The 57,671-nt window shown below is 57.8% G+C and carries 38 protein-coding genes, 2 tRNA genes, 3 rRNA genes and 2 pseudogenes (1 of these 45 running past the window's edge); 16 read left to right on the top strand and 29 right to left on the bottom strand.

Annotated elements, in window-relative coordinates; translation table 11 throughout:
- Positions 1-41, top strand: the 3' end of a protein-coding gene (locus tag AC1AWD_RS00225) for an MFS transporter (RefSeq protein WP_476563088.1). It extends 748 nt beyond the left edge of the window; 41 of the gene's 789 nt are visible here — the last part of the coding sequence; its start codon lies beyond the left edge, outside the window; it ends in the stop codon at positions 39-41.
- Between the two features lie 194 nt (positions 42-235).
- Here AC1AWD_RS00225 and AC1AWD_RS00220 read toward each other — a convergent pair whose 3' ends face one another.
- On the bottom strand, positions 236-2,785 hold the full coding sequence (locus tag AC1AWD_RS00220; protein ID WP_476563087.1) for an ATP-dependent DNA helicase RecG: 2,550 nt from the start codon (positions 2,783-2,785) through the stop codon (positions 236-238).
- 356 nt (positions 2,786-3,141) lie between these two features.
- Positions 3,142-3,336, bottom strand: a complete 195-nt coding sequence (gene rpmB, locus AC1AWD_RS00215; RefSeq protein WP_476508702.1) for a 50S ribosomal protein L28 — start codon at positions 3,334-3,336, stop codon at positions 3,142-3,144.
- A gap of 231 nt (positions 3,337-3,567) precedes the next feature.
- Here rpmB and AC1AWD_RS00210 point away from each other — a divergent pair, with 231 nt between their 5' ends.
- From AC1AWD_RS00210 to AC1AWD_RS00190, 5 genes and pseudogenes are all read left to right on the top strand, one after another.
- Entirely contained in the window at positions 3,568-4,602 is a 1,035-nt protein-coding gene (locus AC1AWD_RS00210; RefSeq protein WP_476563085.1) for a PfkB family carbohydrate kinase, read from the top strand.
- A gap of 354 nt (positions 4,603-4,956) precedes the next feature.
- On the top strand, positions 4,957-6,330 hold the full coding sequence (locus AC1AWD_RS00205) for an MFS transporter (protein WP_476563083.1): 1,374 nt from the start codon (positions 4,957-4,959) through the stop codon (positions 6,328-6,330).
- Between the two features lie 517 nt (positions 6,331-6,847).
- Complete coding sequence (locus AC1AWD_RS00200) at positions 6,848-7,240, top strand: (deoxy)nucleoside triphosphate pyrophosphohydrolase (protein ID WP_476564486.1); 393 nt, start codon at positions 6,848-6,850, stop codon at positions 7,238-7,240.
- A gap of 21 nt (positions 7,241-7,261) precedes the next feature.
- On the top strand, positions 7,262-10,753 hold the full coding sequence (locus AC1AWD_RS00195) for a DUF3427 domain-containing protein (RefSeq protein ID WP_476563081.1): 3,492 nt from the start codon (positions 7,262-7,264) through the stop codon (positions 10,751-10,753).
- A 280-nt stretch (positions 10,754-11,033) separates the two neighbouring features.
- A pseudogene (locus AC1AWD_RS00190) lies at positions 11,034-11,324 on the top strand (6-phosphogluconate dehydrogenase); the annotation flags it as partial.
- Positions 11,325-11,581: 257 nt separating this feature from the next.
- Here the strand turns inward: AC1AWD_RS00190 and AC1AWD_RS00185 are convergent.
- Positions 11,582-12,772, bottom strand: a complete 1,191-nt coding sequence (locus AC1AWD_RS00185; RefSeq protein ID WP_476563079.1) for a pyridoxal phosphate-dependent aminotransferase — start codon at positions 12,770-12,772, stop codon at positions 11,582-11,584.
- A gap of 266 nt (positions 12,773-13,038) precedes the next feature.
- On the opposite strand from AC1AWD_RS00185, the gene AC1AWD_RS00180 reads away from it, so the two are divergent.
- Entirely contained in the window at positions 13,039-14,232 is a 1,194-nt protein-coding gene (locus AC1AWD_RS00180) for a DUF2974 domain-containing protein (RefSeq protein WP_476563078.1), read from the top strand.
- Here the strand turns inward: AC1AWD_RS00180 and AC1AWD_RS00175 are convergent.
- Positions 14,188-15,513 carry an Mbeg1-like protein gene (locus AC1AWD_RS00175; protein ID WP_476563076.1) on the bottom strand — a complete coding sequence of 442 codons (1,326 nt, stop codon included), beginning with the start codon at positions 15,511-15,513 and terminating at the stop codon, positions 14,188-14,190. The genes AC1AWD_RS00180 and AC1AWD_RS00175 overlap by 45 nt on opposite strands.
- A gap of 204 nt (positions 15,514-15,717) precedes the next feature.
- On the opposite strand from AC1AWD_RS00175, the gene AC1AWD_RS00170 reads away from it, so the two are divergent.
- Positions 15,718-16,455 carry a mechanosensitive ion channel family protein gene (locus AC1AWD_RS00170; RefSeq protein WP_476564484.1) on the top strand — a complete coding sequence of 246 codons (738 nt, stop codon included), beginning with the start codon at positions 15,718-15,720 and terminating at the stop codon, positions 16,453-16,455.
- Positions 16,456-16,653: 198 nt separating this feature from the next.
- Here the strand turns inward: AC1AWD_RS00170 and AC1AWD_RS00165 are convergent, their stop codons facing one another.
- From AC1AWD_RS00165 to AC1AWD_RS00130, 8 genes are all read right to left on the bottom strand, one after another.
- Positions 16,654-17,742, bottom strand: coding sequence for a lysostaphin resistance A-like protein (locus AC1AWD_RS00165; protein ID WP_476563074.1), 1,089 nt, complete (start codon positions 17,740-17,742; stop codon positions 16,654-16,656).
- Between the two features lie 257 nt (positions 17,743-17,999).
- Complete coding sequence (locus tag AC1AWD_RS00160; RefSeq protein ID WP_476563072.1) at positions 18,000-19,142, bottom strand: DUF4854 domain-containing protein; 1,143 nt, start codon at positions 19,140-19,142, stop codon at positions 18,000-18,002.
- Between the two features lie 243 nt (positions 19,143-19,385).
- Complete coding sequence (locus AC1AWD_RS00155) at positions 19,386-20,453, bottom strand: ABC transporter ATP-binding protein (protein WP_476564482.1); 1,068 nt, start codon at positions 20,451-20,453, stop codon at positions 19,386-19,388.
- Positions 20,454-20,653: 200 nt separating this feature from the next.
- Entirely contained in the window at positions 20,654-21,502 is an 849-nt protein-coding gene (locus tag AC1AWD_RS00150; RefSeq protein WP_476564480.1) for an ABC transporter permease, read from the bottom strand.
- Positions 21,503-21,672: 170 nt separating this feature from the next.
- A complete protein-coding gene (locus AC1AWD_RS00145; protein WP_476564478.1) occupies positions 21,673-22,566 on the bottom strand; it encodes an ABC transporter permease in 894 nt (297 codons plus the stop codon).
- A 213-nt stretch (positions 22,567-22,779) separates the two neighbouring features.
- The gene (locus tag AC1AWD_RS00140; protein ID WP_476563070.1) at positions 22,780-23,937 is read right to left on the bottom strand and encodes an ABC transporter substrate-binding protein; all 1,158 of its coding nucleotides are present in this window, start codon (positions 23,935-23,937) and stop codon (positions 22,780-22,782) included.
- A gap of 401 nt (positions 23,938-24,338) precedes the next feature.
- Entirely contained in the window at positions 24,339-25,469 is a 1,131-nt protein-coding gene (locus AC1AWD_RS00135) for a D-alanine--D-alanine ligase family protein (RefSeq protein WP_476563069.1), read from the bottom strand.
- Between the two features lie 186 nt (positions 25,470-25,655).
- Entirely contained in the window at positions 25,656-26,654 is a 999-nt protein-coding gene (locus tag AC1AWD_RS00130) for an NAD(P)H-dependent glycerol-3-phosphate dehydrogenase (protein ID WP_476563067.1), read from the bottom strand.
- On the opposite strand from AC1AWD_RS00130, the gene AC1AWD_RS00125 reads away from it, so the two are divergent.
- Complete coding sequence (locus tag AC1AWD_RS00125) at positions 26,644-26,952, top strand: hypothetical protein (protein ID WP_476563065.1); 309 nt, start codon at positions 26,644-26,646, stop codon at positions 26,950-26,952. The two genes, AC1AWD_RS00130 and AC1AWD_RS00125, sit on opposite strands and share 11 nt — an antisense overlap.
- On the opposite strand, the gene AC1AWD_RS00120 is transcribed toward AC1AWD_RS00125, so the two are convergent.
- The 3 genes from AC1AWD_RS00120 to AC1AWD_RS00110 form a co-directional block, all read right to left on the bottom strand.
- Positions 26,935-27,837, bottom strand: coding sequence for a lysophospholipid acyltransferase family protein (locus AC1AWD_RS00120; protein WP_476563063.1), 903 nt, complete (start codon positions 27,835-27,837; stop codon positions 26,935-26,937). The two genes, AC1AWD_RS00125 and AC1AWD_RS00120, sit on opposite strands and share 18 nt — an antisense overlap.
- A 78-nt stretch (positions 27,838-27,915) precedes the next feature.
- Positions 27,916-29,256 (bottom strand): UDP-N-acetylglucosamine 1-carboxyvinyltransferase, encoded by a 1,341-nt coding sequence (murA, locus tag AC1AWD_RS00115; RefSeq protein WP_476563061.1) that lies wholly within the window; start codon positions 29,254-29,256, stop codon positions 27,916-27,918.
- A 122-nt stretch (positions 29,257-29,378) separates the two neighbouring features.
- Complete coding sequence (locus AC1AWD_RS00110; RefSeq protein WP_476563059.1) at positions 29,379-30,497, bottom strand: diguanylate cyclase; 1,119 nt, start codon at positions 30,495-30,497, stop codon at positions 29,379-29,381.
- Between the two features lie 503 nt (positions 30,498-31,000).
- On the opposite strand from AC1AWD_RS00110, the gene AC1AWD_RS00105 reads away from it, so the two are divergent.
- Entirely contained in the window at positions 31,001-31,498 is a 498-nt protein-coding gene (locus tag AC1AWD_RS00105) for a PH domain-containing protein (protein ID WP_476563058.1), read from the top strand.
- Positions 31,495-33,216, top strand: a complete 1,722-nt coding sequence (locus AC1AWD_RS00100; RefSeq protein WP_476563057.1) for a PH domain-containing protein — start codon at positions 31,495-31,497, stop codon at positions 33,214-33,216. The genes AC1AWD_RS00105 and AC1AWD_RS00100 overlap by 4 nt, the downstream gene beginning before the upstream one ends.
- Positions 33,217-33,401: 185 nt before the next feature.
- Here the strand turns inward: AC1AWD_RS00100 and leuD are convergent, their stop codons facing one another.
- Positions 33,402-34,082, bottom strand: a complete 681-nt coding sequence (leuD, locus tag AC1AWD_RS00095) for a 3-isopropylmalate dehydratase small subunit (protein ID WP_476563055.1) — start codon at positions 34,080-34,082, stop codon at positions 33,402-33,404.
- Between the two features lie 39 nt (positions 34,083-34,121).
- Positions 34,122-35,525, bottom strand: a complete 1,404-nt coding sequence (gene leuC, locus AC1AWD_RS00090; protein WP_476563053.1) for a 3-isopropylmalate dehydratase large subunit — start codon at positions 35,523-35,525, stop codon at positions 34,122-34,124.
- 199 nt (positions 35,526-35,724) lie between these two features.
- Between leuC and AC1AWD_RS00085 the strand changes: the two genes are divergently transcribed.
- A complete protein-coding gene (locus AC1AWD_RS00085) occupies positions 35,725-36,537 on the top strand; it encodes an IclR family transcriptional regulator (protein WP_476563052.1) in 813 nt (270 codons plus the stop codon).
- Between the two features lie 499 nt (positions 36,538-37,036).
- Here the strand turns inward: AC1AWD_RS00085 and AC1AWD_RS00080 are convergent, their stop codons facing one another.
- From AC1AWD_RS00080 to gltX, 4 genes are all read right to left on the bottom strand, one after another.
- Positions 37,037-38,386 carry a metallophosphoesterase gene (locus AC1AWD_RS00080; protein WP_476563051.1) on the bottom strand — a complete coding sequence of 450 codons (1,350 nt, stop codon included), beginning with the start codon at positions 38,384-38,386 and terminating at the stop codon, positions 37,037-37,039.
- 317 nt (positions 38,387-38,703) lie between these two features.
- Positions 38,704-38,778 (bottom strand) — tRNA-Gln (locus AC1AWD_RS00075).
- Positions 38,779-38,818: 40 nt separating this feature from the next.
- Positions 38,819-38,891: transfer RNA gene (locus AC1AWD_RS00070), tRNA-Glu, on the bottom strand.
- Between the two features lie 314 nt (positions 38,892-39,205).
- Complete coding sequence (gltX, locus tag AC1AWD_RS00065; protein ID WP_476563050.1) at positions 39,206-40,726, bottom strand: glutamate--tRNA ligase; 1,521 nt, start codon at positions 40,724-40,726, stop codon at positions 39,206-39,208.
- Between the two features lie 100 nt (positions 40,727-40,826).
- Between gltX and AC1AWD_RS00060 the strand changes: the two genes are divergently transcribed.
- Positions 40,827-42,170, top strand: a complete 1,344-nt coding sequence (locus tag AC1AWD_RS00060; protein ID WP_476563049.1) for a DUF805 domain-containing protein — start codon at positions 40,827-40,829, stop codon at positions 42,168-42,170.
- 132 nt (positions 42,171-42,302) lie between these two features.
- On the opposite strand, the gene AC1AWD_RS00055 is transcribed toward AC1AWD_RS00060, so the two are convergent.
- Both AC1AWD_RS00055 and AC1AWD_RS00050 read right to left on the bottom strand, forming a co-directional pair.
- Positions 42,303-43,187 carry a hypothetical protein gene (locus AC1AWD_RS00055; RefSeq protein ID WP_476563048.1) on the bottom strand — a complete coding sequence of 295 codons (885 nt, stop codon included), beginning with the start codon at positions 43,185-43,187 and terminating at the stop codon, positions 42,303-42,305.
- A 33-nt stretch (positions 43,188-43,220) separates the two neighbouring features.
- A complete protein-coding gene (locus tag AC1AWD_RS00050; RefSeq protein WP_476563047.1) occupies positions 43,221-43,880 on the bottom strand; it encodes a histidine phosphatase family protein in 660 nt (219 codons plus the stop codon).
- A gap of 477 nt (positions 43,881-44,357) precedes the next feature.
- Between AC1AWD_RS00050 and AC1AWD_RS00045 the strand changes: the two genes are divergently transcribed.
- Positions 44,358-45,782 (top strand): MFS transporter, encoded by a 1,425-nt coding sequence (locus tag AC1AWD_RS00045; RefSeq protein WP_476563046.1) that lies wholly within the window; start codon positions 44,358-44,360, stop codon positions 45,780-45,782.
- A 154-nt stretch (positions 45,783-45,936) separates the two neighbouring features.
- Here the strand turns inward: AC1AWD_RS00045 and AC1AWD_RS00040 are convergent, their stop codons facing one another.
- The 3 genes and pseudogenes from AC1AWD_RS00040 to AC1AWD_RS00030 all read right to left on the bottom strand — a co-directional run bounded on the left by AC1AWD_RS00040 (position 45,937) and on the right by AC1AWD_RS00030 (position 49,359).
- On the bottom strand, positions 45,937-47,487 hold the full coding sequence (locus tag AC1AWD_RS00040) for an MFS transporter (RefSeq protein WP_476563045.1): 1,551 nt from the start codon (positions 47,485-47,487) through the stop codon (positions 45,937-45,939).
- 171 nt (positions 47,488-47,658) lie between these two features.
- Positions 47,659-47,944 (bottom strand): annotated as a pseudogene (locus AC1AWD_RS00035) (hypothetical protein); the annotation flags it as partial.
- A 50-nt stretch (positions 47,945-47,994) separates the two neighbouring features.
- Positions 47,995-49,359 (bottom strand): glycoside hydrolase family 27 protein, encoded by a 1,365-nt coding sequence (locus AC1AWD_RS00030; protein WP_476563044.1) that lies wholly within the window; start codon positions 49,357-49,359, stop codon positions 47,995-47,997.
- 299 nt (positions 49,360-49,658) lie between these two features.
- On the opposite strand from AC1AWD_RS00030, the gene AC1AWD_RS00025 reads away from it, so the two are divergent.
- Both AC1AWD_RS00025 and AC1AWD_RS00020 read left to right on the top strand, forming a co-directional pair.
- Entirely contained in the window at positions 49,659-50,732 is a 1,074-nt protein-coding gene (locus AC1AWD_RS00025) for a LacI family DNA-binding transcriptional regulator (RefSeq protein ID WP_476563042.1), read from the top strand.
- A 64-nt stretch (positions 50,733-50,796) separates the two neighbouring features.
- Positions 50,797-51,828, top strand: coding sequence for an alpha-arabinofuranosidase (locus AC1AWD_RS00020; protein WP_476563040.1), 1,032 nt, complete (start codon positions 50,797-50,799; stop codon positions 51,826-51,828).
- A 200-nt stretch (positions 51,829-52,028) separates the two neighbouring features.
- Here AC1AWD_RS00020 and rrf read toward each other — a convergent pair.
- The 3 genes from rrf to AC1AWD_RS00005 all read right to left on the bottom strand — a co-directional run bounded on the left by rrf (position 52,029) and on the right by AC1AWD_RS00005 (position 57,396).
- Positions 52,029-52,145 (bottom strand): 5S ribosomal RNA (rrf, locus tag AC1AWD_RS00015).
- A 184-nt stretch (positions 52,146-52,329) separates the two neighbouring features.
- Positions 52,330-55,408 (bottom strand): 23S ribosomal RNA (locus AC1AWD_RS00010).
- Between the two features lie 454 nt (positions 55,409-55,862).
- Positions 55,863-57,396, bottom strand: a 16S ribosomal RNA gene (locus AC1AWD_RS00005).
- The 16S, 23S and 5S rRNA genes sit together here, the layout of an rRNA operon.
- Positions 57,397-57,671 lie beyond the last annotated feature (275 nt).

Genomic DNA, 57,671 nt, shown 5'->3' with positions numbered 1-57,671 from the left:
ACATCCCGCGCATCACTATGTGGGACATGGTAACGCTATAGAAAGCGAGCCGACCAACCCCGGCCCGGACGGCCGCCCGCAACGGGGGTCCGGGCCTGATGCCGATTCAGGTCGGGTCATCTTCTCTGATACGTACCCCGACTTCCGCGCATCGTGTTTAGCCGGCTAGTCGTTGTGCGTATTCCTTTGGGGGATCTCTATCCCAGCCGGGCCTGTCCACAGCGTTACATACACGCTAATTACTGGTCAGGAATGTCTCATTGCCGCGCGTGAAGTCCAATACCGCGCCTGCCAGCTGGACCTCGCCTGACAACGCCACGTCATCGGCGAGCAAACGCTGCGCGTCGGAACGCGCCTGTTCGATCAGCTTCACGTCCTTGACCACGCGCAGGAGCTTCAAGCTTGATTTGCCGCCAGACTGCGCGTCGCCCAGCACATCGCCGGCACCACGGAATTCCAAATCGGCCTGCGCGATCTGTGCACCGTCCAACGTGCCCTCGATCACAACAAGCCTTTGCGCTGCCGGCGTTCCCGCCGCCGCACGCGACACCAGGAACGCCCACGAATGTGTGCCGCCGCGGCCAACGCGGCCACGCAACTGGTGCAGCTGCGACAGTCCATATCGGTCCGCATCGAAAATCACGATGCAACTGGCCTGCGGCACATCCACGCCGACCTCGATCACTGTCGTCGCCACCAGAATCGGCGTCGTGCCATCCGCAAAGCTCGCCATCACACTACGCTTCGTCTCATCATCATCACGCCCCGTCAACGTCGCGAACGAGATACCCGCGAATTGCGGCAGCGCGGCCAAACGCTCCGCAATCTCCTTCACCGAATGCAAAGGCGGCCGTTGGGCGCGCTGCTCGTCGGATTCACCCAAATCGTAGGCGTCATCAAAATGATGGCCATCGACGATGCCATCGGCCGCGTCGTCATCCGCCGGCGTATCATCATCGGCGTCGATGCGCGGGCACACCACGTAAGCACGCTCCCCCGCGTCGATGCGCGCGCGAATATGTGCGAACATGCTGCCCATCGTATGGCCGTTCGACTCCGGAATGACGAACGTGCGAATCGGCTTGCGCCCGCCCGGAAGCTCGGTCAGCCAGGAAATGTCCAGATCACCGAACCATGTCATAGCAGCTGTGCGCGGAATCGGGGTCGCCGTCATCACCAGCAGATGCGGCGTTTGCTGCGCCTTGTTCTGCAACGATTCGCGTTGCTCCACGCCGAAACGATGCTGTTCGTCGATCACCACTAACGCTAGGTTCGGCGCTTGGAACGTCTTTGAAAACGCTGCATGCGTGGCGACGACGATACACGGCTCGCCACTGGACGCCGTGGCCAGTGCGCGACGTCGCGCCGCCAATTTCATGCCGCCCGTCAGCAGAACGACGGGGATATCGGCGGCTCCGTCAACTCCGTCGACCATGCGGCGAATCATCTCATAATGCTGTTCCGCCAGCACTTGTGTCGGCGCGACCAGCACCGACTGCCGCCCGGAACTGACCGCCTGCAGCATGGCGGCCACCGCAACCACAGTTTTACCGGAACCGACCTCGCCTTGCAACAATCGTTGCATCGGGTAGTCACGCGACATATCACCACTGATGGCAGTGATAACATCATGCTGCCCCTGCGTCAATTCGAATGGCAGCGATCCGATGAACGCGTCACGCAATGCAATATCGGCGCACGGCTCGGCCGCGGATTCGCGCGCATGCTGACGCGACTGCAACAGCGATGTCTGGCAGATCAGCGCCTCCTCGTAACGCAGCGTGCGGATGGCGGCGTCAAAACCGCGGCGATTCGCCGGATCATGAATATTGGCGAACGCTTCCGCGCGATGTATCAGACCGTTTTGCGCGCGGATTTTTTCGGGAATAATATCAGGAATTGCAGCACGTAGCGATTCCGCCAACGCAACGCGATCGCGCTGTGGGACAGCGAATTCGTCGTATGGCGTCATGTGATTATTCGCAGGATTGTTTTCAGGCTTACGCGGGCTCGCCGCAGCGACATCCGCACTATTACCAGTTTTGTCGCGCAGCATATCCATACATTGCAGGATGGAATCATGAATATGCTCGCTGGAAATACGCGATGTCGCATGATAGACGGGACGCGGCCTGCACACGCAGGCCAGCGCTTCCGCCATAGTGCCGGCGTCATATTTGAGACCGGTTGGCGATGTCGCCGCCGTAGGGTGCAACGTTTGCAGCGACGCGCGATACGGCCTTTGCTGCGATTGTGATTGTGAGGCCGGGGATTGCGCCGAGTTCGCAGCATCGTCAAATGACATCGCAAACGTTGCGTCGGCATTCACCATTGGCGCGATCGTCAGCAGATCGGGATGCGTGAATTGCAGACGATTGTTGTACACACTTGGCTCGCCCGCAACAACAATTTGCGAGCCTTCATGCAAACGCATCGCAACCCAGTCAATATAGGATTTCTTATACGAGAAAAACACAAGTGAGGCAACGGAGCCGGGCATGCTGTGCGACGATGCGAATTCGGAATCATCCACCAAAGCTTCCAGGCGAAAGCCGCGACGGGCCATGGGAGAGACGCGCAAACCGCGTACTTGTGCGGCGAACGCCATTTTTTCGCCGATTTTCGCTTCATGCAACGAACGAAGCGGGACGGGATCGGTGACGCGAAAAGGATAATATGTCAACGCATCGTTGATGGACACGATTCCCAGACTTTTGAGCGCGCTGACACGTCTTTTGTTCGTCATCACCGACGCGATGGGTGTGTTCAGATTGGCGCTGCTCATAATCCCCCATTGTTGCCGAATTGCCGGACTTCACACGCAGATGCCCTGCTTCTGCACCATCTTGCGGTCACAATTGCTGGAGAAAACACAACCCATCAGCAAAAGTGACCGAAACAATGCCCCAAAACGGTCACATCTGCTGGTGAAGGTCGTTCGTATCAGCACAAGTGACCGTTCTAGGCCTACTTTTCGGCCACACTTGCTGATGGGCTGCGCGGCCGTCAGCACAAATGACCGCAAAGCCGCCCGGAACAACGACAAGAATCAGCCGCCTAAAGCAAAACCGGAGCCGCCTAAAGCAAAACCCCGGAAGTCATCGGACTACCCGGGGCTTTAAGCTGCTATCTCGCATTTGTTCACGCGGCCACGCGCTGAACCTTGCCAGCCTTGAGGCACTTGGCGCACACGCGGACGCGGACGTTTTCACCGTCGACCGTGGTGCGAACCGGCTGCAGGTTCGGGCGGAAGGTGCGCTTATTGCGAATATGAGAGTGCGAGACGGTGAAACCGGTCTGCGGTCCCTTGCCGCACACTGCGCAACGAGCTGCCATAATGGACTCCCTACAATTACTACTGACTTGCAAGTCTGTGTATCACCTGTACGAATCAAGCATGCAATCAACGCACATGCGAACACACAACTTCACTAATATACAACCTGGTCTGACATTTTGCAAAACACGCATAAATCTTCACGAGTGGCATACAACCGACTCCAGCAAACGTTCATAAAATCATTGTAAATAATACAAAAATGTTGGACTAGCAAGGAGGCGTCAACGATGATCAGCTCACGATTCAGCAACCGACAGGCGAAATCCACCAAGCCAACGGTCATTTCACTAGGTCAAGTCTGGGTTGATATCATGATGGGAGTGGACGATTTTCCCAGTTCTGGCCAATTCGCAGTTGCCAAGAAGACTTCCCCCGCCGTCGGCGGCAGTTATCGTATTCTGCAAGCATCCAGCCGTATGGGAGCGCATACCCAGCATGCCGGCATCATCGGCAACGGTTTATGGGCCGAAGTGATTCGCGACGCTTTCCGAGAGGACGACATCGAACATATCGGGCCTGACCGCATCGACGCGGATTCCGGGTTCCGACTGGTTTTCAACGACGGCAATCACAAAACTTTCATCGCCAACTATGGTGCGGAGACGCAAGGCAACGCTTCGATTTTCAAAAGCATCCCTCTGGAAGACGCCGACGTCGTACATATCAGCGGCAATTCGTTGATGGATCACACGGCAGCTGGCGTCGATGAATTCGTCTGTCGTGCCGGCACAAACCCAGATAATCGACCGTACCATCTCATCATCAATCCAACGAACACGCTTCAACTGGTCAATGACCACCTGCTGGAAGATCTTGTTTTGGCACGCCCAATCTGGTCATGCAACCGGCAGGAAGCCATGACCTTGGCGAATCGTCTCGGTGTCTACGTCGACGACTCTTTAACGCTCAAAGTCAACGGTGGTTTCGACGACTTCATGGCCGCATTGTGCGAAGCACTCGGCTCCACACTGAGAGCCCCGATGATCGTTCGTGCAGGCTCGCGCGGAGCATGGGTGCGCACGCCAGGCGGCGAAGTCGTCCATGTGGAAGGTTTCCCCACCAAATCCACACACACACGGTCCGCCGGCACCTGCCATACAGGAGCGATGTGCGCGCTGCTGGCTGAAGGATGGTCGCTAGTCGACGCCGTCCGCATCGCCAACGCCGCCGCATCATTGGCGATTCAAAACAATATCGACGGTGTTCCGAATTGCCCGTCCTACGCACAAGCCATGGAATTGGTGAACGCCGCCGACGCGTAATCGCCGTCGAAGGAGCGCAACGATTCAGCAACGATCAAGCTTCGGCCGCCAATCAACAACGCCACGCAGCATCTTCCAAGTCGGCGCCGCCATACGTCATCGTCACGCGACAATGTCATATGGCGGCGCCGCTGTCATGCCAGACGCAATATCACAGCGTCCCAATACGACATCACTTCGTAAAAATCACAAGCACAATCGCAACATCACACATCACCGACCATCACATCATCATTGCCCTCGACCAAACCGCCTTCGCGTCACATCACAATTCACCCATCATTCATATTCGTCAGGCGGCTTTTTCAATCAATGCGCATAGGATTAGGGGAACAAAAATAGTCAGGAGTTTCCATGTCTGAACACAACAACGCTTCGCGCGCAAGACTTGACACTGCCAACGAGGCGCTCAACACAGCTTCCGCCATCAAAGGTCAGGACGCACCCGAAGCCCTCGCCGACGGCAATTTTCCAATCGAACCAGTCGGCAAACTGACGCCCCGCGAAAAGAAGTGGATCGTCTACGATGTCGGCAATTCGGCGTTTGTGCTGCTGTCGACCGCAATCATCCCGATTTATGCGAATTCGCTGCTGACCGCTGCCGGCGAAGACAATATCGTGTCGACATGGGGGTATGCGCAAACGATTGCATCGCTGGTGATCGCCGTGCTGATGCCGATTCTTGGATCCATCGCCGATATTCAGGGCATGAAAATCAAGTTTTTCATCGGATTCTTTTTGACTGGCGTCGTCGCATGCTGCGCGATGGCGTTGCCGTTGGCATGGCTGCCGTTTTTGATTTTGTGCGTGCTTGCGACGATCGGCCTGAACGGATCGTTGACTTTTTACGATTCAATGCTGATTGACACCACGTCGAATGAGCGTATGGATAAGGTGTCGTCACACGGCTATGGATGGGGATATGTCGGATCGACGATTCCTTTTATTGTGTGCATCGCCGTGATTTTCGGCGGGCCCGCCCTGCTGGGATTGGATACGGCGACCTGCACGCGCATTTCCTTCCTGATCACCGCCGTCTGGTGGGTGGTGTTTACCGTGCCGCTGCTTAGCAGCTACCGGCAAGTGCATTACCGCACCACCGCCGACCATGCGGGCGAAGCGATCCGCGGCACATTCCGCGAACTGGCGTCGACCTTCCGCGAAATCCGCGCCAATAAGCCGCTGTGGATGTTCATGGTCGCGTTCTTCTTCTATATCGACGCCGTCAATACGGTGATTTCGATGAGCACATCGTACGGCACGCAGTTGGGCATTGATTCGACGCAGCTGGTGATCGCGCTGCTGGTCACGCAGTTCGTGGCGTTCCCGTGCGCGATTCTATACGGCCGCCTGGCGGGGCGTTACGGCGCGAAGCCGATGATCGTGATCGCCGTCGTGGCGTATTTGTGCATCGTGTTCTTCGCCGCGTTCTTCCTGCATGACGCTGTGGGATTTTGGATTCTCGCCATTCTGGTCGGCATGTTCCAAGGCGGCATTCAGGCGCTGTCCCGCTCGTATTACGGCAAGATCATTCCGAAGGATCACGCCAACGAGTATTACGGCTTCTACGATATCTTCGGCAAAACCGCGTCGATCATCGGTACCTTCCTTGTGGCCACGACCACGTCGCTGACCGGCAACGCGTCCATCGGCGTGCTGTCGATCGCACTGCTGCTGGCGGTTGCGCTGGTGTTCCTTGTAGCACAGAAGGATCCGACGCGAAAGTAAGGCAGTTTGCCGGCCGCGGGGTGCTGAGGCACCGCCCCGCCGGGACGCGCCGCTGAGATGTCGCCAAAAGACCACTGAGATGCTAAGGCGGCACCAGGAGTCTCAGAGTGACGCTGTGCTGCCGCCAAAATGACGCCGCACTGCTGCAGCCGGTCACATTTGCTGGCAGAAACCGTTTCCTCCTGTAGATGTGACCGTTTCAGCCCCCATTTTCGGTCACATTTGCAGGCGGAAGTCATCAACTTCAGCAAATGTGACTGCAATGCATTCAAAAACCCACACACATATCAACGTGGCATGTTGAATTTGATCAACATGCCACGCGGCGTATCCTGGATCTGATTATTCGCAAAAAGGGGAAGCCATGGAACGCCGTACTTCAGAGAATGCCGACAACGATGCCGCAGCCAGCAACACCGCCAGCAATGCCGCAATCAGTAGCGACAACGGCAGTGGCAACAGCAACAACAACGGTAACAGTAACGGCACCGCAAGCAACAGTGACAGCAGTGCCCCAATCATTGATGTTGTAGGCGCAGCAATCGTACGCAATAACACCATACTGTGTGCACAACGCGGCGACGGCAAAACATTGGCGGGATACTGGGAATTCCCAGGTGGCAAAATCGAAGCCGGCGAAACCCCACAGGAAGCGCTGCGCCGCGAAATCAAGGAAGAGCTGCTTTGCGACATCGACGTTTTCAAGCAGATCTGCACATCCGAACAAACATATGATTTCGGCACGGTACGCCTCACCATTTTCATTTGCCGCCTCGTCGCGGGCGAGCCGCATCGCACTGAGCATCGTCGTATGGAATGGGTCGCGTCGGATGAGATGCCGTCATTGGATTGGGCGCCGGCTGATGCCGAAGCCGTTCGCAGAATTTCCGTCATGAAATTTGATTACTGAATCTGATTACACAGAAATATCATGAACGATTTTGCAGATGATTACATGACTAGCTCCCTGATTGAGGATTCCCCCGTCAGCCAAACGTCGCCTGTTTTGGAGGATCTGGTATCCGGCCTCATCCAGTCCAAAGACACCGCTTCCGGGCATTACGGGCCGAAGCTGATTTCCAACAGGCCTGGCAATACTATGGGTGAGGCTTTAAGCGAAGAACTTTCCCAAAGCGACGCTTTCGATATATCAGTGGCATTCGTGTCGGCCGAAGCGGTCCGAAGCTTGTTTGAAGATTTCCGTGAGGCAGCCAGCAGAATATCGTCAGCGTCAAACGGCGCGGCACAAAACCACACCACATCACAACAGAACATTCCCGCACAAAGCGACGCAACAGTCACACGTTCCAGCCGCCTTATCACATCAACCAAAAACTATTTCAACCGACCTTCCGCCTTCTGGGATCTGCTGCGATTGAAGGACGTCACCAATATCGACGTACGCATTTGGGATGGCCGCAATCGCGATAGCAATAACGGCAACGTCAACATCAACGGCTTCGCCAATAATGAAAATGCCTGTAATCGCAACGGTGCCGCCAATGTCGGCGCTAACGACGCCACCAGTACCTCCGCGGGTCAACCATTCCACCCGAAAGGCTATATCTTCACGCGTCATATGGATGACGGCAGCCCGTATTACAACGTGTACGTCGGCAGTTCGAATCTGACGCAATATGCGCTCGAAAGGCAACGCGAGTGGAATCTGAAGTTATCGTCGCTGGCCGACGGCGATCTGATCGACCAATTCCGACGTGAATTGGATGCGCAGATCAGCGAATCCGTGCCGCTTACCGAGGATTGGATCCGCCAATACGAAGAGGATTTTAAAAAGTACGCGCCGCCGCGCAGGGAAATATTGAAATCAAGCGAATACAACATAACCGCGATCACGCCGAATGCGATGCAGCGCGAAGCATTGATGAACCTTGCGGAACTGCGCGAAGCCGGCGAACGCCGCGCAATCATTATTTCCGCCACCGGCACAGGCAAAACGTATCTTTCCGCTTTTGACGTACAGACGGTCAAGCCGCGCCGCATGCTGTATGTTGCGGGCCGCCAAGAGATTTTACGCAACGCAATGAAGTCGTATCAGAAGGTGTTGCATTGTTCGGATGACGAGCTTGGACTGCTTTCCGGCGGCAGCAGGCAGTCCGACCGCAAATACGTGTTCGCCACCGCGCAGTCGCTGAGCCGTCCGGAAGTGCTGAATACGTTCGCGTCAGACGAGTTTGATTACATTTTGATTGATGAGGCGCATCATGTTGGTGCCGCCAGTTATAAGTCCATTATCGATCATTTTGATGGCGCTGATTTCATGCTCGGCATGACGGCAACACCGGAGCGCACTGATGGCGTAAACATTTTTGAATGGTTCGACCATAACATTGCGTACGAGATTCGCCTGCAGAAGGCGCTTGACGAGGATATGCTGTGCCCGTTCCACTATTACGGGGTCGCGGAATATTTGGGGTCGCCGGATGATGGCGAGGCCGTGAGCGGTAATATTGTCGATAACGGCAACGATATCAGCGCGCGGCGCATCACCGTTTCACAGGATATGAGCGACGACGCGTCCGTACAGTTGAATTATGAGATTCAGCAGTTGGCGTCCGCCGACCGCGTGCAATACATTATCGATATTTTGCAGCAATATGCGCCGTATCATCAGCAAATCACCGGCCTGGTGTTCTGCAGTTCAATCGAAGAGGCGCAAGCGCTGTCCGACTTGTTCAATCAGCATTACAATCAGCAGGCGGAACGGCTGTATCGCACGATGGCGGTTACCGGCAAAACATCTGAAACCATACGCGAATCCGCGATTCGCCGTCTCGAAGCGGACGAGCATGATGAAGATTCGCTTGATTACATTTTCACGGTGGACTTGTTCAATGAAGGCATTGACATTCCGTCAGTGAATCAGATTGTGATGCTGCGCAATACGCAGTCCAGTATTGTATTCACGCAACAGCTGGGTCGAGGCCTACGCAAATTCCCGCATAAAGACAGTGTCATCGTCATCGATTTCATCGGCAACTACGCCAATAATTTCCTGATTCCAGTGGCGCTGTACGGCAATACCGGCGACCGCGATATCGCGCGCAAAAATCTGCAACGCCGTTCCATCGGCCTGTCGTCAATCAGTTTCGACGCCATTTCTCGCGAGCGCGTGCTCGCGTCATTGGATGCCGCCGACTGGTCTGATATGAATCGTCTCACCGAGCAGTATCGTCAATTGAAATACCAGCTTGGTCGCATTCCGCTTCTGATGGATGTGTATGCGCATGACGCGTCGCTACCGTATACGATGGCCGCAAAATCCGGCAGCTACTATTCCTTCGTGCGATCCCGTGAACGCAAAATGTTGAGAAAATCGTCTTCTAAGGTGGCGGCTTCCAAAACACAACCTGCAATCGCAGCATCCTCCGGCACTGATATCAGCAATCACATATTGTCATCGCAGTCATTCGACGCAATTACCGACGTCGAAAACAGCATTTTGAAAATGGCGACCGAACTGCTGCTACCAGGACTGCGCCCGCACGAACTGCTGATTTTGCAGCGACTGTGCGGCCTGCCAGCGGTCACCGGCGTGCTTCCTGAGGATCGCCGCACCGGTATGCAGTGGAATGCGGCGTCTTCGTGGGTGGCGCCCGCGCCTGCGAGCAGGCATGAGATTGCCGCTTTGATTGCGTCGCAGTTTCCGAATGCCGACCTGACTGATGCGCAGTTGGACTCCGCGCTGCGCGTGCTTGATTATTCGTATTTCACTGCGACGAATGCAAAGCGTTTCGGTGGGACGCCACTGATTACCGTGAATGATTCGACAGTGCGACTCAGTGATGTTTTTGCCGCGATGCTGGCCGGCAGTCAGACTTTCCGCGCGTTCTTCGCGGATACTGTGCGCACCGGCCTGCTCAATTGCCGCGACCTGTATGCTTCCACGCAGGCCAGGCAGCGCGGTTTCGACCATGGTTTCTTGTATGAGCAGAAGTATTCGCTGGCTGATGTGATGCGACTGCTTGGCTGGCAGGATGAGATGAACGGCCAGAATGTCGGCGGATATTTCATGCATCGGAATACCCATACGATGCCGATTTTCGTGAAATATGCGACCAGTCAATATGAGGATCAGTTCCTCGGCCCGCAGGAAATGCGATATTTCAGCAAGAACGGCCGTTCTTTGGTGTCGCCGGAATTCCTATGGCTGACCGATGGGCTTGGCTCCGCCGACTGGGCTACCTCCCATTTCGTGCCGCTGTTTGTGATGCGCAAAGAGGAGGCGAAAGAGGCGCGCTACTACTATGTCGGCCATGTTGCGTCTGTGTCGCAGCTGCAAGAGACCACTAAGCCCGATGCGGCCGGGGAGAAAACCGTAAAAGTGGTCGTTTCCAATCTGCGACTGGCCCAACCGCTTGATCCGGAGCTGTATCGCCACCTCACCGGCCACGCAACGGCATAGTGCTGCCATCTCGACTACGTGCGACTAAAAACACAGATAGCAACAAAGCCCATACTCGAAAAGTGTTATTTCGAAGGCGATTCATGAAACTTTTCAAGTACGAGCTTCGTAATCATCCGTGTTTTTAGTCGCAAAATAAGTCAGCGACTGCCCTTGCTGCGAATATCTGCGGCGCTCACCACATCAGCCGATGACAGAGTCTTTCAGCAAACTATCTACGAGGAAATATGCGACCTGCTGCGAACGCTCCCGGATGAACTTATTCACCGTTTCGCAATCCGACAATCCGACAGCAGTAATGGATTGTTGGCGCGAAGGCTCTGTCGTGCAGTCGTGGATGCTGGATCTGCTGTCTCGCGCATTCCGCAACGACCCGACGTGTCTTCGATGCCGCCGGTCGTCAATGAATCCGGCGAAGCCAAGTGGATGATCGAAGCTATTCCGGAATTGGGCGTACCCACGCCGGCAACGGCTACGGCTGTATTCACGCCAATCGTCGCGCGGCGACGGCGCCGGCATCCTACGCGCCGTCTCCACCATGCGCGCACAGTCCGGCGGCCATGTCACACGTGCCGATGCCATCGCCACGCACCGGTATTCCGCCATTCTGGAATCCGGCACAATCATAGGCCGAAAATCACGAATCAGTAGAAATGATTCATTGATACTGACATGCGTCATCTGCCATTTCGTTATTTCAATATTTGATGATTCGCCGTTTTCCGGCTTTCTACTTCCGCTTCCCTTTCAAATACACCGTTGGCCGGCCTCTCATGCGGAAGGCCGGCCAACAGCTTCTATACGACGCCAATGCCTGGCGTAACGGTCTTATATCCCATACACTTCACGCGCGAAACGCTCCAGCACCGGGATGGAACGCTTCACCTTTTCGGTGTCGATGCAGTACGCCATGCGGAAGTATCCGGGCACGCCGAAGCTGTCGGATGGCACGAGGATCAGGTCGTATTCCTTGGCTTTCATGCAGAATGCGTTCGCGTCCTCTTCGAGCGCCTTCGGGAAAATGTAGAACGTGCCGCCGGGGCGTACCACGTCGAAGCCAATCGAGGTCAGTGCGTCGTACAGCAGGTTCATATTCGTTTCATATACGCTCAGATCGCTGGTTTCGTCGATGATTTTCGCAACGGCCAGCTGCACGCTGGATGCCGGGCAGTTGTGGCCGGTTCCGCGGCTGATCTGCCCGCACATGGGCACGATCAGGTCGGCGTCGGTTGCGCGCGGGTTCACCGCAAGATAGCCGATTCGCTCGCCTGGCAGCGACAGCGACTTGGAGAACGAGTAGCAGGAGATGGTGTTGTCGTAGAAGCGACTCGGATACGGCTGCTCTTTGCCGTCGAATACGATTTCGCGATACGGTTCGTCGCTGATCAGGAAAATGTCGTGACCGTATTCGGCCTGCTTCGCGCGCAGCAGTCCGGCCATGCGCTCAAGTGTTTCCGCAGAATATACGGCGCCCGAAGGATTGTTCGGCGTGTTGATGAGCACGGCCTGCACGTTCGGATTCATCGCCGCTTCGAATGCGGCGAAGTTGATTTGGAAGCTGTCGGTGTCGGCGGGGATGACGGTCAGATGAGCGCCGGTACCGCCTACATACAGCTGATATTCCGGGAAATACGGTGCGAAAGTGATTACTTCGTCGCCGGGCTTGGTGACGGCGCGCAATGCGTGCGCGAGCGCACCAGCAGCGCCGGATGCAGGGAAGATGTGGGCCGCGGTGTAGTCCATGCCGAAGCGTCGGTTGAGGCTTGTAGCAATGTCTTCGCGTACGGAGGTGATGCCGAGCGACGGGCTGTAGCCGTGCAGCGCGACGGGTTCGTCGTTGCGATACAGGTCGATCATGGTTTCGGTGAAGTCGGCCGGGCAGGGCACACTCGGATTGCCGAGGGAGTAGTCGAAAACGTTGTCGTATCCGATTTGCGCGCCGCGCGCGGTTGCGTATTCGCTAAGTTCACGGATGACGGATTTGCCGCCGAGCATGGCCTTGTATGTTTCGTTGATCATGGGTACCTCCTTGTCGCATCATACCGCCATAAGCGTCTGCATCGTCTGGTTTGCGCGCATTGCCGGAATCGCCGCTTCCGCCGTGTCTCACCTCACCTCGCAGCATCCCACCCCGCAACATCCTGCCTCGCCCCACCGCAGCACAGCCGCGACGCATCACGCAAGTACGCCCGTACCGTCACCGTCTCCCAATTCATCTCCCAGCATTACACGCCCCGCATCGCAAACCCTTTACCATTGATATAGGAGATGACTAGGGGGCTGCGATGACAAATATTACGGATTACACGCTGGCGCATCGTCATTCGTTTGACAGCGATCCGTTTAATGCAGTTGACGCGCTGGTGTTGTCGTCGTTGGCATATCAGAAGATGCCCGATATTGTTCCAACGTTGGAAACGTCACATACGACATATGGCTCCTTTGCAAGCCGTCTTCGCGCTTTTGACATCCGCAAGCCGCTGCAATCCGCGCAATCGCTGTTTCGCGCTCCGTTTTCCAGCGTGACGTTGGCGGATGTCGCTGACGCATTGAAGCCTGAGGATTTTGATATGCGCACGGGCCACGCCGGCTTGTTGGATCCGAAATTGACGGAGGGCTTGTACGAGGCGATTCGCAATAATCCCCGTTTTGCGACGATTCGTGTGGATGGTTATAAGGATCGGTTCAGCAGTGAACAGCAGACGCAGTTTGCGGCGTTGACGATGCGTCTTCCTGATGATTCGCTGGCGATTGTGTTTCGTGGCACTGATGATTCGTTTGTCGGCTGGAAGGAGGATTTCAATATGGCCTTCCAGTATCCGGTGCCGGCGCAGCATGAGGCGTCGGAATATATGCGCGCCGTCGCGGGATTATGGCGCGGACCGATTCGGGTGATGGGCCATTCGAAGGGCGGTAATTTGGCCGTGTATGCCGCGTTGAACGCGCCGGATGATGTGCGTAAGCGCGTTGTGAAGGTGTATTCGTTGGATGGCCCCGGCTTTCCGGCATCGGTTGTGAATAGTGAGCAGTATCGGTCGGTGATGCCGCTGATTGAAAAGATCGTGCCGGATTCGTCGATTGTTGGCATGGTGTTGCAGACGCCGGAGCCGTGCCGCGTGGTGGTGTCGGACGAGACGGGCCCGATGCAGCATTTGGCGTTTTCCTGGCAGACGAAAGGCAATGATTTCGTGTATTTGCCGTCTGTTTCGCCGTCGTCGCAGTTGTTCAACGAATCGTTGAACAACTGGCTGGCGACGATGAGCACGGAACAGCGTGAACGTGCCGTTGACGCGCTGTTTGAGATTTTGCATTCCAGCAATGCCGACAGCATTACGGAATTGATGAGTATGGGCTGGAAGGCTTTGCCGAATATGATTGGCACATTCGTTGGACTTTCTGATGAGGATCGCAAATATTTGATTGAGGCTGCTACCCTACTGTTCAACGCTTCTCTTGCCCGCCGCCGTAATGCCGAATGATTCGCTAACAGAGTTATCCACAGTATCGATACTGTCTGCGATATCAGTATTTTCGACGATATCCACATCGTTGGCTGCATCACTGCCGACGGCTTTGCGTACGCTTGCGGGCAACGCTTTGAGCACGCCGAAAATCAGTTCGCGAGTATGTTTGTCAGTGTTGCGTGCCGCCGCGATGATTTTCGGCACGGCCTCACGCTTATGCGCGCCGATCGCAGCGAAATCGCCGTAGCCGCTTGCCGCAAAAATATCGTAAATCTGATTGAAGGCCGCGGCACGTGCGGATTCCGGCACGGATTCCATCCACGAGCTCATGGTGCGCTGCACCAATTTTGCAGTCGAAGACAATCCGGCCACATGATTGAAGTCCCCGTCGGCAACCTGCCAAGATGCGCCGACATGCTGCAACAGACCCGGCCCTTTCGCCGCAACAACCCTATAGTCCTCAGCCGCTTCCAACAGCATGCCGACTATCGAGCTTTCCGGCACTGTTTTATCAATACGATGCATCACCGAACGGTAGGCCACCGTGTCCACCATCGCAGCGGGCAATCCGGGGCCATCATGCGTGAAAATGCGCGTAATCCTGTTGTTTCGTCCCACCGCTTCCGTCATCACCGTAGGCAGCAGACCAAAATCATGCGCATGCTCGCAAGCATCATCAATATCAGACTGCGCAATGCGCATCGCCGCATACACGGCCAGATTGCCGCCTTTCGAATGGCCTCCAACCATCACCGACGGTGCTCCCGATCCAAGGAATCCTTCCGAACGGACAATCACCGAATGCAAATATTCGGCGGCAGCGCTTTGCGACGGCACCGGGCATTGCACCGCCATGTTGAAATCCTCTTTCCACCCGACCAGCGTGTCGTCCGTGCCACGGAACGCCACATACAGCAATGTCGAAATGCCCTCGCAATCACTCACATCAAACGTCATCGCGGCAAACTGCTGCTCGCGTTCAAAATCAAGACGCTCACAGTATTCGCCGACACGCAACCCACGAAAACGCGGCGATTCGCAAACGGCTCGCAGCAGATCACGGCGGAAATCGTTCGTCGACTGCGAAAATGCGTTGAACATCGTCGCATAATCCTCGGCACGCAGCATGCGCGTCAGCGGCGCCGTCGCCACCGACTTCGCAGCGTCAAAACGCGGGGCCGTCTGAGGCAGGCGAATATACGACAATTCCGAAAGCACCAGCGAATCCACGGCATTGAACGGCAGCTCGGCGAACGTACGGAATTCCTGGCACGCATAATCGAGGATATTTCCCATATCTCCACTCTACTTCCACGCTGTGTCTATGCCATGCCTTGTAAACTACAAAGCAGGCAAGCGGCGCATTATGCAGTATCGCGGGGAACGCGCACACCGTAAACGCGATGGCGCAGTACGGCGCGAAAACGAATAAACGCAGACGCAAGCCACACAACGAAAGGCATACCTGTGGATACGATAACGACTTGGCTGCAAAGCAACATGTACCGCATTATTTTTCTGATCGTCGCGGTTGTGGCGGCCGCGCTGATCGCGAAAGCGCTCGCCCGCCTGCTGCGACGCGTGCTGGATAGTTCGAATATGCCGAATGCGTCGATTTTCATCAATATCATGCGCGTTGTGGTGTGGGTTCTGGCGGCCTGCGTCGTATTGCAACCGGTATTCGGCATCAGCCCGACCACACTGTTCACCGCTCTTGGCATCGGCGGTCTTGCGGTGTCGCTTGGTCTGAAAGACACCATCGCCAATGTGATCAGCGGTTTCGGATTGATGTTGGGCAAAGTCGTGCAGCCTGGCGATCTGGTCAGCATTGCTGGCACGACGGGCACAATCAAAGACATTAACTGGCGACAGACCGTGCTCGTGGAACGCAATGGCAACGAAATGGTGATTCCGAATTCCGTGTTGAACACCGCTTCCCTTGAACGCCTCACTCCCGGCAATGAAGGTTTTGTGACCGTACCGTTTACGGCGAAGGCCGGCAGCGATCCAGAAGAAATCAGTACGGCCGTAGTCGCCGCGATTGCCGACGCCACTGCCGATTTGGCGCTTGAAGGCACGCAGCCGCTGGTCAAAATCGTCGGATTCTCGCCATACGGCATTCAATGCGAAGCGATGGCCTGCGCAAAGGCCGGCGTAATCCTGTCCACGATGCGCGACGCCATGGCACGCGCAATCGCCGACGCGGAATTTCTTGAACTGCGCGCCGCACAAGCCTGACCGTCAGCAAATGTGACCGAAAACCATGACTGAAGCGGTCACCTTTGCTGAAAAATACCAGTCCCACCAGCAAGAGTGACCGAAACAGGGACTGAAACGGTCACTTTTGTTGGCGGTATTCGTTTACATCAGCAAAAGTGACCGCCATAATCAACAACCGGGCAAGACCTGCAGCCAGCAAACGGGCGGGCCCGCAGCTTAGATCGTCGCCTGCGTCAGCAGCGTAATCAGCAAGGCGATAATGATGTAGACGACGATGCCCGCGTTGCCGAAAGCGACGTTGCCGCGCAATCCTCGCGGCAGCTCTTCAGGCGTCTCATAAAATTCAAAGCTTTTACGCTTGGCAATCAGTAGAACCACGCCGGCGATCATCGCAGCGAAATACAACGTGAAATACGTCATCATAATCATCAGGCCTGGCGCGGAAGAGGTCATCGCCGCTTCGGCAGCAGCCACATCTCCATTTGCCAAAGCGTCCACCAGTGACGAATCAAGCTGCGACAGCACCCACGGCGCAAGCACTGCACCGTTGAAATTAATCAGCATGTGCAGCACAATCGAATAGCGCAGCCGACTGGTGCGCATATACACGTAGCCGAGCATCATGCCAAGGCCAAACGCGTAGAAAAATTGGAACAGATTCATGTGATACAGCGCGAAAATCAGTGACGACATTACGATTGCCAGTTTTTCGCCGTAGCGTCGCATGCGTGAGATCAGCTGCTTGCGGAACAGCCATTCTTCCATGACCGGTCCCAACACCACCATGTACAATGCGGTCGCCCAGTCGGGATTCATCGCCAAATCCACAATGGCATTCGTCGCATTCGAGCCGAACAGCAGTGCTGCAACCACCTGCCCGATGATGTTGCCGACGTACATGATCGGCAGGCACATCAAAAATATCGTGAAGAACCGCCCGCCACTCATTGGGAATTCCCGCGTCGGCAACGTCGGCGCGGCACGCATGAGCAGCACGGCGATTGGCATCGCCACGGCATACAGCGGCAGCCCTGATATCAACAGCATCACCCATGTCGGCATACTGCCTTGCTGATAGAGCAGAGCCGTCAGCAAGGCGGAAATGATAATATTCAGCGCAAGCCAGATGGTCAGCATCGCGACGCAGGCCCAGCCGATAACGGCGTAACGTTTGCGGGCGGTGTGCAGCGCCTGCTGGAACGTCTGCATTGGATTGAAATTCGCAGGATTGAAATTCGCAGGATTTTGCGCCGGAGGCATCCCTTGTGACTGCCCGACATTTGGATTGTTTTGCGGATTGCTCATGGGATTCCCTTTCGACACGACATGTCGCGTGATATGCCGTCACATCACGCGACATGTCCATTGTTCCAGCGTTGACTTTCATGGACTGCTCCTTGCACGGACGTCGTCTTGCACGGGCATCACCTTGTGTGGACGCCATCATGCCGATGCCATCTCAGGCTGGCGTCATCTCGCGCCGGCAGCATCTTACGATGGCATCGCCTTGTTGTTACATAACGCCTTTGCCATCAACGCTCACATCCGTACAACGCGCTGTTTTACCGTTCAGTGTATGTCCTATCGAATATCGTCGTTCCTGATTCGGAAATGATATGCAATCGCAGATTCAGTTTCTCCGTTGTTGTGCACACGCGACCGATCTGATTGATGGTGGACTGCATGTCATTGTCGTAATCACTCAATTCCCGCTCAAATACAGACGTGTATTCCGTGTAGGAATCATCCACTGCGTACTGATAGGTAATCGTGTCGCCGGCGACGCTGTACTTCATCGCAACGCCGTACAAAGACAATTCGGCTGCTTCCTTCGTCGCCCTTGCAATGAAGGCGTCCGAAGAGACCAGGTCATCCAATGTATTCACCGACGTATTGCGCGCATGAATGTCATCCATTGAATCGTCGACGCTGCCTTCGATGTCGTCAGCGACATCTTCAACATATTCAGGATTCAAAATGACGCCCGGTGACAGGCTGGTGCCGGAATCCCCTTGCACATTTGAATCGGTGAAATTATCGAGATCACCGTTCATCCCGTTGCCGTCTTGTGTGCTGGAATCGCGTTGGCCGCTGCTTCCGGGATTGCTTGAATCACCGAAATCCCAGCTGTATCCGACATTCCAGCCACCATTTTCCACGCCATATCGCATAACCGCAGCGGTGATGCCGATAATCAGCAGCAGCGACAATAATGTTGAAATCGCGCCGATAACGATACCGGCAATGGAGAGACCGCGGCCACGCTCATTGCGTTTGCCAGTTTGTACAAGGCCGATGATGCTCAGAACAATACCGATGATGCCGGCGAAGAATGAAGAGACGAAGCCGGCGATCGCCCATCCGTTCCACGGGCGGTAGGCGGGGTCGTAATTGGCGGGGTATCCGCTGGGCAGCATTGCGCCTTGCGGGGCGCCATATTGAGACGCTCCGTATTGAGAAGCGCCATATTGAGGCGCGCCATATGGGGAGGAATCATATTGGAATGCGCCATATTGTGCGGATCCATCGTGCGGCGTCGCATATCGCGCGGTCTGTGTGCCGTCGAATGACGAGGCGTCATGCGACTGCGCATTGTGATTTGGCTGGTTGGACTGATTGCCCTGATTGAAATTCGCAGGTTCAATCGGCTGCGTCTGTGCGGATTGCGGGTCCGTGGACGGAGGATGGAAATCGTTGTTGTTCATTGTTGTATTCCCTCGTATCATGTCGGTTTTTGCGTTTTTCGTTGCATTGCGTAATGCGCTGCGCAGTGTTTTTGTGCGTCGCGTTTCGTCGCCGAAACACATTTGACGCTGCTGATTCAAGTGTAAAACAATAGGGCTTGAAAGCGCCAGATTAAGCGGATTCAAGCCCTATGTGTACACATGTGACAATGCTCACACAGCCAGCCTTTCGTCATATCAGTACTGATACGACGAGGGGCCATGTCATACGGCAAGCGCGTCGATTGCACGCGGCGTCACCACAATTTCCGAGCCGATGCCCAAGCCAGCGGGCAGTTCGTTGGCCGGCAGCTGCACGGTGACGGCCAACTGTTCACCGCCGTTCCAACGCTGATATTCGCCGGAGGAAATCGTTGCATCCACGCGCACGAGTGAACCGAGGAAATGCACCATCGATACGCGTGCGTGTTCGCCGACATGCGACTGGCTGTCGGCGGCCATGGCCAGCATCATATTTTCCGGACGCACCAGAATCGCAACGGAATCCCCTCGTTTGGAGCCAGGTAACAGCGGTACGCGCTGGCCGAAAACCACTGCTTCGTCGCCGTTGGAAGCGCCAGGCAGGCGGTTTGTCAAGCCAATGAATGTGGCCACGTATTCGGTGGCGGGCCTCATATACAGGTCGCGCGGCACGCCGATCTGTTCGACGCGCCCGTGATTCATTACGCCGATGCGGTCGGCGATGGCCAGTGCTTCTTCCTGATCGTGCGTCACGAACACGGTGGTTGTGCCGGCTTCAAGCTGGATGCGACGAATTTCGTCTCGTAATTGCACGCGTACTTTGGCGTCCAATGCGGAAAGCGGTTCGTCGAGCAACAGCACGCGCGGGTTGACGGCCAATGCTCTGGCAAGCGCCACGCGCTGCTGTTGTCCGCCTGACATATGCTGTGTGTATTTACCAGCCTGGTCGGCAAGTCCTACCAATTCCAGTTTCTCCATGGCGGTGCGGCGACGTTCAACGCGATTCATGCCGCGAATTTCAAGGCCGAATTCCACGTTCTGCAGCGCGGTCATATGTGGGAACAGCGAGTAGGCTTGGAACACCATGGCCATGTCGCGCTTGTTGACAGGCACGCCGGTCACATCCTGCCCTCCGACGAGAATGCGTCCAGCCTGAATGTCCTCGAGGCCTGCGAGCGCGCGCAGTGCGGTGGATTTGCCACAGCCGGAGCCTCCCAATAGTACGACCATTTCACCTGGCTTGATGTCAAGATTGAAGTCGTTCAATGCTTTGATGTTGCTTCCGGGGTAGATTTTGTCGACGTTCATCATCTGCACGCCGCCGCCGCGCACGGCGGAGTCGCGCAGGATCTCCTGCGCCGCTTCGGTGACGACGTCATTGTTCACGTCAACGCCTGCGACAGCAGCGTCGGCAATATCAGTATCGGCGACGTCGGCACCAACTACGCCAACACCTCGGAATGCATCCGCCGCCTGTGCAACGGCAGCTTTACGATCGGCGATAGACATGCTTATTTTCCTTCCCTTTTATGACCTTCATATCGGTCCTCATGTTGGCTCCTACGATTACGCATCGCCCCTGAGATCAGATCGAGACCGACCAGCAACACGACACCGAACAGCAATGCGAGCAACGACATTGCGGTGGAGATCTGCGAGTTCGATTGGCCGAGCTGGTACAGCGCGACCTGCAGATTCATGCGACCGAGCAGCGAGGCGACGGTGTATTCGCCGAGGACCACGGCGATGGAGATGAATGATGCGGACAAAATCGACTGCCACAAATTCGGGATGAGCACGCGGAAAAATACGCGCGGCCATGAAGCGCCGAGAGACCTTGAGGCCTCGCACAGCGTCTTCACGTCGATGGAATTGAGTCCTACCGCAAGCGCACGGAAGGCGAACGGCATGACCAGCACCACATAGGCGAAGCATAGCCAGATTGGGTCGGTACTGAGCACGTCGGCGCTCAGCCACCTGTAGATTGGTCCGAGTCCGACGACGAGTACGATGGCGGGAATGGTCAGGGGCAGGGTCGCCACCCATTCGATGGCACGTTCAAGTTGTTTGGAGCGGATATGCACGATAGTCATAGTCGGTACCATCAACAGCAGCATGATGATGACGGTGACGACGCACAGTCCAAGCGAGGATTCAAGGCCGCTCCATAATACGGTCAGGTCAGCGCCGAGAGATTCGCCGTCACCGGTGAAAATCGCTTTCCACGCATCGAGGCTCCACTGGCCTGAAAGAGGGTGGCGCACAGTGAACAGCAGCATGGCGAACAGCGGAATGAACAGGAATGCGAGCGTGGTGCCGAGCACGATGGTTTTGATGATGCGCTGGCGGCGTAGGCGCATTGCACGCAGCTGCGGCGGCTTGGCTTGGAAGCCGGTAAGCGAGGCGGGTTGCGCGTCAAATTGCACACCAGCTTGCTTATCGGGTTGCAGGCCGGCATGCGGGACGGTTTTCGCGCCGGCGTGCACGTCAGCTTTCTCTCTCACCATCGCAGCCTTTCCGGAAGACGAATTCACTGCCATCGTCCTGCCCTCTTTTCCACGGCGTGACTGAGCATCATCACAATCGCCACGACCACGACCATGGCGAATGCCAGCACTTGCGCGAATCCTTGCTGATTGGGATCCATTTCGTTGCGCATCGCGCCTTGAATCATCAGCGGCACCAGGATGGACCGCTGCGAAAACAGCGCCGCCGCGGTCGCGTAGGCGGAGAAGGCGCTGGCGAACAGCAGCAGAAATGCGGAAATGAAGCGTGGCGCGAGAATCGGCCCGGCCACACGTGACCAGTATTGCCACGTATTGCAGCCGAGACTTTCGGCGGCCTCACGCCATTGCGGGCGAATCAATTCGACGGCCGGCAGAAAGATGATGATCATCAGCGGAATCTGGAAATAGCAATACACGGTGATAAGGCCGGGCAAAGAGCTGAGCCAATTCGGATTGACGACATATCCGGTGAGTTGCTGAATAAGCATGGTGCCGACGCCGTTAATACCGATGGTTGCGATGAAGGCGAAGGCGAGCATGACGCCGCCGAATTGTGCGAGGACCGATGATACGGCGGAGATGATGCGTCGCAACAGACCGTTCGGCTTGGCGCCGATGACGAGTGAGTAGGAGGCGAGGCCGCCGACGATTGCGCCGATTGCGGCCGATGCCAGTGAGACGAGGATTGATGTGACGAATGCGGAGATGGTGTTGGGCTCGAACAGTCGTCGGAAATTGTCGATGGTGAATGTGCCGTCCGCTGATTGGAAGGCGCCGATGACGACGATCAATGTGGGAGCGAGCAGAAAGCAGGCGCTGTATGCGAAGAATGGGATGGTGATTGAGATCGTACCGATTGTTTTACGATGCTTCGCATAGGTTTCGGCGATTGGATTCTCGCTGCGCCGCGCTGACATGGTTTGGGTGATTGCAGCAGTCATGCGATTCTTTTCTTGAGATTAGGGCCGGAATCCGGACAGTGTTCCGGATTCCGGCCCTGGTGTAACGATGTCACGGCAGCGTCTCGCCTGTTGCGCTGGGTTCCATCGGGGGAATCGATGCGACAGGTTTTCGCCACGTCCAGCCCGATTGGAACCGCGGTCTAGCGGTATCGACGCGCACCGCAGGAATCAGTTGCCGATGGTGGCGTCCCAGTTTTCCTGCAACCATTCGGTGATTCGGGTGGAATCATCGTTATCGTAGGTGACAGGGTCGCCATCGAGACGGTCGGCGTCGGCCAGGATGTCCTGATCGACGGTGCCGTCCGCGATCATCGAGTCAAGCAACACCGGGTTGGAACCGCCCTTGAGCCACAGGTTCTGGGCCTCCGGAGTGTACAGGTATTCCATCCACAGTCGAGCGGCCGCCGGATGAGGGGCGTCCTTGTTGATGGCCTGGTTGTAGTAGCTCACAACCTGAGCGTCTTTGAAGGTCTTGTATTCCCAGTTGACTCCCCTGTCCTTCAGCTCGGACTGGTAGGAGGCCTGATTGTAGGTCCAGTCGAACACGACCCCGGTCTGGCCGGAATCGATTGTGCCATTGGTCACGTCAACCTGGGTGAGGTTACCTGCATCCTTGAGCTTCTTGAAGAAGTCAAGACCAGGCTGCAGATCGTTGATGTCACCGCCAGCGAGCTGGTTGACCATTAGGAAGCCGTTGAATGCGGCGCCCGCTTCGGCGGGCTTGCCGTTGACAGCGACGGTGCCGGCGAACTTCGGGTCAAGCAGATCGTCGATGCTGTCGATTTCACCATACTTGTCTTTGTTCCAACCGATGGACATTATGCCGGTGTAATCGGCATAATACAAACCGTCCGCATCCTTGAGTTCGTCCGGAATGGAATCCCAAGCCTGAACCTTGTACGGAGCGAAATAATCCGTGCTGGTGGAAGCGACAGCCAGACCCGTATCGAAGACGTCAGGAGCAGCGTCAGTGCCCTTGTTCGTCTTGGCGGCGTCGATTTCTTCCTTGGAAGAAGCGTTCGGATTGATTTCATTGATCTTAATATTCGGATACTTTTCCTTAAAGGTCGAGATGACTTCGCCCCAGTTGGACCAGTCGTGCGGCAAAGCGATGACGTTCAGCTGACCTTCCTTTTCAGCGGCGGCGACCAGGTCGTCCATCGTGCCGAAATCCTCAAGGGAGGTCGCGGAAGCGGATTTGGAATCAACGGTGACGGCCTTGCCGGAAGCATCATTCGCGGAAGCATTGCCAGAGCCACAGGCGGCGACGGAGAACAACGTCGACACGGCAAGCAGGCCGACCGCAATCTTACGCAAAGACTTCATTTCAGAAATTTCCTTTCCTCTTTCACATCATGCGCGGGACTTCATCCCGCTGCCAAGAAGTAAAAGTAAGCCCCGAAATTAAAGCCCTATCAGACTCCGTATGAACTCCTCATTTACTTTGAATGCGTTCGGCAAAAAATCGATGAACAATCATCCTCACTACGTAATTTTGTAGTTTTTGCCATCCCCCCCCTCGTCAAAATCACATGGCTGCGACGAAAAGGGGAAACCACGACCCAGCAAAACCGTCATATCAGCACTGATATGACGGTTACGCGGCCCCAAAAAAAACAACCAAACCGTCATATCGACACTGATACGGCGGTTTTGCGAGAAGCATATTAGTATGCCGGCTTGTTTCACGTGAAACCAAGCCGGCATAGGCCAATCGCCGATAGATGTCAGGCGAAGACGCCTTCAATCAAGGTGGTAATCAGATCGGTATAGCTCAAACCGGTGGCCTCCCATGCCTTCGGATACATCGAGATCGGCGTGAATCCCGGCATCGTGTTGATTTCGTTGATCATCACGCGGCCGTCAGGAGTCACGAAGGAGTCAACACGACTCAGCCCTGCGCCATCAACCGCCTTGAAGGCCTTCACCGCGGTTTCGCGCACCAGTTGCAATGTTTCTTCCGGCAGATTCGCCGGCACTTCCACATGACTGGCCGTGGAATCCATGTACTTGCTGTCGAAATCATAGAACTGGTCTTCTTCGGCGCGGCGGTCAAGCACAATTTCACCCGGCCAGCTGGCCTTCGGCTCTTCACCGGCCTTCGGGCACAGCACTGCGCATTCGACTTCACGTGCATCAATGCCCTGCTCAATCAGAATGCGCCAATCATGCTGGCTTGCTTCAAACACTGCAGCAACCAGCGCGGCGGCATCCTTCGATTCCACCTTCGTCACGCCGAAGCTGGATCCGGCTCGGGACGGCTTGACGAACAGCGGATATTCCAATCCGGCATCGGAGACCAGCTTCACCAATTCGTCGGCATTCGCCGCGAATTCGCTGGCCTTATCATACGAACGCGCATCAATGGTGATGCCCGGAGCGACCGCGATGCCGGCAGCGGCCAACAGCACCTTCGTGTAATGCTTGTCCATGCAGGCTGCGGAAGCGAGCACGCCGCACCCCACATACGGAATGCCCATCATTTCAAACAGGCCCTGAATCGTGCCGTCTTCACCGTACGGGCCATGCAGCACCGGCAGCACGGCGTCGATGTGGCCGAGCGAGGTCAGCGTGCCATCGGTCTCACGGGCGAAGAAGCCATCACCGCCTTTGGCGATGTCGAGCACGACATCGCGTGCCCCCACCGTTTTTTCAACAATCGGCAGACCGTCGGAAAGATTCCAGCCGCGCGGATCCTCGCCACCGACAATCCACTGGCCATCCTTGGTGATGCCCACCGGAATTGGATCGAAACGATCCATATCCATCGCACGCAGCACGCCGGCAGTGGAAATGCAGGAAATCGAATGCTCATCGGCCTTGCCGCCATACATCACCACAATGCGTTTCTTCGTCATTTCTTCCTCATAGCTCCTGTATGTAAGCCCTTCGTTGCCGTGACACACAATACTCCGCGGTCGGAGCGAACCGGCCGCGGAGCATCATTCCGTCACAGACTTTCACGCAGTATGCGCCTCCACGGATTCACGCACCCCACGATCGCGCGCATTGCGCTTGCGCCTACGGCGACCTGAATCGTGCGGCTATTCTTCGCTCACACCGTCGTCGAACAGTTCGGCGAGCATCTGTGCGCACGAAATGCCATCGGAAAGCACGTGGCTCATCGCGGTGGCCAGCGGCGTGGGCACGCCATACTGCTTGCCGAGCGCCACGACGGCATCGGTGGTCGGCACGCCTTCAGCCACGCCGTTGCTCACCTTCGTGGCCTCCTCGACGCTCATGCCCTTGCCGAGATTCGCACCGAACGTGTAGTTGCGGCTCAGCGGGGAGCCGCAGGTGGCGATCAGATCGCCGACACCGGCAAGGCCCGAGAAGGTCTTCGGGTTTGCGCCGGCGGCTTCGCCCAGTGCGGTCAATTCCGCCAAGCCGCGCGTTTCGATCATGGCGGCGGTGTTTTCGCCATAGCCGGCACCGCGGGCCATACCGACGGCGAGCGCGACGACGTTCTTCAGTGAGCCGCACATTTCCAGGCCGATGACGTCGGTGCTGACGAATGCTTTGAAGTAGTCGGTGGTGCAGGCGTGGGCGATGATGCGCGCATTATCGATGTTTTCGCAGGCGACGACGGTTGCGGCGGGTTCGCGGGCGGCGATTTCCTTGCTCAGATTCGGGCCGGAGATTGCGGCGAAGCGGTCGGCGTCAAGACCGAGCGTTTCGGTGACGACTTCGTCCATGCGCTTGCCAGTGGTGCGTTCAATGCCTTTCATCAGACTGGCGACGAGTGCGGTTTCAGGAATGAGGCCCTTGAATTCCTGCAATGCGACGCGGGCGAACTGTGCTGCAATCGCGACGATGATGATGTCGGCATTGCGCACTGCTTCGGCGCGGTCGCCTGTTGCGGTCATATTGCTGGGCAGCTGTTCGACACTGGGCAGGCGCACAGCGTTGTGGTGATGGTCGCGGATGCCTTCCACGATTTCGGGCTCGATGGCCCACATCGTCACATTGTTACCGGCGTCGGCCAGCACCTGGCCGAATGCCGTTCCCCATGCTCCGGCACCCAATACCGTAATGTTCGTCATGCTGTCTGCGTCTCCTTTATACATGCTGCTCGCCTGCGCGTTACGCATCGCCTGCGCTGCCGTTGAATCATCATCAGGCATTAACAGCTTATGCTACCGCGAATCATCAACGAAAACTTGCGTATTATCAACGAATCACCAACAAATCATGAATGAATCACCGGCGAAATCATCAACGCATTGTTCACGCGTGTATCAATCGCCGATCAATCATCAATGTATTGTCTGCAATTCAAATGCAATTCGCCTGCAACTCGACGATGCGTCAACCGGCAATATGTCAGCCGTCGATGCGTGAATCGTCTTTTACGCGACTCATTGTGCGATAATCCCAATACCCGCCTTCCGGCATGCGTTCGCCGCGAATCTCTTCCATGATTTCCGTCATGCGCACGCGAATGCGACGGGTCAGCTCGTTGGCCAGCTCCGCCGGCGGCTCCTCGCCCCACGTATCAGCGGTTTCCAGCAGATCGGAGTAATCCATACGGGTGTCGTAGCACATGACCACGTTCTTGCGCGGCCACGGCCACCAATGATTGATGCTGGCGGCACCCCACGTCACCGCGCAATACAACGGCACCTGATGGCCGAGGCGACGTGAGGATTCCAAGGCGATGATGCCGACGCCGTTTTTCATACTCATCGGCCACTTTTGTGGATCACGTGTCACCGTGCCTTCCGGCCAGACGGTAAGCGGACGGCCGGAGGTGAGAATGTTGATGGAGGTCTCCTCAATGGCTTTCGCCTTGCCACTACGTCGTTCCACCGGCTGCATGCCGACCAACTGGAACCATTTGCCGATCAGCGGCCAGTGGCCCATTTCCGCTTTGGCCATATAACGCGGACGGCGGCCCATATGGAACAGGCCGGCCATAGGCACGAACACGTCGAACATGGTCACATGTGTGGCGGCGGTGATGAATGGGCCGGTCTCGGGAACGTTTTCCAATCCCCACGCCTTGGTTTTGCAACTTGCATGGAACACCATGGATACGCCGGCCAGCAGTCGTTCGGTGGCCTTCGGATTCTGCGCGTTGATTTCGGCGGTGTTGGGCGTGCGCGGGCCGGTCGGGTAATAGCGCATCGGATCAACAAGCTTATGTTTGGCCGCAAGACGTGCGACCTGTGCGTCGCTCAGCGGCTTGACGGCGGAACGCGGCGACGGTTTTCCTTTGGATACCATGCGCACCATTGTGCCGCAACCGGCGAACGAATCACGGTTGCGGCACTCGAGATAGGCAGTGTTTGCGAGCCTGTGCGACTACTCGAAGTCGGCACCGAGGGCGGCAAGCTTGCCGCGGAAGTCGGCGTAACCACGGTCAATCAGCGAAATGCCGCGCACGTTGGACGGGCCTTCGGCCGCCAGCGCTGCAATCAGATGGCTGAAGCCGCCGCGCAAATCCGGCACATCGATATCCTGGCCAGTCAGCGGGGTCGGCCCGAATATGACGGCCGAATGCTTGTAGTTGCGCTGCTGGAAGCGGCAGGGCAACGAGCCCAGGCATTCGCGGTACAGCTGCACGGTCGCGCCCATCTGCACCAACGGCTTGGTGAAGCCGAAACGATTCTCATATACGGTTTCGTGCACGATGGATAGGCCTTTGGCCTGGGTCAGCGCCACGACAAGCGGCTGCTGCCAGTCGGTCATGAAGCCCGGATGCACGTCGGTCTCGATGGCGACCGGCTTCAGGTCCCCGCCCGGATGCCAGAATCGGATGCCCTTGTCGGTGATGTCGAATTCGCCGCCGATCTTGCGGAACACATTGAGGAACGTCATCATTTCCGGCTGGGTGGCGCCCTTGACGAAGATGTCGCCATGCGTGGCGAGCGCTGCGGACGCCCATGATGCGGCTTCGATGCGGTCGGTCAGGGAGGTGTGCGTGTAGCCTTTGAGCTCCTTGACGCCTTCGATACGGAAGGTGCGGTCGACGTCCACGGAGATGATGGCACCCATCTTCTGCAGGACGGCGACCAGATCCATGATTTCCGGTTCGGTCGCGGCACCGGAAAGTTCGGTTTTTCCGTCGGCCAGCACGGCTGCCAGCAGCGTCTGTTCGGTGGCGCCGACGGACGGATACGGCAGATGGATCTTCGCGCCTTTCAGACCGTTCGGCGCGGTGATATGGATGCCGTCCTTGTGCTCCTTGTCGACGTTCGCGCCAAGCTTGCGCAGCGTTTCCAGATGGAAGTCGATCGGACGGCCGCCGATGTTGCACCCGCCGAGCGCCGGAATGAACGCTTCGCCAAGGCGATGCAGCAGCGGACCGGAGAACAGAATCGGAATACGCGACGAGCCGGACAGTGTGTCCACATCAGCCACGTCGGCAAGCTGCACGTTGGCGGCGTCAATCGTCACAACGCCCTTGTCGCCATCAACGTTAACGTCGACGCCGTGCAAGCGCAGCAGGTCGGATACGACGTGCACGTCGCGGATTTCCGGCACGTTCTTCAGCACGCTGGTACCAGGGGCGAGCAGCGCCGCCACCATGGCCTTGCTCACGAAATTCTTTGCGCCGCGCACCTTGATGATGCCATTGAGCGGCTTGCCTCCGACGACGTGCAGCACGTCTTCGTTGTGTTCTGCCACACTTACCTCTTTCATCTCTTGCAGGGGCACCCGTCTTCTCACAACGTGCCGCCCAAAGTCTCATTCTTACAGCGGATTACACACTATGCATCATAGTGCCACAGGGCTTGTAGCGGCCTCGTGAAAATATGCGCCTTTTAGCGCTCCGCTTTAATGCGCTGCGCCAAATGGGCGTCCCACATTGCGCCGGTTGCAGACATCACCGCATCCGCGCCGATTTCGCGGTATGCGCGATAGTCAGCGGGTTTGACGACGCCGCCGACGCCGACGATGGCGAAATCAAGGCCAAGCTTGTCGCGTACCGCCGCAAGGCGTCCGACCATGTTGAGGCCTGCGCCGCGGATCGCTTCGCCGCAGACTCCGCTGCGGTCACGGCCTGCGTCCGGCAGCGCCTGATTGCCGTTGGCGTCGACGAGTTTCGCGGAAATGGTGTTGATGGTGGCGAAGCCTTGCACGGTGCCGCGTGCTGCGGTTTCGCGTACCATGGTTTCCAGCGCTTCGTCGGATGGGATATACGCAAGTTTGACGATGAGTGGACGGTCACCGATCTCGTTTTTCACCGCTTCGGTGATGCGGCCGACGAGCTGAGGATTGTGGCAGAGCAGCCGATTGTGGCCTTCGTTGGGACAGCTGGTGTTCATTTCCATGAGCCGCCCACCGGTCTCGCATACCAGACGCGCGGTGGTGACATGGTCGGCGATGTAGTCGTCGTCGCTCATGCCTTCCACACGGGATCCCTGGAAGCTGGGAACAAGCAGTTGGCCGGGACCGGCCTGTGCGATGGCATCGCGCATATCGGGCTGCCATTCGTCGGGATCGCGTGAAGGCACGCCGAAGGAGTTGGAGATGGAAACGGGCTGTTCGTAGTTGGTGTCGGCCAGCACGCCTTCGTCGAGTTCAGCGCTGCCGGGGGTCAACGAGCCGTCTGCGCTGCGCGGATGTACGGCGAGCACATTCGGGAAAGCATTACAGCCCCATGCGCGTGAGCGCACGGTTTTGTACACGGCCAGGTCGAAGCCCATACGGAACGCCGCAGTGGTGTATTTGGAGTTGAGCAGCGGGCCTGCCGGAATGCCGAAGGGCAGGTTCACGTCGAAACCGAGAAAACGCTCCCCCTCCATATTGCTTCCGGTTTCGGCGGCATTGCCACCGGTCTCGACTGCAAGCGCCTGTGCGAATGCGCCGAACGGCCCCTGCGAATAATTGTCTTCATATGTACGGTTGACGTCGTAGAACGGCTCGAATTCCTGGCTCATCTGCTCTCCCAATTGGTAGTACGCGTTGTTTACCACCCTATCAGTCAGTACCTAGATAGCCCGTTCGCCCGACACCCCGAACAACGCCGCCGCCCGAAACGATACCGTTCGGAAAGATACCAACATCGCCTCCCAACCGGATGCCCTCGCCGTAACCGGTGCTTCTCCGACAAATTCAGTGGGTGCTTTTTGCCTTCGGTGGGTACTCAATGCGCAAGACCGCGCCAGCGGCACATAAGGAAATACAAGGAATTTCGGTCCTGCTGCTCGACAAGCGCCACGATTCGGGCACCCACCGAAAACAAAAAGCACCCACCGAACACGACCGCTGCCGAAATCAGTCTTCCAAAAGACTTCACACGCTACAATCGGAGCCATGCATTCGGAGCCATGCATGCAGCGTGCGGATACATGGCAGATGCGACGCGGATATGCAGCACGCACGCATGACATGAACGAGGTCGCGCGGCAGAACGGCGATGACGCCTTATGGAAGGAAGCCCATGTCCTACAACGAAAATCTGCAGTGGCGGCCATTGCCGGAACACGTGCGCAGCGTGTGGATGGTGAATCAGGCGATCATCACCGCCTGCGTGCTGGCCGGATGCGCCGCCGCCGTACTGATCTGCGTGGCCTGCAACTGGTGGGGGTTCGCGCAAGGGCTCGTAATCGCGCTGGTCACAGCAGCGGCCGTCGTGGACTGTGCCACACAGCCGTTACAGACGAAATATGCGTATGCGTTCAGCCGTTTCGCGATAGATCGACATTGCCTGCATATTCATAAAGGCTGGCTGTTTCGTAAAAGCACGACGATTCCGTTCAATCGTGTGCAGCATGTCGACACGAAGCAGGGCCCTGTGTTGCGGCATTTCAATCTGACGGGCGTTATCGTGCACACTGCGGTCGGTGAGCATGAGATCGAAGCGTTGGAAACGGATGAGGCGGAGCGGGTCGTGGCGTTGATCGCCGATCTCGTCGCGCAATCGAAGGAGGATCTGTGACTGGCACGGACCGCATGGGATGTCGGCGGCTGCACCCTGCCGGCATGATTGTCGCTTTGATTGCATCGGTGAAAACGACGGTTGGCATAGTCGTGCCATGGGCAGTGGCGTTCGCCGTGGTTCGTGATAAGACCGGCGCTCCTTCATGGGTGTTGGCGTTGCTGGCCGTCCTTGTGGTCGCCGCAGTGATCGTGCAGCCGGTGGTGAAGTGGTTGACGACGCGGTATCGCCTTGACGATGATGGCCTGACGTTTACCACGGGCCTGCTGTTTCATAAGCATCGCACGATTGGCTATGCGCATATGCATGCGATTGACGCGACAAGCCCAATCTATTTGCAGGCCTTTCATGTGGTGTCGCTGACGGTGTCCGCGGGAGGTGTTGCCGATGCGAATATCGTGTTGGATGCCGTGCCGGCTGATATGCAGAATGAATTGGAGGCACGGCGGCATGCGGCGCAACAGACCGCGCACATCAATCAATCATCAAAAATTGCCGACGCGTCATCTGGATCCGCACGGGCTGCGGATACGGCAATCGCCACACGTGCAAGCGCCGCGAAAACAAACGCGGAAAGTGACGTAAGCATACTGCCGGCAGACCCCGCCAACGCCCCATCGCGACTGGTTTTCCGCGCTTCCCTCAGCGATATTCTGCTGTATGCGCTTACCGATTTGGGCATATTCGCCGCCGGCTTTGCCGTGTATGGCGTTGTGCAGCAAGCGGAGGAAGTCTTGCCGAAGCAGTGGATGCAGTCTGCAAGCGATTCGCTGTGGGGCTTTGTGGCGCATGGCGTGTTCGCGATTGCGGCATTGCTGGCGGTTGCTGTAATCGTTTTGGCCGCGGTTAGCATTGTGACGTCGCTGCTGCGGTTTTATGGTTTTGAGATTCGCCGTCAAAGCGATGATTTGCTGGTGACGCGCGGCCTGCTGACGCGGCGCACGACGACGATTCCTGTCGGACGCATCCAAAGCGTGACGATTCGCGGCAATATGCTGCGCCGCGCGTTGCACCTGTGCTCGGTTCAGGTTGGGCTAGGCGCTGCGCCTGGCGGCGAGGCCAATACGGACGCCAGCAGGACGAATATCATGCCGGTGATTGGTGACCGAAAAGTGTATGTGCTTTTGCATGATGCGCTGCCGGAGTGGGATATGCACGCACCTTCCGTGAAACATACGGGCCGCGGATTGCTGCGCTATTTTTTGTTCGCGCCGATTCTTGCACAAGGCATTGTTATTGCGGTCACATTGGTTGTTGTGCTGTTGACCGATATGCCTTGGTGGGTTCTGCTTGGCGAGATTATGGTCGCACCGTTCTGGCCGGCGCTGCGCGTATGTAGGTCGCGTACGGAAGGTTTCGCATTCCTGGATGGCAGCGAGACCGACGCCATCAAATCCGACGTAATCAAATCTGTCCGTGCAGCGGATTCCCCAAACAGCGACGGCACCGATCCTGCCGCGACCACTAGCGTACTGCCGCATCGCATTGCCGTTACCGGCGCTTACGGATGGACGTTCTTCACGATGTTTACGCGCCGTCAACGTGTGCAAAGCATCGAACGGCGTACGACGATATGGCGGGAAAAGCGCGGTGTCGAACGCATCGTCATGCCCCTGTTCGTCATGAACGGCATCCATGCAATCGGCTTGTACGCCGCCCGCCGCGACGATGCCGAAATGCTGGAACGCTGGGCCACCGATTTCGCCGAATCCCGCTGAACCGCGTCTCCGCGGCCTTATGCAAATTCAGGAACACAAGTCCTGCAAAATACGGAATAGAAGTCCCGTAAATTCAGGGATACGACAAAGAAATCAATAAGAAAGGCTGACGGAGCAAAGCACTCCGGCAGCCTTCTTTGTTTGATTGTTGATTAAGCCTTGACCTGAGTTTGATCGGCGTGAAATCAGCGGGCGCCGATTGGACCGGCCCAGTCGTCTTCTTCCGGTTCGCGGGCTGATTCGACCGTTTCTTCCGGCAGATGCTTGGCCGGGATGGTCTTCGGCTTGAACGGGAATCGTTCGGCGCGCATGCGCTCGTAGGCGGCGATGTCGTCTTCGTGCTGCAACGTCAGGTCGATGTCGTCGTAGCCGTTCCTCAAGCGCCAACGCACATAATCATTGACTTCGAACGGCAGCGTCACGTCACCGCAGGTGACGGTGCGCGATTCCAGATCGACCGTCATCTGGACGCCCGGCTCCTCTTCGAGCAGCTTCCACAGCAGTTCGACGGATTCCTGCGGCATGATTGCGGCCAATACACCGTTCTTGGCGGTGTTACCGTAGAAGATGTCAGCGAAACGCGGCGCGACGACGACGCGGAAACCGTAGTCGCGCAGTGCCCACACGGCGTGCTCGCGGGAGGAGCCGATGCCGAAATCAGGACCGGCGACCAGAATCTTACCGTCCGCGTATTCGGGACGGTTCAGCACAAAGTCAGGGTTGCGGCGCCACGCGTAGAACAATGCATCTTCGAAACCCGTTTTGGTGACGCGCTTCAGGAAAACAGCGGGAATGATCTGGTCCGTATCAACGTTGGAACGGCGAAGCGGTACGCCGGTTCCGGTGAGTGTGGTGAGTTTTTCCATTGTGGGCAAATCCTTTATGAATGACGTGCGTATTCGTGCTTACAGGTCGGCCGGGGAGCTGATGGTGCCGCGGATTGCCGTCGCCGCGGCCACGGCCGGCGACGCCAGATGCGTGCGGGATCCCTTGCCTTGGCGGCCTTCGAAATTACGGTTTGACGTGGAGATGGAGCGTTCGCCCGGCACGAGTTTGTCGGGATTCATGCCCAAGCACATCGAGCATCCGGCGTTGCGCCATTCCGCGCCGAAGTCCTTGAAGATCTTGTCAAGACCTTCGCGTTCCGCCTGCAGGCGGATGCGGGAGGACGCCGGCACGACGAGTACGCGGTGAATGGATTCGGCCTTGTGATGACCTTTCATGATCGCCGCGGCGGTACGCAAGTCTTCGATGCGGCCGTTCGTACAGGAGCCGATGAACACCGTGTCGACAGGAATGCTCTTGATTGGAGTGCCCGCTTCAAGGTCCATGTATTCAAGGGCGCGGGCGGCTGCGGCGCGCTGGGTCTCATCGTTGAAGCTTTCCGGATCGGGCACGCAGGCGGAAATCGGAGCACCCTGACCAGGGTTGGTGCCCCACGTCACGTACGGCTCCAAATCGGCGGCGTTCAACGTCACTTCCTTGTCAAAGACCGCATCATCATCGGTCTTCAACGTCTTCCAATATTCGACCGCCTTATCCCACATTTCACCTTCCGGCGCATGCGGACGGCCCTTCAGGTATTCGAAAGTCGTCTCATCGGGTGCGATCATGCCGGCGCGTGCACCAGCTTCAATCGACATATTGCAAATCGTCATGCGCGCATCCATCGAAAGCCTGCGAATCGCCTCGCCACGATACTCAATGACGTGGCCCTGGCCACCGCCGGTGCCGATTTTCGCGATGATCGCCAGAATGATGTCTTTTGCAGTGACGCCAGCCGGCAGTTCGCCTTCGATGTTGACGGACATCGTCTTGAACGGCTTCAGGCTCAGCGTCTGCGTGGCCATCACATGTTCGACTTCGGAGGTGCCGATGCCAAAGGCGAGCGCGCCGAACGCGCCATGCGTGGACGTGTGTGAGTCGCCGCAGACGATGGTCATGCCGGGCTGGGTCAGGCCTAGCACGGGGGCGAATGCGTGGACGATGCCCTGATCGGCGTCGCCAAGCGCGTGCAGACGCACGCCGAATTCGGCGCAATTGCGTTCCAATGTGGTCAGCTGCAGTGCGGAGGTCTCGTCGGGATTCGCGCAATCGATGTTGACGGTCGGGGTGTTATGGTCTTCCGTGGCGATCAGGCAGTCGAGATGACGCGGTTTGCGGCCGGCCAAGCGCAGGCCTTCGAATGCCTGCGGGCTGGTGACTTCATGCATCAGCATCAGATCGATGTACAGCAGGTCGGGCTCCCCTTCACCACCCTTGCGTACCAGATGATCGGCCCAGACCTTCTCGGCCAATGTCGTTCCCATGCGGGACCTCCTATTGTGATGTCTTCAGTGCATACGCGCTCATACTCGTCGGCGTGTTCTTCTGAGGTATAAGACTATGGTCCCGTTCGCATAATGAAGCCGACCATGCCGGTATATGAGATATGCCGTGATGCCCATACTCCTTTTGCACGACGGCCATATTTTGCATTTCACTATATGAGATGCAATAATGCGACTTATGACTTCCAACACGAACGACATCCCAGAGTCGGTAGACAACGTTCTCGACGATAATCCGTCAACCGCAAACACGCCAACCCCCAGCAACGAAATCCATTCCGGCGTCGGTGTGCTCGACAAAACCGTCAAGATTCTCGACGCCCTTGAATCCGGCCCGGCCACGCTCGGCCAGTTGGTTGCCGCCACCGGACTGGCTCGACCGACTGCACACCGACTCGCCATTGCACTGGAACGTCACCGTTTTGTTGTTCGAGACCAGCACGGACGCTTTGTGCTTGGCTCTCGCTTCGCCGAACTTGCCGCAGCAGCCGGCGAGGACCGTCTGCTTTCCGCGGCCGGCCCGATTCTGCAAACCCTTCTTGATCGGACCGGCGAATCCGCGCAGATTTACCGCCGTCAGGGCGATCAGCGCGTGTGCATTGCCGCCGTCGAACGCGCCAGCGGTCTGCGTGATTCCATTCCCGTAGGCGCCATGCTTTCCATGGAGGCCGGCTCCGCCGCACAGATTCTTCTCGCATGGGAAGATTCCGAGCGACTGCATCAGGGTCTGCGCCACGCCAAGTTCACGGCCGCCAAGCTGGCCGCCGTCCGCAAGCGCGGCTGGTCTGAATCCATCAACGAACGCGACGAGGGCGTGTGTTCTATCTCCGCGCCTATCCGCAACGCTTCCGGCCAGGTTATCGCCGCGATTTCAATCTCCGGCCCGAACGGCCGCATGGGCGCCAATCCAGGCCGTCGTTATGCTCCGCTCGTCATGGCCGCCGGCAAGTATTTGACCGACGCGCTGATCAAGGCCTCCGCCGGCCACTGATCGGCATCGGCCGACAACGCAACAAACGGCGCACAGACATATTTCAGGCTCCACAGATCGTATGCGGAGCCTTTTTGTAATCACCAGCAGCCATTCCGCCGTACACGTCACAGCACACACAATGTGTTCAGCAAGGCCCGGCCAATACACCTCGCACTTCAGGCTTCGCTCTCACACCTCGCGGAACGCACAATGTGTAAGTGTCACATACATAATGTGCCACCACCACCCACACAATGTGCGCAGCACCTCTTCCATACACACAATGTGCCCCGTTGCAACGCACAGTGTGCGCCATCCACACGCACAATGTGCGCTCAACCAGCCTCCAACGCACATTGTGCGTATGGCATATGCACAATGTGCGCGTGGATTACGGGAAACGCTCAACCTAACACAGCAATACAGCACCGCAACCCAACACAGCGCCACGCAGCCCATCCAATACTGCAGCGCCCATCTCAACCAGTCCGCCCCGGCACTTGGCCCCGCCTATACATCAGTGAAAAACGGCCAGCAATCGCCGCCACCAATTGGGCTTGTGCAGCAAGTCCATCCCTTCGCTTTCCAAGCGGGATTCGCTGGTCATACCGTATGCGTACGCCTTGCGGGAGCTGGGCTTGCCAATCAAATCACCGTATTCCAACAATTGCGTACGCGGCTCGAACGGATGGCGAATGTCAAATTCAAACAGGCGCGCCGCACGTTTCTCCGGCACAGGCCCGTACGATCCGAAACCGCAAGTCGGCGACGCGGCCAACATCACGCCATCCAACGTGCCAACAAACGCATTGCGATGATCGTGCGCGGCGACGACACCAAGGAAAGCACCATCTCGCAGAATCGCAAATTCACCGCTATCCGCATCCGGACAGCTGATGCCCTCTCCCAAATAGCTTCCCGGCTGAATCAGATCATCATTCAGCACAAAATGACGGCCTGCAAATTCGCGATATCCTTCGATCGCACGCGCCGCCGTCGACGGCACCTCCTTCAGTACATCGTAATATTGCGGCAACGGCAAATGCTGAAACACCAGCGACTGCACGCCCTTCCCCATCAATCCCGGCAGCATTTCCAAAAAACGCATTCCGCGGACCGACGGCGCCCCATATCCGCCGAAACGCGCGTAATCGCCCGAATCCAGCAAGGCCAAGCCCAGCACAACACGACGACGCTCGGCATCCATTACAGGAAGCGCCAACGTTCCAGGCTCGCACGGAAACACCTGCTGATCCGGTAGTCCGCTTGCCGGCATGGTACGTGGCATTCCCATTTGCGCGGCTGTCGATTCCGGATTCAAGCAGCCCGGGAATTCACGATAAATCGCATCCATTTCAGCATTGTCAAGGCCGCATTGGAAATCGTGATTGCCGTAAGTCACCGCCCACGGAATGCCGCGATCAATAAGAGGTTGTAAGAATTTTGCGATTGTGCCGCGTACTTTTTCGCGGGTGCGATCACGTTCGATTGCTGCGCGCTCTGCGGCTTGCGGCGTTGCGGCAGTCGCTGATTTTGGTTTCGTCGACCAGCGGCGCTTGCGGAAGGTCGAGGCATACGCTTGGTCGTAGCCTGCAATTTGATTGCCGGTAAAAACGACGATGTCGGGACGGGCCGCGTCGAGGGCCGCGTCGATTAATTTGATGGTGTCGCCGCTGACTTTCGGACCGTCTTGGATGTCAGCGAATTGCAGCACGCGGAATTTGCCGGAATTATGAAATTGCAGGCGGCCCAGTCGCGCGGAGACGGAAAGCGGTCGGGCGTCGAGGCCTCGGCTGCTGTGGCCCACAGCAGGCTGCTGCGCTGTGCTGGGACAGGCCGTGTTGGATTGATGCTGTAAATCGGTCATACGCCTACCTTACCTGCCTTCACACGCAATCGGACACGCGCCTCGCCTTAACCCTTTTCGCAACTGTGGCGAGTGGGGAAAATGGAGAAAACGCGTAAAACGACCATAAACACAGACAGCAACGAAGCCCATACTTGAAAAGTTTCATTCTGAAGCCCGATAATGAAACTTTTCAAGTACGGGCTAGGTGATTGTCTGTGTTTTTCGTCAGTATGCGAAGCCGATATGCAGGGGGCCGAGCAAAGCAGGACAGGCGACGCCGGACCAGATAGACTGGCGACGGAAAAACAAAAAACCCTCGCCGCAGCGAGGGTTATTGGCTGGGATGCCTGGACTCGAACCAAGAATGGCTGAACCAGAATCAGCTGTGTTGCCAATTACACCACATCCCAATTGGCAGGCGTTGCAGCTAAAACAGCTGCGGCGTCTTCGTACCCCCAACCGGATTTGAACCGGTGTTGGCGCCGTGAGAGGGCGTAGTCCTAGACCGCTAGACGATGGGGGCTTAAATTATCCGCTGCGCTTCCCGGAGTGAACCGCTTGGCGCAACAGATAATTAATATACGCGGCCATTCCACATGACGCAACTCTCGGCGTGTCACGTGTGTAAAAAACAACAGTAAAGGCGTGAAATCGCTGTAATTCCAACGATTTCACGCCTTTGCCATAAAGTCGCAGTGAAGGCACCGCACGGTGCCGAGTCATTTGCGATTTGCATATCATTACAATGTACATGCCTGCACTGCACGTTGTTCACGTCCTATATTGCTCACAACGTGCAGCAGCATCATTGCAGCGACGCCATCACGCCGCATCACGTCACAGATGTTCGCGCAGACCTTTCAGACGAGCCATGGAAATCTGCTTGCCGACGATTTCCATCGATTCGAACAGCGGCGGGGAAACGCGACGGCCGGACATGGCCACGCGCACCGGGCCGAAAGCCAAACGCGGCTTGTAGCCGCCTTCCTCAACGAGTGCCTTGTTCAGCGTCTCATGCAGGAAGTCGGTCTTCCAATCGGATTCAGCGACGCCTTCCAAAGTTTCAATGGCCTTGTCGAGCACTTCGCCAGCGGAATCCTTCAGCTGCTTGCGTGCATCATCTTCCGGCTCGATATATTCGGCCGTGCTCAACAGGGAGCCGACCATGCCGGCCACTTCGCCCAGCAGGCGCACACGTGGCTGCACCAGTTCGGCGGAAGCGCTCAGCACTTCGCGTTCGCGGTCGGTCAGTGCATCCCAGGAATCAGCGGAAACCACGCCGTCACGGTGCAGGTACGGCACAGAACGGTTCAGGAAGTCCTGCGGTTCGAGCATGCGAATGTGTTCGGCATTGATGGAGATGGCCTTGTCGATGTCGAAGCGGGCCGGGTTGGCCTTCACGTCACGCACGTCGAACTTTTCGACCATCTCTTCCATCGAGAACACGTCGCGGTCCGGCGCGATGGACCAGCCAAGCAGCGCCAGATAGTTGAGCAGGCCTTCACGAATGAAACCGTTCTCGCGATGCAGGAACAAATTGGATTCCGGATCACGCTTGGAAAGCTTCTTGTTGCCCTGGCCCATCACATACGGCATGTGGCCGAACACCGGCATTTCCTCAGCGATGCCCAATTCCATCAGATAACGATACAGCACGATCTGACGCGGGGTGGAGCTCAAGAGATCTTCGCCGCGCAGTACGACGTTCACGCGCATCATCGCGTCGTCGACCGGATTGGTCAGCGTGTACAGCGGGTCGCCGTTCGGGCGCACGATCACATAGTCCGGAACGGAACCGGCCTTGAATTCAATACGGCCGCGAATCAGATCGTCGAAGGCGATGTCTTCGTCGGGCATGCGAATACGCAGAGCCGGCTGGCGGCCTTCCGCACGGAATGCGGCCTTCTGTTCTTCGGTCAGATCGCGGTCGTAGCCGTCGTAGCCGAATTCCTTCGGACGGCCTGCGGCGATGTTGCGCGCTTCGATTTCAGCCGGAGTGGAAAAGGATTCATAAGCGTAGCCGGCTTCGAGCAGCTTGGCGGCGACATCCTTGTAGATGTCGGAACGCTGGGACTGGCGGTATGGGCCGTCCGGGCCGCCGACGTCGATGCCTTCATCCCAGTTGAGGCCCAGCCAACGCAGGGCGTCGAGAATCTGGTTGTAGCTTTCTTCGGAGTCGCGCTGTGCGTCGGTGTCTTCGATACGGAACACAAAAGCGCCGCCGGTGGCGCGGGCTTCGGCCCAGTTGAACAGGGCTGTGCGGACCATGCCCACATGCGGCGTGCCGGTCGGGGACGGGCAGAAGCGCACGCGAACATTTTCAGGAAGTTCAGGTTTGGTGTTTTCAGCTTCAGTCATAGGGTCCATTGTGCCGCGCAAACCGGACGTGCGATTCTTTACGAGACCATTCACCTGGCATTGCGAAAATTCCCAGCAAAGCATCACAGACTTTGAGACAATGACAAGTGCAGAACCGTCGCAAGAAAGCGAGAAAGAAATCCTCATGAGCGATCCGAATCTTCCCAAAACACCCAACGAGCAGAGCGATTCCCGCGGCGTTGCCGCAGACCGGAACCAATCACCCTCCGACACGCGTTTTGACGCGCAGCAAGATAACGTCCAACAGCCGCAGGACACCGTCCGGCAATACGACGACAGTCCCCAGCCATACGGCGCGCCACAGCACACCGCGCCGCAATACACCAACGCATCGCCATACGATCAGACCTCGCAATACGGGACTCCCCAATACGCCCAGTCTCAGTACGGGTCCCAACACTATGGCTCATGGCAGTACAGCACACAGCCTGGCGCTCCCCTGCCCCAAGGCACGGCCGCCTACGGCTATGGCATCAATCCGTCCATCGCACCCACATTGGACCAGCCGTATTATGGATGCCCGTTCCCGGAAGCCTGCAAGCGTTTCTTCTTCAAATACGCGACCTTCACCGGCCGCGCCTCACGGAGCGAGTTCTGGTGGGCCGTGCTCATGTATGAGCTCGTCGGCATTGCAATCGGCATTATCTTCTCATTCTTCTCGACCACGGCCGCCACTGCGGCATCCACGATCTGGCTGTTAGCCTGCATCGTTCCATTCATCGCCGTCGGCATCCGCCGGCTGCATGACGCCAACAGACCAGGCGTATGGATTCTGCTTCCGACCGTCTCCTATGCGGTGGCGGAATTGGTGAGCCTGCTATGGCTCATGCCGATCTTCAACAAGATCATGGCCATGTTCTCGCAACTGGAGGGCTCATACATGTCCATCTCCTCGCAGCAGCTGGAATATCTGGGCATACAGATCGTGCACGCCATCACGACGCCTCTGCTGCTGTCCGCGGTATTCGGGCTGGCCTTCCTGATTTCCGCAATCGTGTTGATGGTGGGACGCACGAATCCGGCCGGCGTACGCTTCGACGCACGAAGGCCCGCGACAGGCATGCCGATGAATGGCGCGACGGCATATCCGTCCGGAGACATGCAGAGCACCGCCTTCGGGCAGGCATCATATGCGCAACAGCAGTATGCGCAGCCTCAGTACAGCCAGCCGCAATACGGCAATCCGTATGAGGAGCAGACTGAGTATCGGCACGCCGCCGCGCAGCAACCGATGACGGCACCGCCCATGAACTCGCAGCCGACGTTCCCGCAAACGACTTCCCAGCAGTCCACGGCGCAGCCCGTCACCAATCCAGCCGACGAGGCCGCGGACGCAGCCGGTTCGGCCGCAACCGATCCCGCTGACCCCCGCAAGGATTCACAGCAGCCGGCGAATCCGTTCGATCCACGACCTGAACAGTGAATTCCGCCCCGGTATCGGACGCCAGGCGGCGCTGCAACGTGCATTGACAAAAATCACATAATGGCGGCGGCATCATCCTCTCGATGATGCCGCCGCCATCGTTGTGATACGCATCCGCATGCAGCTTTTCGGCTACAGTTCCACGGCCGGCTTGTTGGGGTCGTCCTTGACGTGCGCGAACTTCGCGGCGAGCGCCTCCTTGCTCTTGCGCTCGTCCTCTTCCTTGGCGCGTTTCTTGGCTTCGTCCGGATCCCACAGCACGTCTTCACGGTGGCGCCTCCATTCGGCGTCGGCCAACGGCGCGACATATTCCGCCGTCGCCGCCAAAGTGTCTTCGGCGGCCGAACGAACCTCCATCAATCCGCACAGCTGGTCGGCCGTCATATAAATGCGCGGCACGGCGCAGCATTCGCGGAGTTCGTTGACAAGCAGGACGACCGGAACCGCCTGCAGCGCCGCATACCGCGCATCGGAGATGCCGTCCGCAGTCATATTCAGCAATCCGTCGCACGCGCACAAGGCCAACGCGAACCGCCACGCCATCCGATCCGCGGCATCGCCATGTTCATCCTCGTTCGATGCTGCAGAGAACGCTTCGAGGACGCCCTCGATATCGATGCCCTCCCAGTCGACGCCCATTTCGGCAGCGGCGCCTTTCGCACAGGCGACACGTTCCTCGACATCTTCGGCATCGACGCATCTCTGCATTGCGTCGTATGCGTCGTTCGCGGCAAGCAGCGCGTCGACGATTTTCTGCGGACGGCCCGGAATCTCGTCGGCACCCTCGTATACGAATTCAGAGTCCGGCATGGTCACGTCCTCACCGGTCATAATGGCCGCCGCATCCCGGGTGACACGCACCTGCAGGTTTTCCGCATATTTCGCGTCATTGTCCAAACGCATCGCGTCGGTCAGCGGCCATAGACCCACCAATTCCACACCGGCCTGCGCCGCCTGTCTCACGGCAGCCATCGACGCGATCCGGCCAATCGAGGATCGCTTAAAACAAAACGCCATATTCGCTCCTTTGCTACGCGTTCTATTGTGCGCCTATTCGACGTCCGCCGCCGGGTCGACATACGTGATTGACATCACTTTATGCGTATCGCAGTCGTATGTGATCGACGTGACCGAGGCGAGCGCAGTGTGGCGCAACAGCATGTTGTGTTCGGGATGACCGGTTTCCAACATGTGCCGGTATGACCAGATTGGTGATTCGTGGCTGACGACGACGATTTGTTCGCCGGGATGATTCGCGACCTGTTCAAGCGCGAAATTTTGGACGCGCGCCGCGATGGACTTATACGTCTCGCCCCAGCTGGGCTTCCACAGGTTGGTGACGAGCTTCCAGTTGCCGTTTTTCCACAATGCGCCTTCGCCGTGGCCGATGCGCTTGCCGCGAAATTCGTTGCCGGCTTCGATGATGCGTTCGTCGCAGGTCAGTTCCAACGGGGTTTCGCCGCGGGCGGCGCGCACGTCATTCAATGCGTCAAGGATTGCGCCGGCGGTTTCGCGGGTGCGTTCAAGCGGCGACGAATAGATGGCGGAAATGGTGTTAGTTTGCGGATTGGCAGCCAGATAGCGTGCGGTCGCCTGTGCCATGCGCAGGCCGCGATCGGACAGGTGGAATCCGGGAAGACGCTCGTAGAGCAGATGATCAGGATTGTAGACTTTTCCATGGCGGACGAAATGGATGGTGGTTGCCGGCACTGACAGTCTCCTTTCCGGCTTCGCCGTCAAATGATTCGACGGTCTGCTGGCATGCTCTTTGGCGGCATGCCGATGCATATATACGGCTACCTATTGGCGTCTATGTCAACAGCATAACGTTCACGCGCCAACATTATGAGAGCGTTGCAAGACGACGCAAAAATATCGCGAAAAATGTTTACTTCCAGTTTTCTCATCTACCGCGTGTTCCATTGTGATTGTGTCTAGAGTTGCACAAGTTGCCAATATGCCGTATCCGCAACGCCGAAATCACCTTCGGCCTTGCGCTCAAGCACACTTGAAGTGGCATCGTTGCATGAAGATGAGGTCGTCCTCACCAGGCGGCTCCGATCGACGGCAATAGCGCAGCATTATCAATATCACAACAATTCCAGCAATCCCAATAATCATTGGCTCCGCAGCGACGCAAAGCCGCGAAGTCGTCATGAAACTGTGAGCAGAAAGGAGCGGTACGCAATGGCCAATCAATTCGTCTCTGGCGCAAAAGACCTAGGCCATCGTCTTTTCGGCGGTTATGCCGAACTATTACGTATTCCACACACCACACGTTTTGCAGTAGGAGCGGTGATTGCCTGTATGCCGTTCCCGATGGTCGGCATGACCATCACGATTTCCGTGCAGCATTACTACGGCAATTATTCGTTGGCGGGCGCGCTGACGGCCGTGCAGGCGATTGCATTGGCCGTCGCCAGCCCGTTGCTGGGCAAATTGGTCGATAAATTCGGCCAACGGCAGGTTTCGATTCCGACGATCATCGTATGGATGATCGCGGCGACTTCGCTGGTGACCTGCATCACGAACCGCGTGCCGCCATGGATCCTGTTTTGCATTGTGCCTTTTATGGCGGCGATTCCGCCGTGGGGTGCGATGAGCCGCCGGCGTTGGACAACGCTATTGAAAGGTGATTCGGCACGCACGAATCGTGCACTGTCGCTGTGTGGCGTGTTCGACGAATGCATGTGGGTCGTCGGCAATCCTTTGGCGTCGACATTGGCCGTGATTTCGGGTGTGATGGCGTTTTCGGTGACCGGCATGTGCGTGCTGATCGGTGCGCTGATGTTCCTGACGGAACTGAGCACCGAGCCGAAATCGCAAACGCAGCTGGCCCGCGAGGCCGGTATGACGCGCAAGCAGTATCGCGATCGTGAGGCCGCGCGCGCCAACGCGCTACGTGCCGAAGCCGAAATCGAATATGCCCGCGATCGTGCCGAAGCATCCGGCGCTTCGCCCGAAGAAGTGAAAGCCGCAATGGACGCCGCTGCGGCCAATGTACGGGCAGGCAGGAAAGAGTCGATCTGGGGCCCTGGCCTGATCGCCGTATGCGTGACCTGGTTCGGTCTGGGTGCCTTCCAGTCAGCGGCAGGCATTTCCATCGTCGCTTTTGCGACGGAGTCGAACATGAAACAGTACACCGGTTTTGTATTCGCCTGCTTCTCGTTCAGCTCGATGATGGGAGCTCTGGTATATGGCGCGAAGAACTGGACGATTCCACTGTGGAAACGTTTCTATTTCTGTCTGGCCGTGGTGAACATCGGCATCGGATCGTTCCTGTTCGCCGACCACCTGTGGGTGATCATGATCATCTATCTGCTCATCGGCGTATGCCAGTCGCCGACTTGGGTGAACGGCAATCAGCTGATGCTGCATTTGGTGCCGCCAAGCCGTTTCACGGAGGGCATGGCCTGGATGGGCGCGATGAATTCCATCGGCAGCTCGATGGGTTCTGCCATCGCCGGCCAATTCATCGACCGTATGGGCTCGCATGGCGGTTTCATCGTCGTCACCGTCCTGGCGCTGGTCTCGTTGGCGATCGCGCTGATCGGCCTGAAACAGATCAAGAGCAGCACCGAGGCTCCGACGCTGACCACCGTGCACGTCTGATTGGCGCAGCGTCGGCAGTTCATTGGCTGGCTTCGGCCCATACACAAGGCGCCCACGCATCCCCTGCATCAGGAAGCGTGGGCGCCTTCATCGGTTTGGCTACGTCTCAGGTTGATGTCCAGCCGCACAAGCCAACGGCCATAACCGCAAACGGCTAGCTCCAGCACCGCTCATGTGGAACGCCCGTCAACCGTTCGATCACTGTCCTGGCAGCCGGATCGATATCGGCTTTGGGACCGCCGTTGCGCAAACGGGTGATTTCCCTCAGCACTATGGCGTCGGTCTCCTTGCTGATCGTCAGCCGTGTGGACACAAGCCAGCATATGCTCATCGCGAACGCGAACCACCCCAACAGCACGGCCGCCAAACCGATCTGCGCCGCCGATGACTGATGCCGCAGCGTCGAATCGAAACCGACCGCCCCCAGCACCACGCCGACGGCCATCGTCGCGACGCCGGAACAGATCTGGCGCATGCATGCCTGTATGCCGGAAAACGTGGCGGAACGGTACCGTTTGGTCACGATCTGATCGATATCGGCAATGTACGGAAACACCGCCCACGGCATGTAGCCGCATAGCGCCTTGAACACGAAGAACCACAGCGCGCCTGCTACGGCGAAAGCGATCCACGCCGGCGACGGCATCGCATCAGCCAGCAGCCATGAGGACAGCAGCCATCCCGCACCGATGATGCATCCAGCAAAATTGATTGAATACAGATGTCTTGGGCCGATTTTTGTCATCGCCCAGCCGAATACCGGCATCAACGGCAGCGAGACCGCTGTGCAGCCGATCAACAGCGACGCGAACGCCGCGGTCTTGTTCCAGTCATACACAACGTAGAAAATGAACGTCTGCCCAAAAACATCCATCGACATCTGCACAAGCAGATAAATCGACAGATGCCGGCGGAATTCGCCGATACGCAGCGTCGACAAATATTCACGGAGCACCCTCTTCGCGCGACGGATCCATTCCTCCAGTCCCGCCTGCGACGTCCTGACTTCGTCTCGCACATATGAACCGAACCCGGCCTGTTCAGGCGTCATCTCCCACGTGGAATGCCAGCAGATGAACACCGCGCATGAGAACAGGACCGTCGTCGTGATGCCTAACGTCATATAACCGGAGGGATTCGTATCTCCGAACACCGCCAAAACCGCACTGCCGGCCAAGGGGATCAACGTTCCGGCAGCGGTCGAGATAGACAGACGCACCGTGGACAACATGGTACGGCCATTGAAATCCTTCGTCATCTCGCCCGGCAGCGGATTGTATCCGGTAGCGAAAAGCTGCACCAATACCACCCACATCGTATAGGCGAGAAAATATACGGCCAAAGGCATTCCAGGAAGCCATAGGAATATGCCGGTGAGAAGCAACGGCGAGGTCACCAGCAACAGCAGACGCCTCCGTCCGAAACGACGCCCGACGCGGAAACGATACAGGTTATCGTCGAACACCCCGAATAGCAGCGCGGCGACGGCGCTGATGATGGCGCTCATACCGATGACGGTTTGCGCGGCGCCGATGCCCAATCCGCAAAATCGCGTCCAGAACAACGACAGATACGTGGCGGCAAGCGTCAACTGCCCGCCGCCGTAAAAATCCCCGATGCCGAAGCCCACGGCTTCACGCAGGCCGATCTTACGTGCGTCTACGGTTTGGGTCGCATCCCGTAGCGCCTTGCTGGATGATGACATCGATGCCATGATTCTTCGATTCCCAACCTCACTGTTCGTACGATGTTTCATATTCCTGCGCCGCGCGTCGTTTCCACGACGCCGCCGTCATCCGTGAAAGGCCAACGTAGTGAATGACCAAGCCGGAGCTTCATAGACGCCGTCGGATAAATCAACGTCGACGGTACGCGGCGCCGTCGGCGCCGGTTTGCACACGGCTTTTGCCAAAACGCTGCCATCATCACCGATCAGCGCGAAATCGATGGGCAATGTTGCATCCGCACGCGTCCATACCGTATAGTTTGCTCCAGTCCGGCCGATCCATACGGCTGTATTCGAATGCGCCGTTCTGAACGAGTTCACTGCTCAGCCCTCCGTCCGCGGAATGGCTGATATCCTCGAAAAACACACCCCACAAGTCGGGACTGATCCGGCGCGATCCGGCAACATCCAGAGCGACGGCGAGTTTGTCCTTCATACTGCGATTCCTATTCTCCCATCGGTGGATCGATGTTCCGCAAACATCATCTAATGCCGGTCCAGCGCGATCCACAGCACGCCATGAGCCGGTATGGTGCCGGCGATGACGCGATCAGAGCCTTCGCCTTCGATGCGCACGTCGGATGGGGCGCCAGGCATGTCCGCAAACAAATCGGTCAATAACCAGGCGTCGTTGCGATGTTCCAATCCGACGATGGATTGCAGCTCGATGTTGCCGCCAAGCCTGAATTCGTCGTCTCCGGTCCAGAACAATGCGGCATAACGGCCACCGGCGTGGGCGCTGACCGTGCCGTCTGCCCAGTCGGCGGCTTCGGCGGTCCATACGACGAGTTCACCTCGATAGGAACGTTCATCATTCCAATCGGCGAAGATGCGTTCACGGACCGTTTCACGATTGCCGGTCGAGCCTGCGGTCACTTCACGCAGCACGGGATTGGAAAGCAGCCTGATGGTCGCGTCATCGCTGGTGGGCAGATCGCCACCGACCATCAACGGACTGCGTCCCATGCACCACAGGGCGAGCAGGGTCTTGCGCTCGTCCAAGCTCAGGCGTGATTGGCGATCGTCACCGCGCTCTGCGCGCAGACCGATATGGCCGAACGGCAGCATGTCGGCATCAGCCCAATGGCCGGTCGTTTGGAACGGAGCCCATCGGGCGAGCCGTGCAAACTGCTGGTAGATGTCCTCCCACCGATCCCACAGGTCGTCGGAGATGCGCCACATCTGAGCGTTGTCACGCAGAAATTCCGTATAGCCGGTCGATACCCATCCTCCTGGGGATAATGACAAATCGATGGCACGCCCATATGCGGCCTCGGCCTTTTCGATGGCGCGATGGTAGGCCGCGATTTCCTCGCTATGAAAAGGCGTCTGCATATCATCGACCTTCAGGAAATCAAGTCCCCACGAGGCAAACAGCTCAAGTTGCGCGTCATACCAAGCCTGTGCACCGGGATGCTTGTGATTCAGACCATAATTGTCCGGATTCCACTTGCACACATGGTCGAAATCGACAATGTCGCGTGCCGTGTATTCGGTGCCTTTGACCGGAAGATCCGACTCCACTGCGAGCCGCGGGATGCCACGCATCATATGCACGCCCAGTTTCAGGCCCATGGCATGTATTTTTTCGGCAAGCGGCGCGAAGCCCCTGCCATCGGCGGAGCTGGGGAATCGTTGCGGATCGGGCAGCTGCCGTCCGTATTCGTCAAGGACCAGCGGCGCGTCCGCATTGTATCCGTGCGCGCGGGCGGTCGGATCATACCAGTCGATATCAATGACCAGGGTGTCCCAACCCGCCTCCTTCAGATGCCGGGCCATGAATTCGGCATTGGCCAGCACCTCCGTTTCGGTTACGGTGGTGCCATAGGAGTCCCAGCTGTTCCACCCCATTGGCGGACGCCAAGCCTGAGGTAATGGTGTTTCAACACTCGGATTCGTCATCGTATCCCTCCCTGCCGATCACGCGACATTGGCATTACACTACACGCGATATATGTATCGTTACATATATTATGACGAATCACACACAACACAACATGTGCCGAATCACAGAGCGTCCACCGTTATTTCAATGATTTTAGAAAGAAAACACCGATTTTGCATTCTTCTTTTTTCCCCAGTATCGTTTTATGTATCGATACATATTTGTATCCAGACGCAGGCATCGCATCACATGGGAGGATCCGCTCATGCCCAATCGCAGACCGACGTTGCGAGATGTCGCCAAAGCGGCGGGCGTCTCCCCCATGACCGCGTCCAATGCATTACACGGCAAATCCGGTGTCAAGGAGTCAACCCGCGATAAGGTCCTTCTCGCCGCGAAACGCCTCGATTATCGCATCAACCGTACGGCCAGCATGCTGAAATCAGGCCGCAGCAACATCATTCACATCGTCATCAACGAATTCGATTCACCGTTCTATTCCAAACTGGCGCAGACGCTGTCGGAAGAGACCGCGTCACGGGGACTGACTCCGTTCATCGAACAGACCAGCTATTCCCCCGATGCCGCTGAACATGCATTGCAGTCCGCTCCTTTTTCCGACCAGCTTTTCGACGGCGAGATACTGCACGCGTCCGGGCTCAGCGCCGACGCCCCCATCGACAGTATGATACGCGGACGCCCATTCGTGCTCATCGACTCCTGCGAAGAGCACCCCACAACCGACCAGGTCAATTTCCCCAATGAAGAAGGCGCACGGACTGCGGTACAGCATCTCATCGGGCAACAATGCCGTTCCATTGCGCTGGTCGGATATGAATTCGTCTCAAGGGATAACCTCGCCCACGCGCAGGACGCATATATGCTGCGCCTACGCGGAGGCAGCAGCGCATTGCTGGATTCCGGACGCGAGTACCGTCCCGATCTGGTGTTTCAGGCCGGGGGAAGCGAAGACGGCATCCACGTGGGCCATGCCATCGCGGCACGCATCGATGCGGCCAAGGCATCCGGACGCCAACCGATTGACGGCGTGTTCTGCGCCAACGACTACGTTGCGCTCGGCGTCATACGCGGGCTGGCCGACAACGGCATCAGAACGCCGCATGACGTCAAGGTCATCGGATTCGACGGGGTCAGCGCCGGCGCGTACGCCACGCCGACACTGAGCACCGTGCAAGTCGACTTCGCTCAGCTCGCACGCTGTACGCTCGATCTGCTCGTACGACGCATCGAACGTCGTGCCGCTGGATTGCCGGATGACGCACCGGCACGCATCACCATCGGATACCGGCTAACGGTCCGGGAATCCTCAATGGCGTGAGCGTACAACGTTCCCGCACATATTCCAAGTTGTCCTCAATAATCATCAATCACAAAGGAGTTACATGAAAACCGAGGCGTACCTGTTCATACACTTCACTGGAGTCGAACAGGCTCCGACTGATGAACAGCTGTATTTTGCACTCAGCCGTGACGGCGTCACATGGAAGGACCTTCGTCCGGCAGGTTCCCCGGCACTGACATGGAACGGCGGGGAGCGCGGCACCCGAGACCCGCATATCGTCCGCGATCCGCGCGGCGGATTCCATATCGTCGCCACCGACCTGAGCATTCACTACCGCGGCGGATGGGGACCGAGCGACGGTGCCACGACCAATGGCTCCACCGGTCTGGTGATCTGGGATTCCCCGGACCTTGTGCATTGGAGCGAGCCGCGTCTTGTCGATGTCGCCTCCAAAATCCCCGGTGCCGGTATGGCATGGGCGCCCGAGTCGTGCTGGGATCCGGAGCGCGAGCAGTGGCTTGTGTACTGGGCCACCACAGCGAACCGCAGGGAGGAAGGCAACCCGCTGTCCAACGAGCTGGGCGACCCCACCAACATCTACTATGCGACGACCACCGATTTCGTCACCTTCTCCGACCCGGTCAAATGGATCGACCGGGCGAACTGCATCATCGACACCACCATGCTCAGGGACGACGACGGATGGTGGTACCGCGCCTCGAAAGACTCCGAGATCACCATTGAACGCACGCGCAACCCGTACGCCATCACGTACGAGGCGCTGCGCACGGATGACGAGGACCGGTGGAGCTTCGTCGGCACGCTGACCGACCTGCTGGGCAATGGACGATACTCCTGGCATTATCTGGAAGGTCCAGAGCTATTCCGTTACAACGATGCCGATATCAGGATAATCAACGGACGTCCGATGCGCTTCGGATTGATGTGCGACCAATTCGCGGAGTGCAAAGGATATCTGCCGTTCCGATCGGCCGACCTGTCCAGCCGTGACCTCAAAGACTGGACCGTCGCCGACGACATCGATTTCGGCGAGCTGACCAAACGCCACGGCTCAATCCTACCGATCACCGCGGCTGAATACGACGCGGTCGGGGCGGCGTTCTCCCTGTGACCACACCGTCCCGGGACGACGACACGCAAAAAAAGAGCGTCCCCGGACCGGTTCGTCCGGGGACGCCCCACCATCAATCCGTCGCCCGGGACTCCCGCCCAAGCCCTGGATGGAAAGGACCCCGCGATCGGACGCCCCACGCGCGTAAACAAAAAAGGAGGCCCCGTGGCGTGAGCCACGGGGCCTCCCCCTAACGATGAATGCGGCGGCGTGCTACTCTCCCACACCCTCCCGGGTGCAGTACCATCGCCGTGCCAGGTCTTAGCTTCCGGGTTCGGAATGGGACCGGGCGTCTCCCCTGGGCCAAGGCCACCGCAAAACCTTCACGAACACACCCCCGCAAAAAAAGGGGGCATGGCATGGACCGTGACGGTCCGGGAACCGGACAATGGACGCGAAAAAACAATCGTTCCGTGAAACGCAATGCTCCCTGCCGACCACGGAACCAGCCATGCCGACACAGGCACCCACCCCGAAAGGCGGGCCTCAAGGACAAGAAGAATAATGTTGCCGTTCGTCCGTTAGTACCGGTCGGCTCCACCCCTCGCGGGGCTTCCACCTCCGGCCTATCGACCACGTGTTCTCCATGGGGACTACAAGACCCTAAAGGGCCTACGGAATGCTTATCTTGGAGCAGGCTTCCCGCTTAGATGCTTTCAGCGGTTATCCCTCCCGGACGTAGCCAACCGGCCGCGCCACTGGCGTGACGACCGGCATACCAGAGGTCCGTCCACCCAGGTCCTCTCGTACTATGGGCAGGCCTCCTCAACATTCCAACGAGCGCAGAGGATAGAGACCAAACTGTCTCACGACGTTCTGAACCCAGCTCGCGTGCCGCTTTAATCGGCGAACAGCCGAACCCTTGGGACCTGCTCCAGCCCCAGGATGCGACGAGCCGACATCGAGGTGCCAAACCATCCCGTCGATATGGACTCTTGGGAATGATCAGCCTGTTATCCCCGGGGTACCTTTTATCCGTTGAGCGATGCCGCGCCCGTGCGCCGGCACCGGATCACTATCTCCGACTTTCGTCCCTGCCCGAACCGTCGTTCTCACAGTCAAGCCCGCTTGTGCGATTACACTCGACACCCGATTGCCAACCGGGCCGAGCGGACCTTTGAGCGCCTCCGTTACTCTTTGGGAGGCAACCGCCCCAGTTAAACTACCCGCCAGGCACTGTCCCTGACGAGGATCACTCGTCGAGGTGAGACGTCAAACGAGAACAGAGCGGTATTTCACCTACGGCTCCACACGAGCTGGCGCCCATGCTTCACAGCCTCCCGCCTATGCTACACAATCCGCGACTGACGCCAATACCAAGGTATAGTAAAGGTCCCGGGGTCTTTTCGTCCTTCTGCGCTTAACGAGCATCTTTACTCGTACTGCAATTTCGCCGGGCTCCTGGTCGAGACAGTGGGGAAGTCGTTACGCCATTCGTGCAGGTCGGAACTTACCCGACAAGGAATTTCGCTACCTTAGGATGGTTATAGTTACCACCGCCGTTTACCGGGGCTTGAATTCACCGCTTCACCCCAAGGGGCTGACGGATCCTCTTAACCTTCCGGCACCGGGCAGGCGTCAGAGCGTATACAGCGGCTTGCGCCTTCGCACGCTCCTGTGTTTTTGGTAAACAGTCGCTACCCCCTGGCCTGTGCCGCCCCCACACGCTCCGGGAGCAAGTCCCTTCACCCGCGGGGGCCTCCCTTATGCCGAAGGCACGGGAGCAATTTGCCGAGTTCCTTGACCAGGATTCGCCCGATCGCTTCGGTATTCTCTACCTGACCACCAGTGTCGGTTTGGGGTACGGGCGGACATGCATCCTCGCGCCGAAGCTTTTCTCGGCAGCATGGGATCACCGGATATCGGGCCATACGGCCCCCATCATCGCGCCTCGCCCTCACGCACCCCGGATTTGCCTGGGATGCGGGCCGCACGCTTGACCACGGACTACCACCGCCGCGGCCGGCTACCCTCCTGCGTCACTCCACGCGCTAACCGCCGGGAATCCACCCACCAGGCCAAAACCCCGAACCCGCCCGAAAGCGGGAACGAAGCCAAGGCAGGGAGGGCCTCAACCCCTTGGTTCCTTTCGGCTGCACGCCGGTACGGGAATATCAACCCGTTCATCCATTCGACTACGCCTGTCGGCCTCGCCTTAGGACCCGACTCACCCGGGGACGACGAACGTGGCCCCGGAACCCTTGGTCATCCAGCGGCGGGGATCCTCACCCCGCTCTCGCTACTCATGTCTGCATTCTCACTCCCGCGAAGTCCACGACACGCTCCCGCGGCCGCTTCGCCCCTCGCAGGACGCTCTCCTACCCAACAGGCAAAACCTGCTGCCGCGTCTTCGGTGGCGTGCTTGAGCCCCGCTACATTGTCGGCGCGGAACCACTAGACCAGTGAGCTGTTACGCACTCTTTCAAGGATGGCTGCTTCTGAGCCAACCTCCTGGCTGTCTATGCGACTCCACATCCTTTCCCACTTAGCACGCGCTTGGGGACCTTAGACGACGATCTGGGCTGTCTCCCTCTCGACGACGGAGCTTATCCCCCGCCGACTCACTGCCGGGATACACGTCACGGGTATTCGGAGTTTGGCTGCCATTGGTACCCAATACGGGCCCGCGGGCATCCAGTAGCTCTACCCCCCGGACGCAATCCGCCCGACGCTGCACCTAAATGCATTTCGGAGAGAACCAGCTATCACGGAATTTGATTGGCCTTTCACCCCTAACCCCAAGTCATCCCCCCGGTTTTCAACCCAGGTGGGTCCGGTCCTCCACGCGGTCTTACCCGCGCTTCAACCTGCTCAGGGCTAGATCATCCCGCTTCGGGTCCAGGGCACGCGACTCAACGCCATATTGCAGACTCGCCTTCGCTACGGCTCCCCCACCCGGGTTAGCCTCGCCACGCACCACTGACTCGCAGACTCATTTTTCGATAGGCACGCCGTCACCCCACCAGGGAGGCTCCGACGGATCGTAGGCGCACGGTTTCAGGTACTCTTTCACTCCCCTCCCGGGGTGCTTTTCACCTTTCCCTCACGGTACTAGTTCGCTATCGGTCGGACAGACATACTTAGGCTTACCCGACGGTCCGGGCGGATTCACGCGGGATTCCACGAGGCCCGCGCTACTTGGGAAAACAGCCATACGGAGACCGTGCGCCTTCGGCTACGGGGCTCGCACCCTCTACGGCCAGGCCTTCAAGCCTGCTCGCCTACCACACGGTTTTATAAAACTCCGCCACGACGCGTCGGCATCGTGACAGGCCGTCCCACAACACCCCGCGCGCAACCCCCGACGGGTATCACACGCGCAAGGTTTGGCCTGATCCGCTTTCGCTCGCCACTACTCACGGAGTATCCTTTCCTGCAGGTACTGAGATGTTTCACTTCCCTGCGTACCCCCCGCGCCCAACGGCACGGTGGCCATCCATGACGATGGCCGGGTTCCCCCATTCGGAGACCCTCGGATCGAAGCCCGCTCGGCGGCTCCCCGAGGCATATCGCTGCCCGCAACGTCCTTCATCGGCACTGTCCGCCAAGGCATCCACCATACGCCCTTGCAGGCAACACCACCCGACCCCTCAGGGGCCGGAAGCGTCCGCCCGCATCGACACAGCAAATTCCTGGACGACAAATCATCACACTAACGATCACAAAACGATCAAAAAACGAAACCGGAAACCAGAACGGGACCAACCCGTCCTCCTTTCCGGCAAAATCACAGCAGAGACCACCCCCACACGGGGATGTCTCCGCTCGCGTCCACTATCCAGTTCTCAAACCACCACGCACCGGACGCAAACCACCCAAGGACAACCGTCCAGGGACGCCGCGACCGGGCCGGGAACGCCAACCCACGCGAACACGCGGGCCGGTGGCGATCCGGGAGCCCAAAAGCATGCCCATACCCCGGAGGAACCCCTCCGGCCATGATCCCTTCCACACCAGCACGCCCCCACGACGCCGGCCATCGACGCCCGGAGGCCACACGACGGCCGCCATACGACGGCCTGAAATCTCCGTAGAAAGGAGGTGATCCAGCCGCACCTTCCGGTACGGCTACCTTGTTACGACTTAGTCCCAATCACGAGCCTCACCTTAGACGGCTCCCCCCACAAGGGTTAGGCCACCGGCTTCGGGTGCTGCCCACTTTCATGACTTGACGGGCGGTGTGTACAAGGCCCGGGAACGCATTCACCGCAGCGTTGCTGATCTGCGATTACTAGCGACTCCGCCTTCACGCAGTCGGGTTGCAGACTGCGATCCGAACTGAGACCGGTTTTCAGGGATCCGCTCCACGTCGCCGTGTCGCATCCCGCTGTACCGGCCATTGTAGCATGCGTGAAGCCCTGGACGTAAGGGGCATGATGATCTGACGTCATCCCCACCTTCCTCCGAGTTGACCCCGGCGGTCCCACGTGAGTTCCCACCATGATGTGCTGGCAACACGCGGCGAGGGTTGCGCTCGTTGCGGGACTTAACCCAACATCTCACGACACGAGCTGACGACGACCATGCACCACCTGTGAACCCGCCCCGAAGGGAAACCACATCTCTGCGGTCGTCGGGAACATGTCAAGCCCAGGTAAGGTTCTTCGCGTTGCATCGAATTAATCCGCATGCTCCGCCGCTTGTGCGGGCCCCCGTCAATTTCTTTGAGTTTTAGCCTTGCGGCCGTACTCCCCAGGCGGGATGCTTAACGCGTTAGCTCCGACACGGAACCCGTGGAAATGGGCCCCACATCCAGCATCCACCGTTTACGGCGTGGACTACCAGGGTATCTAATCCTGTTCGCTCCCCACGCTTTCGCTCCTCAGCGTCAGTAACGGCCCAGAGACCTGCCTTCGCCATTGGTGTTCTTCCCGATATCTACACATTCCACCGTTACACCGGGAATTCCGGTCTCCCCTACCGCACTCAAGCCCGCCCGTACCCGGCGCGGATCCACCGTTAAGCGATGGACTTTCACACCGGACGCGACGAACCGCCTACGAGCCCTTTACGCCCAATAAATCCGGATAACGCTTGCACCCTACGTATTACCGCGGCTGCTGGCACGTAGTTAGCCGGTGCTTATTCGAAAGGTACACTCAACCCATAAAGGGCCTTGCTCCCGATCAAAAGCGGTTTACAACCCGAAGGCCGTCATCCCGCACGCGGCGTCGCTGCATCAGGCTTGCGCCCATTGTGCAATATTCCCCACTGCTGCCTCCCGTAGGAGTCTGGGCCGTATCTCAGTCCCAATGTGGCCGGTCGCCCTCTCAGGCCGGCTACCCGTCGAAGCCACGGTGGGCCGTCACCCCGCCGTCAAGCTGATAGGACGCGACCCCATCCCATGCCGCTAAGCGCTTTCCCCCAGGGACATGCATCCCTGGGGAGCATCCGGCATTACCACCCGTTTCCAGGAGCTATTCCGGTGCATGGGGCAGGTTGGTCACGCATTACTCACCCGTTCGCCACTCTCACCGGCCAAGCAAGCTTGGCCGGATCCCGTTCGACTTGCATGTGTTAAGCACGCCGCCAGCGTTCATCCTGAGCCAGAATCGAACCCTCCACAAAAAACCTTCATGAAGAGCATCCGAATAGATGACTCCAACAATAAGAAAAAAGACGAGCACGTCCTATAAGGAAGGACGCGCACACAAAAACCCCGACCCCCATCGAACGCCCCTCGGCGACTCCCCACGAAACGCGGGAGCGGGAATCGGACTGGCAATCATTGACTTACATAAAGCATAAGTAGTACAGACACGCTCTTGAGTTCTCAAACCACCACCACACGCAACGAAACAGGCCACGGGACCGAACCCCCGGCCGCACCGTGCGGCAGCAAG

This window comes from Bifidobacterium sp. LH_512 (assembly GCF_056356435.1).
The sequence above is the reverse complement of the archived record's forward strand: the minus strand, read 5'-3'. Positions and strand labels throughout refer to the sequence as shown.

What these genes read in the sequence shown, in the direction of transcription:
- AC1AWD_RS00220 (WP_476563087.1), bottom strand. Translation starts at nt 2,785, where the DNA reads ATGAGCAGCGCCAATCTGAACACACCCATCGCGTCGGTGATGACGAAC.
- rpmB (WP_476508702.1), bottom strand. Translation starts at nt 3,336, where the DNA reads ATGGCAGCTCGTTGCGCAGTGTGCGGCAAGGGACCGCAGACCGGTTTC.
- AC1AWD_RS00210 (WP_476563085.1), top strand. Translation starts at nt 3,568, where the DNA reads ATGATCAGCTCACGATTCAGCAACCGACAGGCGAAATCCACCAAGCCA.
- AC1AWD_RS00205 (WP_476563083.1), top strand. Translation starts at nt 4,957, where the DNA reads ATGTCTGAACACAACAACGCTTCGCGCGCAAGACTTGACACTGCCAAC.
- AC1AWD_RS00195 (WP_476563081.1), top strand. Translation starts at nt 7,262, where the DNA reads ATGAACGATTTTGCAGATGATTACATGACTAGCTCCCTGATTGAGGAT.
- AC1AWD_RS00185 (WP_476563079.1), bottom strand. Translation starts at nt 12,772, where the DNA reads ATGATCAACGAAACATACAAGGCCATGCTCGGCGGCAAATCCGTCATC.
- AC1AWD_RS00180 (WP_476563078.1), top strand. Translation starts at nt 13,039, where the DNA reads ATGACAAATATTACGGATTACACGCTGGCGCATCGTCATTCGTTTGAC.
- AC1AWD_RS00175 (WP_476563076.1), bottom strand. Translation starts at nt 15,513, where the DNA reads ATGGGAAATATCCTCGATTATGCGTGCCAGGAATTCCGTACGTTCGCC.
- AC1AWD_RS00170 (WP_476564484.1), top strand. Translation starts at nt 15,718, where the DNA reads ATGTACCGCATTATTTTTCTGATCGTCGCGGTTGTGGCGGCCGCGCTG.
- AC1AWD_RS00165 (WP_476563074.1), bottom strand. Translation starts at nt 17,742, where the DNA reads ATGAGCAATCCGCAAAACAATCCAAATGTCGGGCAGTCACAAGGGATG.
- AC1AWD_RS00160 (WP_476563072.1), bottom strand. Translation starts at nt 19,142, where the DNA reads ATGAACAACAACGATTTCCATCCTCCGTCCACGGACCCGCAATCCGCA.
- AC1AWD_RS00155 (WP_476564482.1), bottom strand. Translation starts at nt 20,453, where the DNA reads ATGATGAACGTCGACAAAATCTACCCCGGAAGCAACATCAAAGCATTG.
- AC1AWD_RS00150 (WP_476564480.1), bottom strand. Translation starts at nt 21,502, where the DNA reads ATGCGCCTACGCCGCCAGCGCATCATCAAAACCATCGTGCTCGGCACC.
- AC1AWD_RS00145 (WP_476564478.1), bottom strand. Translation starts at nt 22,566, where the DNA reads ATGTCAGCGCGGCGCAGCGAGAATCCAATCGCCGAAACCTATGCGAAG.
- AC1AWD_RS00140 (WP_476563070.1), bottom strand. Translation starts at nt 23,937, where the DNA reads ATGAAGTCTTTGCGTAAGATTGCGGTCGGCCTGCTTGCCGTGTCGACG.
- AC1AWD_RS00135 (WP_476563069.1), bottom strand. Translation starts at nt 25,469, where the DNA reads ATGACGAAGAAACGCATTGTGGTGATGTATGGCGGCAAGGCCGATGAG.
- AC1AWD_RS00125 (WP_476563065.1), top strand. Translation starts at nt 26,644, where the DNA reads ATGTTCGTCATGCTGTCTGCGTCTCCTTTATACATGCTGCTCGCCTGC.
- AC1AWD_RS00130 (WP_476563067.1), bottom strand. Translation starts at nt 26,654, where the DNA reads ATGACGAACATTACGGTATTGGGTGCCGGAGCATGGGGAACGGCATTC.
- AC1AWD_RS00120 (WP_476563063.1), bottom strand. Translation starts at nt 27,837, where the DNA reads ATGGTATCCAAAGGAAAACCGTCGCCGCGTTCCGCCGTCAAGCCGCTG.
- murA (WP_476563061.1), bottom strand. Translation starts at nt 29,256, where the DNA reads ATGAAAGAGGTAAGTGTGGCAGAACACAACGAAGACGTGCTGCACGTC.
- AC1AWD_RS00110 (WP_476563059.1), bottom strand. Translation starts at nt 30,497, where the DNA reads ATGAGCCAGGAATTCGAGCCGTTCTACGACGTCAACCGTACATATGAA.
- AC1AWD_RS00105 (WP_476563058.1), top strand. Translation starts at nt 31,001, where the DNA reads ATGTCCTACAACGAAAATCTGCAGTGGCGGCCATTGCCGGAACACGTG.
- leuD (WP_476563055.1), bottom strand. Translation starts at nt 34,082, where the DNA reads ATGGAAAAACTCACCACACTCACCGGAACCGGCGTACCGCTTCGCCGT.
- leuC (WP_476563053.1), bottom strand. Translation starts at nt 35,525, where the DNA reads ATGGGAACGACATTGGCCGAGAAGGTCTGGGCCGATCATCTGGTACGC.
- AC1AWD_RS00085 (WP_476563052.1), top strand. Translation starts at nt 35,725, where the DNA reads ATGACTTCCAACACGAACGACATCCCAGAGTCGGTAGACAACGTTCTC.
- AC1AWD_RS00080 (WP_476563051.1), bottom strand. Translation starts at nt 38,386, where the DNA reads ATGACCGATTTACAGCATCAATCCAACACGGCCTGTCCCAGCACAGCG.
- gltX (WP_476563050.1), bottom strand. Translation starts at nt 40,726, where the DNA reads ATGACTGAAGCTGAAAACACCAAACCTGAACTTCCTGAAAATGTTCGC.
- AC1AWD_RS00060 (WP_476563049.1), top strand. Translation starts at nt 40,827, where the DNA reads ATGACAAGTGCAGAACCGTCGCAAGAAAGCGAGAAAGAAATCCTCATG.
- AC1AWD_RS00055 (WP_476563048.1), bottom strand. Translation starts at nt 43,187, where the DNA reads ATGGCGTTTTGTTTTAAGCGATCCTCGATTGGCCGGATCGCGTCGATG.
- AC1AWD_RS00045 (WP_476563046.1), top strand. Translation starts at nt 44,358, where the DNA reads ATGGCCAATCAATTCGTCTCTGGCGCAAAAGACCTAGGCCATCGTCTT.
- AC1AWD_RS00040 (WP_476563045.1), bottom strand. Translation starts at nt 47,487, where the DNA reads ATGTCATCATCCAGCAAGGCGCTACGGGATGCGACCCAAACCGTAGAC.
- AC1AWD_RS00030 (WP_476563044.1), bottom strand. Translation starts at nt 49,359, where the DNA reads ATGGGGTGGAACAGCTGGGACTCCTATGGCACCACCGTAACCGAAACG.
- AC1AWD_RS00025 (WP_476563042.1), top strand. Translation starts at nt 49,659, where the DNA reads ATGCCCAATCGCAGACCGACGTTGCGAGATGTCGCCAAAGCGGCGGGC.
- AC1AWD_RS00020 (WP_476563040.1), top strand. Translation starts at nt 50,797, where the DNA reads ATGAAAACCGAGGCGTACCTGTTCATACACTTCACTGGAGTCGAACAG.